This is a genomic window from Corynebacterium sp. AOP40-9SA-29, assembly GCF_052377405.1.
In the GTDB taxonomy this organism is placed as follows: domain Bacteria; phylum Actinomycetota; class Actinomycetes; order Mycobacteriales; family Mycobacteriaceae; genus Corynebacterium.
The window spans coordinates 1-56,675 of record NZ_JBQSWR010000010.1; the positions used below are offsets into that span (position 1 = coordinate 1).

The following is a 56,675-nucleotide window of genomic DNA, read 5'->3' on the forward strand; positions in this document are numbered from 1 at the left end:
CTGATTCAGCACTCCGCCGGGTCGGGCAAGACCAACTCCATTGCCTGGTTGGCCCACCGTCTTGCACGCCTGCAGGTCAACAACGAGAAGGTCTTCGACACCGTCATCGTCGTGACTGACCGGAATGTCCTGGATGCGCAGTTGCAGGAGGCCATCAAGCAGATCGACACCGACAACCAGTCGATCGTCAGCACCATCGATGACAAAGCGATCCGCGAGTACGCCAGCCTCAGCGAGGCTAACTCCGCCTCCAAGTCCGGGGCGCTCGGTCACGCTATCGAGTCCGGCAAGCTCATCGTTGTCGTCACGATCCAGACATTCCCGTTCATCCTCGACAAGATCCAGAACGCCAGGGAGCTCAAGGCGAAGAAGTTCGCCATCATTGCTGACGAGGCGCACTCCTCACAGTCGGGCAACACGGCCGCACAGCTCAAGAGTGTGCTCACCGACGAGCAGAAGGATGAGCTCGATGAGACCGGTGAGGTTGAGGTCGATGCCGAGCAGATGATGATCAACAGGATGCTGAGTCACGAGATGGCCGCCAAAGCCTCTCATGAGGGCATCTCGTTCTTTGCGTTCACGGCGACTCCGAAGAAGAAGACTCTCGAACTGTTCGGGCATCGTGATAGCGACGAGGGCGAACCCCGCCCCTTCCACCTGTACTCAATGAAGCAGGCGATCGAGGAGGAGTTCATCCTCGACGTGCTGCGTGGCTACCGCACGTACAAGATGTACTTCGATCTGGGGGAGAAGATCAAGGGTGGCTTGGACATCGAAGTTGATGAAGCCCAGGCGAAGAGATCTGTGATGCAGTGGGTGCGGGTCAACCCCACGACGATCGCGCAGAAGGCTGCGATCATTGTCGAGCATTTCCGCGAGAACGTCGCCCATTTGCTCGATGGGTCGGCCAAAGCGATGGTGGTTTCTCCCAATCGGCTCGGTGCCGTGCGCTACAAGCGTGAGATCGACAGGTACATCAAGTCCAGGGGACTCGGCTATGAAACGCTCGTTGCCTTTTCTGGCACTGTCGAGGACGCCGACACTAGCGCTGAGCTCGGGCTAGAGACGCTGACCGAGGCAACGATGAATCATGGCGCGCGTGATCTGCGCCAAGAGTTCAAGAGCGATCAGTACCGGGTGATGATCGTGGCCAGCAAGTTCCAGACCGGCTTCGATCAGCCGCTGCTGTGCGCGATGTATGTCGATAAGAAACTCTCCGGCATTACCGCGGTGCAGACACTGTCCCGCTTGAATCGGACCCATACAACCGCGAAGGGGACGAAGAAGACCGCGGCCATGACCCAGGTTGTCGACTTCGTGAACGAACCGTCGGAGATCCAGGAGTCCTTCGAGCCCTACTTCCATGATGCCAAGATCGACGAGACCACGGACCCGAACCTCATCTGGGACATCGTGTCCAAGCTCGACGGCGCTGATATCTACGATATCGACCAGGTCGAGCTCGTCGCGACGGTGTTCTTGACCGAGGGAACCGGGACAGGATCGAAGATCAACCGCGAAATTGCCAGGGGCCTGGGGCCGGCGAAGAAGAGGTTCCGGGAGCAGTGGAAGCATGCGCAGCTCACGGAGGATCGCATTGAACTCAATGAGCTCGAGCTCTTCCGTAAGAACACGACCTCGTTCCTCAACTTCTACGATTTCATGACCCAGGTCGTCGACTACGAGGACACGGATCTCGCGAAGAAGGCGATCTACCTGCGTCTCCTCGCACCCCATCTGAGAGATACCGAGATCTCAGAGACTATCGATCTTGCTGATGTGGAGCTGACCCGCCTTCAGCTCGTCGAGGAGCAGCCCGTAGACATCGACATTTCCGCTGGGGCAGTCGTCACAGGAACCACCGCGGTGGCGAGCGGAGAGCCACGAGATCCGAAGATGGTCGCGCTCCTTGAGGTCGTCCGAGAACTCTCGACGATGCTCGGCGAGTCCGAGGAGACCACGCATGGTGCGGTGTCGACGATCCTGTCCAAGCTTGGCGAAGACGAGATCCTGGTGCAGCAGGCGAAGTCGAACAGTGAGTCACAGTTCGAGGAGAGTCCCGATCTCCACGCAAGTACCGATGAGGCGGTGCTCGGTGCAGGCGACGTCATGAGCCGGGTCAGCGAGCTCATTTTTGCCGGCGACTCGGACGCCGAACGTGCCAGGCTGCTCATTGCGCGTGCTTTCTACCGGTCTCAGGCCGACGGGATATCGCTCGCAGGGTAGTCAACGTAGCTCCTGCGGGCTGCACCTTCAGCACCCCAGGGGGCACCCGGCTGGATTAGCGACGGTCATGGCGACTAGCCTTACCTAACTGAACATCGATGTGTTTCTAGACGTTTCCAGGAAAGTGCAGCCCCGTGAACCCTCTGTCGCCCGTCCTCCCACCTCTGCGCAGCTCAGGGCGGTCGCTGCGCATCGCCTCCTCCGCCTCTCTCGTGGCCGTCGTCGCAGCTCGTCCGCTCGCAGTGGCGGCCCCGTCGGCCTTCACTCCGGTGGCAGCGGCGCAGACTGCTGTCTCCCAGGAGGGAACACAGGGAACCTCGCAACCCGCAGCGGTATCCCAGGGCTCGTTCTCCTGGGGGATCAAGCAGTCCTTCCGCAACTACCTCACCGGGCCGATCGCGGGCGGGCACTGGACACTGGACGGCGTCGGTTTCTCCGGGACATCCAACGGTGAGGACGGCAGCTTCGACTTCACCGTTGACCCGTCCTCGGCCGCTGTACAGGGCGATGACGCTGACCTGCCGCTGCAGGGCTCGGTGAACCTGGTCGGCCACGGCGGGCTGATCAATGTGACCCTGTCCAACATGGTCCTGCAGGTCCGCGGCGGACAGGCCCAGCTCATCGCCGACGGTCGCTACCTCGCCGCGGACGCCGACGCGGTGGTCAGCATGGCCGGTGGTCCGCCGGCGTTCACCGCATCGCCGGTGGCGACCTTCGCGCTGGACGAGACGCTGAGCCAGGCTGGTGGTGCCGAGGGCACCGCCACGCTGGCCGGCGACGGTTGGATCCACGAGAACCTCAACCAGGCGCTGCTCGGCAACTACGGGGAGGGCAAGAACGACGGCGACCGGTTCTCGCTCAACCTGTCCACGGTGCCCGCCGCCGGGACCAACACCGTCGACGACTCGGTGACCGTGGCACGCTCCGCCGGGCAGCCCGAGGGCACCGCCGCGGCGGCCACGACGGAGGCAGCTACCGCCACAGCCCCCGCTGCCCAGACACAGGCTCAGGCCCAAACCCAGTCCCAGCCCTCCGCTGACACCACCACCTGCGGTCAGGTCACCTCGGCGTCGGCAGGGTGGGGGATCAAGCAGTCCTTCCGCAGCTACCTCAACGGCCCCATCGCAATGGGCGGCTGGGACCTCGACGGCGTCGGCTTCTCCGGCGAGCCCCGCGGCTCCGGCCAGTTCGACTTCACCGGCGATCCTGCTTCAGCACAGCTCTCCGGGCAGGATGCCGACATCCCGTTGGCCGGCTCGGTCCACATGAACGGCCACTTCGGCGCGCTCGACATCACGCTGTCGAATATGTCCGTCAAGGTCCGTGGCACCCAAGCCCAGTTCATCGCGGACTATCGCTCCAGCACGGTCAGCAGCTTCTCGCCGGGCGCAGCGGTCACCGGTGCGGACACCGGCAGCCAGGTCGCCATCGCCGAGTTCACCCTCGATCAGCCGATCGCCGCCACCGACTCCGGCACCATCAACCTGTCCGGTCCCGGCTACATCACCGCCGAGGGCAATACCGCCTTCGGTGGCAACTACGGCGAGGGCAATAACGAGGCCGACCCGCTGAACGTCACCCTGCAGACCGACGGCGGCGAATGCGGCACTACAGCTACTACCGGCCTCGGCGAACTCGCCGCGGCGTCCCCCGCCACCGGCGGTACCAGCGGCGCCGCTGGCACAGGCACGGGCGCCGCAGCGTCCGGCTCCGGCACCCCGGACCTGGCGCTCACCGCGGGCGCAGCGAGCACGGCAGGTGCCGCGGGTACGGCGGACACCACCTGCGACGCGCAGGACGACACGGCGAACCGCGTCGTGGACGCCCGCATGGGTTGGGGAGTGCGCGAGTCCTTCCGCAGCTACATCAGCGGCAGCATCGCCAACGGCGGCTGGACCACCGGTGGCGAGACCGTCTACAGCGACGGCGCGTTCGTCTTCTCCGGTAACGAGGGCACTGTCTCCGTCGAAGACGACCAGGTCACCGACGGTGTGCTGTCCTTCGCCGGCTCGGTGAACTTCACCGGACACGACGGAGTGCTGGACACCACCGTGGCCAACCCGGAGATCCGCCTGTCCGGCTCCGCCGGCACGCTGGTGGCCGACGTCACCTCCAATGACACCGACGGCAACCCGCACGACTACGGCCGCATCGAGGTCGGCTCGCTGTCGGTGTCGCAGGCCGGCGTCAGCGAGGGCATCCTCGACGGCACTGCGTCGGTGACGCTCACGCAGGACGGCTCCTCGGCGATGGGCTCGTTCTACGAGGCAGGGTCGCAGATGGATCCGCTGACCTTCCGCGCTGCGCTGGCCGACGGCTGCGATGGCGATGCGGATGGTCTCGGCGACATGCCCGAGGACGAGGACGGCGTGCCCGAGGGTGCGCAGAACGACGACGGTGATGGTGAGGTCACCATCCGCGACACCTCCGACGGCGAGGACAATGACGCCGATGACGAGAATGCGCTCGTGTCCTTCGTCACGACTCCGTCCTCGGCGATCCCCAGCGCGATTGCGCTGATCGCCGTCGCCGTTGCCGCCTGGTTCGGTGTGCGACTGCGTCGCTCTGGTGAGTAACTGTCGGATGGCACCGGTGGCGGACTAGACTCGTGGACGTGTCTGAGCCAGTGACCGAACCGTCCTCTGCGCCCGCTTCGCCACCCGACGGAGGGGCGGACGTTCCGACGGCCGGTGCCCGCCGACGTCGCACCGGCTGGCGCTCCTTCCTCACCCCGGGGTGGGTGATCACCGCCGTGGTGGCGGTGGCCTTCGCCTATGTGGCCTTCACCGTCCTGGCGCCCTGGCAGCTCGGCAAGAACCGCGATACCAATGAGTTCAACGACCGGTTGAGCGCGGGGCTGGAGCAGGACCCGGTGTCGGCGGCAGATGTGCTGCCCGCCGATGGGTCGAGCGCGGGGGAGGAGAGCGAGTGGACCCGCGTAGAGATGCAGGGGCGCTTCCTCGTCGACGAGGAAGTGCTGCTGCGCAACCGGCCGGTCGACGGACGCCCCGCCTACCACGCGCTCACCCCGTTCCGGATGGACGACGGGACGACGGTGCTGGTCAACCGCGGCTGGGATCGCCCGGTCGATGGTTCCGCCGCGCCGGACGTCCCGGCGGCTACGTCCACCCCGGTCACGGTGACCGGCTATGTGCGCATGTCGGAGGCCGTGCCGGGCAATGACCCGATGACCGCCGATGGTCGCCTGCAGGTCTACGGCATGAGCACCTCGATGGTCGGGGACACCGTGGGCCTGGATCTCGCCGCCGACTATGTGCAGCTCGACGACACCTCAGTGGCGATCGCCGATCCCTCGGGCACGATGTCGGCCCTGGAGTTGCCGAACCTGGACTCCGGACCCTACCTGTCCTACGGGCTGCAGTGGATCGCCTTCGGAGTGATGGTGCCGCTGGGTCTGGCCTACTTCGTGTGGGCGGAGATCCGGGAGCGCCGCCGTCGCCGCGCCGAGGTCGCCGCGGAGACTGCGGCATCGGCCGCACCCGCGACGGAGACAGCAACGCAGACACAGACACAGACGCAGACGCAGACGGCGCCGGAGCGTCCTACGTCGTCGTCGAGTCGGGCGAGCAAGTTGGAGAACCGCTACGGGGGGAGCCGGACCCGGTTCTACGACAAGCGCAATGCCCGAGATCAGGAGCGCTTCTAGGGGTGGCGGCGAAACCGAAAGTACTTTTTCGGTAGAACTTGTACGGTGTTCAAGTTAGGGTGTGTCCATGGACAACATCCTCACGACTGCACGCTCGCGCGTCCTCGACGACGGCCGCGGGCTCGACTACGACGACCTCATCCGCATCCTCCAGCTCCCTGACGAGAGCATCCCCGACCTGCTCGCCCTGGCCCACGAAGTCCGGGTGAAGTGGTGCGGCGAAGAAGTGGAGATGGAGGGCATCGTCAGCCTGAAGACCGGCGGCTGCCCGGAAGACTGCCATTTCTGCTCCCAGTCCGGCCTCTTTGACTCCCCGGTGCGTTCCACCCGACTCGACATCGCCGAACTCATTGAACAAGCCCGTCAGACCGCCAAGACCGGCGCCACCGAATTCTGCATCGTCGCCGCCGTGCGTGGCCCCGACGAGAACCTCATGGGCCAGCTCGAAGTCGCCATCGAGGAGATCTACGCCAATGTCGACGGTATCGACGTCTCGGTGTCGGTGGGCATGCTGACCCAGAAGGATGTCGACCGGCTCAAGGCGGTCGGGGTGCACCGCTACAACCACAACCTGGAGACCGCCCGCAGCTACTTCCCGAAGGTGGTGACAACGCACACCTGGGAGGAACGTCGGGCGACGATGGACCTGATCAAGGACGCCGGCATCGAGGTGTGCTGCGGCGGCATCGTCGGCATGGGCGAGTCGATGGAGCAGCGCGCCGAGTTTGCCGTGCAGCTCGCCGAACTCGACCCCGACGAGGTGCCGCTGAACTTCCTGGATCCGCGCCCCGGCACACCCTTCGCGGATATGCCGGTGATGGACGGGAAGGACGCACTGCGCGCCGTGGGCATGTTCCGCCTGGCGATGCCGGCGACCACGCTGCGCTTCGCCGGGGGACGCGAACTCACCCTCGGCGACCTGGGTGTGGAGCAGGGCCTCACCGGCGGCATCAACGGCGTGATCGTCGGCAACTACCTCACCACCCTCGGCCGCCCCGCCGAGGAGGACATGGACATGGTGGGCCGCATGAACCTGCCGATCAAGGTGCTGAGCCGCAGTGTCTAGCGCAGAATCCGGTACGGAATCAGGTGCAGGTTCGCGAACTCGTTCGCGGCGGGGCCGCGGTATTGGCCCCTTCGACCCCTACACCGGGGCGGACCTGGGGGCGGGGGAGTCGCTGGAGTATTCACCGTCGCAGAAGGCTGGTCTGGACGTCCCCCGGTACTGCGCGACTTGCGGGCGGCGCACCGTCGCCCAGGTCACCCCGCATGGGTGGACGGCCACCTGCTCGCGCCACGGCACGATCGACTCCGTGGACTTCGAGCTGCGCTAACTAGCGCTGAACCGCGCTGATTCCCCTCAGCCGCGGGCGTCGACCTGGGCACGCGCCCAGTCGACGACGCCGGGGATAGCCTCGGCGAGCTGGCGGGAGACCTCGGCGAAACCGTCGCGGTCGCCGTAGTAGGGATCCTCGACCTCCTTATCGCCGGCCGGCCCGAAGCTGCGGAACAAGGCGATACGGTCCTCGTCGACACCCCGCTTGATCAGCGCCTTACGGTGCGCGGCGGTCATGACCAGGAAGAGGTCGGCGTCGCGGTGCTCGGGGCCGAACTGGGCGGCGCGGTGACCGGAACCGTTGTAACCGTCCTGCTTCAACCGGGCGACGGCTCGCGGGTCGGCGGCCTCGCCGACGTGCCAGCCATCGGTGCCGCAGGAGTTCAGCCGAACGTCGTCCTCCAGCCCGGCCTGCTCGAGCGCGCTGCGCACCATGATCTCACCCATCGGCGAGCGGCAGATGTTGCCGGTGCACACCACGCAGATATGCGGCCGGTCATCGGACCACTCGTCGACCAGGCGGCGCAGTTCGGAGGCGTCGGCTACCGAGTAGTCGGCCTTGCGGTGCTCATCGCGGATGCCGTAGCCCCAGTCGACCAGCACGCTGCGCACGCCGTAGGCGCGGGCACCCTCCACGTCGTGGATGCGGTCGCCAACCATCAGCAGACCGCGACGGTGGGCGGGACCACCCTCTGCGACGGGGGTGATCGGCCCACCGGGAGCGCCGAGCTGCTCGAGGGCGTAGGCGACGACAGCGTCCTTGGCCCGTCGGGTCCCGTCGTCAGACGCGGTAGCGATGACGTCGAAGTAGTCATAAAGGTCGAAGTGCTTGAGCAGCCGGGTTGCCGAACTCAGCGACTTCGACGTCGCCGTGGCCAGCGTGTACCCCTGCGCCTTCCACAGCCGCAGCAGTTCGGCCACCCCGTCGAAGGGCCTAGCCTCCAACCAGCCGCCGCCGTCGTAGTGCTCGCGGTAGCTGGCTATCGTCGCGTCGAGCTGCTCGCCCTCTAAACCGAGGTTGCGCAGGCTGTCGACCATCGGGGGACCCGCGATCAACTGCAGTAGGTCCTCGCCGGGGGCGGGGACGTCGTTGTCCTCCAGGGCGCGCAGGAAGCTCGAGCGGATACCCGGATAGGAGTCGACGAGTGTCCCGTCGACGTCGACAAGTAGGGTCCTGTTCCTGGTGCCTGATGGCTCATGTGCGTCCGTCACGCAACCCAGGGTGCCAGAATACCGGCGGCCCGGCCACGGCAGGGTCACCGAAGTGGCGTCGGGGCGCGGTGGGGAACCGTGGTGCGGGCGGTATCGTGGGCGGGGTGAACGCGACACAAAGTGGACAAGAACCGGCCGACACGACCGCAACCGTGGCCTCGGTCGTCTCGGTGATCGAGGACGCCTACCCGCCGCAGCTCGCCGAGTCCTGGGACGCCTGCGGCCTGGTGTGTGGCGACCCGGACGCACCGGTGCACACGGTCATGGTTGCCCTGGACTGCACCGACGAGGTGGTGGAGCGCGCCATCGACGGCGGGGCTGACCTGCTGCTGGTGCACCACCCGCTGCTGATGCGCGGGGTGACCGGGGTGCCGGCGAACCACCCGAAGGGTCGGATCGTGCACCGTCTCATCCGCGCCGGGGTGGCCCTGTATTCGGCACACACCAGCGCCGACTCGGCACGCCCCGGAGTCAACGACCGCCTCGCCGAGATCCTGGGCGTCAGCGCGGGAGCCCCGTTGGCACCGTCCTCGGCCTCGGCGACAGTGGCGGTGCGCGCCGCTCGCGGCGAGGCAATCGCCCCCGTGCTCGACTCCTGGGGCTTCACCGTCCCCGTGCAGGACGCGGAGGTCGTGAAGGAGGCGGTCTTCGCCGTCGGCGGTGGCACCGTGAGCGGCTACGAACGCTGCTCCCACGAGTCCCCAGTGCGCGGGCAGTTCCTCCCGGGCACGTCCGCCGACCCGCACACCGGCACGCCCGGGCAGTTGGAACACGTCGAGGAGCTGCGCGTGGAATTCGTCGCCGCCCGCTCGCGTCGTGCGGCGGTCTTGGAGGCCCTGCTGACCGCGCATCCTTATGAGGAGCCGGCCTATGACGTCACCGAGATCGCCGGTGTGCCCGCCGACCCGACGACCGCCTTCGGCATCGGCCGCGTCGGCGAACTCGACACCGAGATGACGCTGCGCGAGTTCACCGAACGGGTCGCACAGCGCCTGCCGGCCACGAGCTGGGGGGTGCGCGCGGCTGGCGACCCGGAGACCATCATCCGCCGTGTCGCCGTTTCCTCCGGGGCCGGCGACAGTTTCCTGGGTACGGTGGCAGGATTGGACGTCGACTGCTTCGTCACCTCCGACCTGCGCCACCACCCGGTGGATGAACACCTGCGCGCCGGCGGCTGCGCGATCATCGATACCGCCCACTGGGCCAGCGAGTTCCCCTGGTGTTCGCAGGCCGCCGAGATCATCGCCGCCGCCGACCCGCGGGTCGCCACGGCAGTGATCGACGTCCGTACCGACCCGTGGACCGTCCACGCCCCGTCACCTAGTTCCGGAGGACAGCACCGTGCCTGATGCACCGACCAGTTTCCGCCCCTCGTCGCACTCATCGCGACGCCCCGCCCACGTAGTCCTGTGGGACCTGGTCAACGTCGACGCCAAACGCAGCGCACTCGCCGGCGAGATCGGCGCGTCCGGCACGTCCGGTGCGTCTGAAGAGATCGCGAGCCGGGAGAAGGACGTTGTCGCCGCGCGCCAAGCGAAGGCCGCCGCCGAACGCGAAACGCAGGACGCGACGCTGCGTCTGCAGCGCATGCAGCAGGACGCCGCGAAGTTGCGCGCCCGTCGCCGCGACGACATCAATGCCCTCGGCGCGGCCGTCGACACCGAAACCCGACGCGACCTCAAGCACGACCTCACCGTCGCCGAACGCCGCCTCGCCGAGGTGGAGGAGGCCATCGAGGCTGAAGGGACGTCCTCATCGGGTGCCGGTGACAGCGATTCCGACACTGTCCTTGAAGTGGCCCTCGCCGCCCTAGAGAGCGCCCGCGAGTCCCACGCTGCCCGGCAGCGGGAGATCACCGGGCAGCTGGAGTCGCTGCAGGAGCACTCCGACTCCCTGCGCACCGAACTGGAAGAGGGTTCCTCACCGCAGCTGCTGCGCCGCTACGACCACGCCCAGCGCGAGAACGGCGTCGGCGCGGCCGCCCTGGCCGGGTCGTCCTGCCGGGCCTGCTTCATGACCTTGGACCGGGCGTCGCTCGCCGAGATCCTCGCCGCGCCGAAGGACGACCCGGCGTCCTGCCCCGAGTGCGGCGTGATGCTCCTGCCCGAGGCCAGCGCCTACGAGGCAGAAGGTGACAGGGGCTCCCGGTCGTGAGTGGCGCACCGGGCTGGATGGGTGAGCGTGGCGCGCCCGTGCGCGTACTGCTGCTGCGCCACGGGCAGACCGCGATGTCGGCGGCCGGGGTGTTCTCCGGACGCAGCGACCCGGACCTCACCGACCTCGGTACCGAGCAGGCGCGCCGGGCGGCGTCCTGCCTGGCCGCACGTCAGGACGCAGGGGAGGGGATCGACCGGATCATCTCCTCGCCGCTGGCCAGGACCAGGCAGACCGCCGAGGAAGCGGCGAGTCGGCTGGGGCTGGAGGTGGAGGTCGACGACAACCTCATCGAGACCGACTTCGGCGAGTGGGAGGGCCTGACCTTCGACGAAGTGCACCGGCGCTGGCCGGACGAGCACGCCGCGTGGGTCGGCGACACCACCGTGCCCACCGTCGGCGGGGAGAGCATGGCCGCCGTGGAGCGGCGGTGTGGTGAGCTGGTTCAGGGGCTGGCGCAGGGGCTGGAGGGTGACCCGGCGGGTACCCGTACCGTCCTGCTGGTCAGCCACGTGTCGCCGATCAAGGCGATCCTGCGCCGGGCACTGCAGGTGCCGGCCACGATGTACTCCACCCTGCACCTGGACCTGGCGGGACTGTCGAACGTGGAGTTCTACCCCGACCATTCGGTGGTCCGTGGGGTCAATGACACCCACCACCTGCTTTAACCGGCGCTGACCGGCACTGAATGGGTCAGCGCGGGCGGGTGCTAGAGTTGTCCGGGTCGAGAGGGCCGGGTGATCGCGGCGCCGGGGACCGCGTCTGCATGCGTGCGGGCGTGGGCCCGGTGTCGAGGAAAGTCCGGACTCCTCAGAGCACGGTGGTTGTTAACGGCAACCCGGGGTGACCCGCGGGCAAGTGCCACAGAAAACAGACCGCCTCGACCGTCCTTGGCTCGTTCCAGGGTCGGGCCGGGGTAAGGGTGAAACGGTGCGGTAAGAGCGCACCAGTGCGTCGGGTGACCGGCGTAGCTAGGTAAACCCCACCGGGAGCAAGGTCAAGTGGCTGCGACCGTTTTTACGGTGTGGCCGTGCCCCGTCGACTGCTCGTCGGTGAAGGGGCAGGTAGACCGCTTGAGGCAGCCGGCGACGGCTGACCCAGATGGATGATCGCCGCCGCACATACCCGGGCCTTTGTGCCCGGGGCGGGACAGAATCCGGCTCATAGGCCCTCTCGACGCACAACTTTTTCTCGTGTTCGCCGGTGCCCGGCCGGGATCGTTAGAATGATTCACCGTGAATGACGGCACCGCAGGACACAGCGAGGACACGGCCCCAGACGCAGTACCGGACGCAGCACAGGCGCAGAAGCGTCCGGCCTTGGCGCGCGTGCTGTTCCCGTCCGGCGAGGAGCCGGACCCGCGGTTCACCCTGGCCAATGAGCGGACCTTCCTGGCGTGGATGCGCACTTCGCTGGCGTTCATCGCCGGTGGTGTGGCGCTGGAGGCGTTGCCCGTCGACGACCTGCCCGGGCACCTGCGCTCTGCCGGGGCCCTGGTCGCCATCGCCATCGGCATCCTGTTGGCCGGTGGGGCGGCGGTGCGATGGCTGCGCGTGGAGCGCGCGATGCGTGAGGACCGCCCATTGCCAGCACCGGCGATCGTGCCTGCCCTGTCGGTGGGGGCGGTGCTCGCCGCGGTGGTGGTCTCGATCATGGTGTTCTCGTGAGCCTGCCGACGGACCCGGGGTTGCAGCCGGAACGCACGAGCATGTCCTGGGGCAGGACGTCGTTGGCCTACCTGGTGGCTGCGGCGGTGATGCTGCGCTGGGCACCGCACTACGGTGCGGTGGTGGTGGGGGTTTCCGGCGGGTTGATGCTGGTGGCGGGGGTGATCTACGCGACGCAACGGCGTCGCTACGACCGCTACCGGCGCGTGGTGGCTGGTTCGGTGGCAGGCGCGCAGACAGGTTCGCAGGACGCGGCGCCGGGGGTTTCGTCCGGCGCGGTGGTGGCGCTGACGGCCGGCACGGTGGTGCTGGGGCTGGCGGGCATGGTGTTCGTGCTGGCCGACGCGCGCAGTGCGTTCGGCGGTTAGACTCGAACGGTATGAGCGATAACGAGTGGTACTTCGACACCTCCAGCGGTGAGGTGACCCAGGGCAAGACCTCGGGCTGGGACAACCGGATGGGCCCGTACTCCTCGAAACAGGAGGCTGAGCAGGCACTGGAGACCGCGCGGGCGCGCACGAAGGCGGCCGACGACTGGGACGAGGACGACTAGCGCCCGGCTAACGTCCGTCTAACGTCCTGATGATCACGCGGCCTGCTCCAGCGTGAGCAGCGTGGTCTTGGCCTCCAACCCACCGAGGTAGCCGCCGAGACTCCCGTCGGAGCGCAGCACCCGGTGGCAGGGCACCACGACCGGCAGCGGGTTGGTCGCGCAAGCCGTGCCCACGGCGCGAACCGCCTTCGGGTTGCCGACCAGTGCGGCGACTTCCTTGTAGGTCTGCGTGTGTCCGTAGCCGATGTGCGGGAGGTGGCGCTGCACCTGCTGCCGGAAGCCCGAGGACATGGCGTAGTCCAGGGGGACGTCGAAGGCGTGCCTGCTGCCCGCGAAGTATTCGTCCAGTTCCGCCGCGACCGCGTCTAGGCGCCGCGGTTCTTCGACTACCCGCGGGCTCACTTTCGCCGCCAGCGTCTCCAGCACCGTGTCGAAGCCCTCGCAGTCGAAGGCGACACGCACCAGGCCCGCGTCCGTCGCGGCCAGCAGCAGCGTGCCCACCGGGGAGTCGAGCGTGCGGTAGGCGACGTCCACCAGGTCGAGGTCGGTCGCTGTCGCAGCCAGACTCGCCCGCAACCCATCCAGTGCGGAGGCGTCGACGGGGAAGAGGTCGGAGAGTTCGTCGGTCATTGCGACGGTCCTTTCGTGTGCCCCTCGGCACGGTAGGTTGTGCGCAGACTCCTGATGCCGTCGGACGCGGCGCGTCGCACCGCCTCCGGGGTGCCGCCGATGATCCCGGCGGTCTCGGTATGCGGCAGTCCGCCGAGGTAGTGGTAGGCGATCGCGAGGCGTTGGCGCTCCGGGAGCGCCGTCACCGCGGCCCACACCCCGTGCTCGTCCTGGCCGGGAGAGCCCTCCGGATTGCCGAGTGCGGAAGCCTGTTCGGGCAGGTCGTCGCTGGGGACGGCGTGGCGGGCGCGGGCCCGGGTGATATCGACGGCCTTGCGGTGGGCAACGCGCACCAGCCACGCCTCCACGTTCGTATCGTCCGGCAACTCCGGCCAAGAGCGCAGTGCGGCGAGGAAGGACTCCGACCATGCGTCGTCGGCGTCCGGGCCGGGGCCGAGCACGGCGCGGCAGACCCGCAGCACGGTGGCCCCGTGCCGCCTCACGGCCTCATCGAATGGTTGCTGCATCCTCACACAGGGTAGACGCGCCGGCGGCCGGGAACGTGAGGTGCGATTTTTAGAAGCAGTGCTCCTGGGCAGGGAAGGTGCCCTCGGCGACCTCGCGCTTGTAGGACGCTGCGGCGTTCGTGAGGTCCTCACCGACCTGCGCCCACTGCTTGGCGAACTTCGGCCGGTGGCCATCGGCGGGGTAGGCGGCGATGTCGTGCCAGACCAGCACCTGGGCGTCCGTCCCCGGGCCGGCGCCGATGCCGACGGTGGGGATGTCGACGGCCTCGGTCGCCCGCGCGGCGACGTCCGCCGGCACCATCTCCAGCACCACGAAATCCGCGCCGGCCTCGGCCACGGCGCGCACGTCGTCGAGCAACTGGTCCGCGGCGTCCCCACGGCCCTGGACCTTGAAGCCCGACAGGGCGTTGACGGACTGCGGGGTGAAGCCGATGTGCGCGCACACCGGGATACCCGCGGCGACCAGCGCGCGGATCCGCGGGGCGATGCGCACCCCGCCCTCGATCTTGACCATCGCCGCGCCGGAACGTCGCATCATCTCCGCAGCCGAGCGCACGGCCTGCTCATCGGAGGCCTCGTAGGTCCCGAACGGGAGGTCGGCGATGACCAGGGCATTGCCCGCACCGCGCACGACGGCGGCGGCGATGTAGATCATCTCGTCGAGGCTGATCTGCTGGGTCTGGGAGTAGCCGAAGACCACGTTGGCGGCGGAATCACCGACCAGCAGGCACTCGATGCCGCCGGCGGAAAGCGCCCGGGCGCTGGAGTAGTCATAGGCGGTGAGCATTGCCCATTTATCGGCCGTCCCCTTGCGCTTTCGCAGGTCGCCGATGCGGACCTGACGGGTGGGGGCGAGGTATCCGGTGGGTTCGTTCTTGTCAGCCATGTCACGATATTGTGCCACGTCAGGCAGGCAGGTGTTAACGATGTGTAACAACCCGTGCAACCGGCCGGAAAAAAGGGGCTGACCGCCGAGTCGGACGTTACGATGGTGGCCATGAGTCGCCAACAGGAATACGTCCTCCGCACGCTCGAGGAACGGGACATCCGCTTCGTCCGTCTGTGGTTCACGGACATCCAGGGGTACCTGAAGTCCGTCGCCGTCGCTCCCGCAGAGCTTGAGGGCGCGTTCGCCGAGGGCATCGGCTTCGACGGGTCCTCGATCGAGGGGTTCTCGCGTGTGGTCGAGTCCGACACAATCGCCAAGCCGGACCCGTCGACGTTCCAGATCCTGCCGCTGGACACCGCCGGCGGCGACAATCAGGTGCTCACCGCACGCATGTTCTGCGACATCGCCATGCCGGACGGGGAGCCGAGCTGGGCCGACCCGCGTCAGGTGCTGCGTCGCCAGCTCAACCGTGCCGCTGACGAGGGCTTCTCCTGCTACGTGCACCCGGAGATAGAGTTCTTCCTGCTCAAGAATGAGAATGGCCCGGACGGGCGTCCGCAGCCCGCTGACACCGGCGGCTACTTCGACCAGGCCGTCACCGACGCCGCACCGCTGTTCCGGCAGGACGCGATCTCCGCGCTGGAATCGATGGGCATTTCCGTGGAGTTCTCCCACCACGAGGCCGGCCCCGGCCAGCAGGAGATCGACCTGCGTTTCGCCGACGCCCTGTCGATGGCGGACAACGTGATGAGCTTCCGCTACATGGTTAAGCAGGTCGCCTCACGTAACGACGTGCGTGCCACCTTCATGCCGAAGCCTTTCCACGAGTACCCCGGTTCGGCGATGCACACGCACATGTCCCTGTTCGAGGGCGAGAACAACGCCTTCCACGATCCGGACGACCAGTTCTACCTCTCGGGTACGGCGAAGTCCTTCATCGCCGGCATCCTGGAGCACGCCCCGGAGATTTCCGCGGTGACCAACCAGTGGGTCAACTCCTACAAGCGCCTGACCAGTGGTGCAGAAGCCCCGACCGCGGCGACGTGGGGTGCGTCCAACCGGTCGGCGATGATCCGCGTGCCGATGTACACGGTGCACAAGCCGTCCTCGCGCCGCGTGGAGATCCGCACGCCGGACTCCGGTGCGAACCCGTACCTGACCTACGCCGTGCTGTTGGCCGCCGGGCTGAAGGGCATCCGGGAAGGCTACGAGCTGCACCCGCCGGTGGAGGAGGACGTGGCGGGCATGACCCGTCGCGAGCGCATGGCGATGGGCTACAAGGACCTGCCCACCGACCTGGACCTGGCCCTGCGCGAGATGGAGAAGTCCGAGCTCGTGGCGGACGCCCTGGGCGAGCACGTCTTCGAGTACTTCCTGCGTAACAAGTGGGAGGAATGGAAGTCCTACCAGTCCCAGGTGACCGCGTGGGAGCTGGCGCACAACCTGGAATTCTAGGGTCTGGGCGGCTCGGCGGCGTGATGGCGCTGCCGTCCATTCCTGTCTTGAAACCCCCCGCGTTTGTTGGTCTACCTCTCGTAGACCAACAACGGCGGGGGGTTTCAGAGCGTTCGGGGCAGTGGTGGCTGATCGGCTGCTCCTACTACTTCCGCACCGAGGCCCCAGCAAGGGCATGCTGACAGGTCGGGTGTTCTCGCGCTTCGGGCAGTCGTCCTGGAGCTGTGAGGCGACCAGCGGTGGGGAAGAGAACTTCCCACGTGGGTCCGTGATTGGCCTATACTGACCACATGACCCAGCGTCCGAGACACCCGGTTAAGGAGCTGGAAGAGGTCATCCGAACAGCGGAACGGCAGGGCTGGTCGGTGGAGAAGCGGAAGTACTTCAAGATGAAGTGCCCGTGCCCTGACAAGCACATGAAGACGGTGCACCTCACCCCGTCGGACCCCAATTACCTACGAAACCTTACCGGGCAATTGAAGCGTAGTACCTGTTGGAAGGAGGAAGCATGAAGCACGTTATCCAGATCACGCAGCAATTCACCCGCAACGGCGATATCACTGAGGCGTTCGATGAGTTCCTGGACCGGGTTCTCGACGACTTCTACGACCGAGGTGTCGACGCAGACTACCTGGCTACGGTGAGCAAGCAGGAGGTCATCTGGACCGTCACCGTCGATGCTGACGACCGCCTGAGTGCCCTGATCGACGCCAGTTCAAGTTTGCGGACTGCGCTGCACGCCGCCGGTGCCTCTACCAATGGGTGGGCTACCCTCGACGATCTACGCAAGGCTGTCGAAGTGAGAGACGCTGACGAGGACCTGGCTTCTGCATAATCCCGTACGCACAACACCCCGGACCGTAATGGGCCGGGGTGTTGTGCTGTACATAGGTCATGCCTCGACGAGCAACATGTAGCCGGCCATGAGTAACAGCATCACCGCGCCCACGGCCTTGATGACCGCCAGTCCCCGGGGTGCCTGCATGATCCAGCCGCGCGCGGCGGAGGCGCACAGTACCCATACGGTGTCCACGACCGGGCCAATCGTCAGCGGGATCAGGGCTAGCAGCACCAGGCCGGGGTACGGGTCGGCACCGGCGGGGAGGAAACCCGGCACAATCGTCCCGAAGATGATCGGGCCTTTCGGATTGGTGACCCCCACGATGAATCCGCTGACCAGGGCCCGGCGTGAGTCCGTCGTGACGGTGAGAGTGTCTGGGTCCGTGTCGGTGACATCTCCCGCAGTGCTACCTGACCATTCATGCCGTGACTCGCGCAGGTACATGCCCGCCAGTACGACGATGACGAGCGCACCGACCACCACGAGAACGGTTTGGAGCCAGTCGTTTCGTTGGAGGAGTTCCCCCAGCAGGAAGACCACGGCCGCGCCCACGGTAGCCATGCCAGCGGTGTTACCAAGGATGCTGAGGAACGCGGCACGGCGTCCTGAAGCGAGGGTCTGGCCGATGATGTAGAGGTTGCTCGGGCCGGGAACGGCGATCAGGACGAACGCCGTGGCCGCGAGGGAGAGAGCCGGGCTGAGCATCGGGAGAGGGGTACCTTCCGGGAAATCGGGAACTGCACAAGGGTAACGGACGTCGCTGGGGCGCGGTACCGGATCTGCACAGCGTCCACCTACCGGGACGGGCATCTATTACGATGGGGCGGAGTCCAGCGCTCGCGTACACGCCACAGCCTGGCCGCGACGGATCCCCGTCGAAGGCCGCATCCCAGGAGTTGAACACCCGGTGAATCAACCGCGTACCACCCGTCGTCGAGTTCCTTCCCCGGTGTCCTTGGGCCTGACCAGGCCTTCGGCGGCTGAGGATCTGACCAGGTTGGGGTGGGACGACGAGGACCACCGCGCGGTGCTCAGCGTCCTGGCGTCCACCGGGGATCCGGACCGGGCGTTGAACGCGGTGGTCCGTCTCGTCGAGACCCTCGACGAGCAAGCAGATGAACAATCAGACGAACAAGCAGATGCCAAGCACTCCTCGGCGGAGCTGCTGGCGAAGATCGATGCCGACCCCACCTTCCGTGTCCGGCTGCTTGCCCTGCTCGGCGGGTCGACGCTGCTCGGCGACCATGTGGTGGCCAATCCGGATATCTGGCCGGAGCTCGCCGGTGAGCTCCCGGAGCGCGAGGAGATCATGGCCGCGCTCACCGACTCGGTGGGGGCGGAGCCAGTGGAGGGCCACGACGGCGACTCCTTGTTGTTCCGCGCCACGGTGACCGGGGTGGACGCGGACCGGGCGATGCGCACGGCCTACCGCACCGTCCTCGCCCGGATCGCCGCGATCGACTTGGCGGACACCTTCAGCGGCACCGCTACCGGCCGCGAGTTCGGCCCCGAGCGCAAGAACACACCGAAGAACACACCAAAGAAGAAAGCCACATCGGACGGCCTGTCGTTCGAGGTCCTCACCGAGCGCCTGGCGGACGCCGCTGATGCCGCACTGACCGCGGCATTGGCCGTCGCCACGGCCACGGTGTACCCCGAGGGGCCGGTGCCGGCGAAGCTGTCCGTGGTGGCGATGGGCAAGTGTGGTGCCCGGGAGTTGAACTACATTTCGGACGTGGACGTCATCTTCGTCGCCGAGCCGGCGGATGCGCAGACCACGCGCCTGGCCGGCGAGTTCATCAACATCGGTTGCCGGGTTTTCTTCGAGGTCGATGCGGCGCTGCGCCCCGAGGGGCGGCACGGCGCATTGGTGCGCACCCTGGAGTCGCACCTGACGTACTACCGCCGGTGGGCGTCCACGTGGGAGTTCCAGGCGTTGCTGAAGGCGCGTCCGATGACCGGTGACCTGGACCTGGGCCGCGATTACGTGGAGCAGTTGGCGCCGATGGTGTGGAGTGCCGCCGAGCGCGAGGACTTCGTGGCCGACGTGCAGGCGATGCGTCGTCGGGTGATCGACAACGTGCCGGACAACCTGCTTCCCCTGGAGCTCAAGCTTGGGCCCGGCGGGCTGCGGGACGTGGAGTTCGCCATCCAGCTGTTGCAGATGGTGCACGGGCGGGTGGATGAGTCGCTGCGCGTGCGCTCCACCGTCAAGGCGCTCGGCGCGTTGGTGGACGGCGGGTACGTGGGCCGGGAGGACGGCCAGATCCTCATCGCCTGCTACGAGTACATGCGACTGCTGGAGCACCGGCTGCAACTGCAGCACCTGCGCCGCACCCACGCTCTGCCGGAGCTCGACGACGAGGCCGGACGCCTGCGTCTGGCGCGCACGGCCGGGGTCCGCGGCGAAGGCCAGGAGAGCGCGGACGCGGCGTTGTCGGCGAAGGTGCGCCGGGTCAGCGGGCAGATCCGCCAGCTGCACAATAAGTTGTTCTACCGTCCGCTGCTGTCCTCGGTGGTGGCGATGCCGGTGGACGCGCTGCGTCTGACCCCGGAGGCCGCACAGCGCCAGCTCGGCGCGCTGGGTTATCTGCATCCGTCGCGGGCGATGGACCACCTGTCGGCTCTGGCGTCGGGCACCACGCGCAAGGACCGGATCCAGGCGATGATCCTGCCGTCGCTGATGGAGTGGCTCTCGGACACCGTCGACCCGGACGCTGGCCTGCTGGCCTACCGCAAGCTCTCCGAGGCCGCCTTCGACCGATCGTGGTTCCTGCGGCTGCTGCGTGACGAAAACATCGTGGGCAAACGCCTGATGCGCATCCTCGGCACGTCCCCGTACATCGCGAACCTCTTCATCGCCTCCCCGGAGGCGGTGCGCATGCTCTCCGACGGGGCCAACGGCCCCAAACTGCTCGAGCAGGACGCCTCGATCATCAGCCACTCGCTCGTCGCTGCCGCCGGACGCCACCGCGACCCGGACGCGGCGATCGCCGTCGCCCGCTCGCTGCGTCGGGCCGAGCTCGCCCGGATCGCCTCGGCCGATCTGCTCGGGTTGATCGACACTCCGGAGGTATGCCGGTCACTGTCGTTGATCTGGGACGCGGTGCTGGAGGCGGCGTTGCGCGCGGAGATCCGCGCGTGGGAGGACGAGAACCACGCCAACGCCCCGGCGCTGATCAGCGTGATCGGGATGGGACGCCTCGGCGGCGCGGAGCTCAGTTACGGCTCGGACGCCGATGTGATGTTCGTCTGCGAACCGGTCGAGGGGGAGAACGACCTCGATGCGGACGGCGACGGCGAAGCAGGCACCGATCAGGACGCGGTGACCTGGGCCAGCGGCATCGCCAAGCGGCTGCGCACCCGGCTGTCGCGTCCGTCCCAGGACCCGCCGCTGGAGGTCGACCTGAACCTGCGTCCGGAAGGACGCAGCGGGCCGACGGTGCGCACGTTGGAGTCCTACCGCGCCTACTACGAGCGCTGGGGCGAGACCTGGGAGTTCCAGGCATTGCTGCGGGCCACGTGGATCGCCGGGGACAAGGACCTCGGCATCCGTTTCCTGCGCACCATCGACACCTTCCGCTACCCGGAGGGCGGAGCCGACCGCACCACGGTGCAGCAGGTGCGCCGGATGAAGGCGCGTGTGGACGGCGAGCGGCTGCCGCGCGGCGCGGACCGCTACACCCACACCAAGCTGGGCCGCGGCGGGCTCACCGACATCGAGTGGACCGTCCAGCTGCTCACCATGCAGAACTGCCACAAGATCGACAACCTGCACAACACCTCTACGCTGCAGGTCATCGAGGAGATCCGCATCGCCGGACTGCTCTCGGAGGCCGACGTCGACATCCTGCGTGACGCCTGGATCGTGGCGACCCGGGCACGCAATGCGATCATCCTCGCCGACGCCAAACGTCGCGACCAGCTGCCGGCACCGGGCCCGCAGCTCGTCAACATCGCCGCGGCGGCGAACTGGGATCCGGAGAACTCCCAGGGCTTCCTCGACGACTACCTGAAGACCACGCGCCGGGCGCGCCGGGTAGTGGACCGGGTGTTCTGGGGCGAAGAGGTTACCGACGCCGAGTTCGGGGACTAGGGGAGACCGAGACTACATGACAGACACTCTCGCCCGCCGCCGGGCGACGAGGTGGACCACGTTCAGTGTGCTCGTGGCCGCCCTCGTCGTCGTGGTGGCGGCCAACCTGGTGCTTGGCCAGTTCACGTTGTCCCCCGGCCAGGTCTGGTCGGCGCTGGTGCACGGCCCCGGCGGTGCGTCCGGCGATGCCGCGGAGGACACCCGGGCGGCCAGCGTGCTGTGGCAGATCCGTCTGCCGCGCATCGTGCTGTGCCTGTTCGTCGGCGCGGCGCTGGCGGTCGCCGGCACATTGCTGCAGGGCCTGTTCGGCAATCCGCTGGCCGAACCCAGCGTGATCGGCGTGACCTCGGGTGCCGGCGTCGGCGCGGCCGCGGCGATCGTGCTGGACATCGCGGTGCTCGGGACGGCGACGGTACCGTTGCTGGCTTTCGTCGCCGGCGTGCTGACCACCGTGGCGATCTATCGCCTGGCCTCGATCGACGGTGAGGTCAAGGTCCTGACCCTGATCCTCACCGGCATCGCGGTCAACGCCGTCGCCGGTGCGGCGATTTCCTTCCTCATCTTCCTGGCGCCGACGTCCTCGCGCGAGCAGGTGATCTTCTGGCAGATGGGCTCGCTCAACGGGGCCCAGTGGAACCAGGTGGCTTTCGTAGCGTTGCCCGTGACGCTGTGCATCATCGCCGCCGTACTCATCGCAGGACGGCTCGACGTGCTGAGCCTCGGCGAGCGCGCCGCCGGTCACGCCGGTGTCAACGTCCCGCTGATGCGGGTGGCGGTGATCGGGTTGTCGACGGCGCTGGCGGCGCTGGCGGTGAGTTTCGCCGGCATCATCGGCTTCGTCGGCCTCATCGTCCCGCATATTCTGCGGCAGGTCACTGGCCCTGCGAACCGATGGCTGGTGCCGTTGTCGGCGCTGGGTGGCGCGGTGCTGCTGTTGCTGGCGGACCTGGCGTCGCGCACGCTGATCGCTTTCGCCGACCTGCCCATCGGCATCTTCACCGCCCTGGTCGGCGGGCCGACATTCTTCATCCTGCTGCGCAGGATGCTCAAGCGGGGAGGTGTGGTCGGATGAGTGGCGAGGTGCTGCTGTCGGCGCAGGACGTGGTGGTGTCGTTGGGTGGCCGCGACGCTACCGAGATCCTCCACGGGGTGGACCTGGAGGTGCACGCCGGCGAGGTCCTGGGGCTGATTGGTCCTAATGGTGCAGGCAAGTCGACGCTGCTGGGTGTGCTCTCCGGCGACACCACACCGGTCTCCGGTGAGGTCCTGCTGGCGGGACGTCCCTACTCCGACTACCGCGGCCGGGAGGCCGCCCGCGTGCGTTCGGTGATGTTGCAGGATTCGCGGGTGTCCTTCGCGCACCTGGTGCGCGACGTGGTGGAGATGGGACGCTCGGCCTGGTCCGGTGCGGCCGAGCCGGCCGAAGAGACCGCGCTGGTCGACGAGTGCCTGCACGAGGTCGGCATGTTCGGCATGCAGGACCGGGACGTGACCACCCTGTCCGGTGGCGAGCGCGCCCGGGTGGCCTTCGCCCGCGTGATGGCGCAGCAGGCACGGTGCATGATGTTGGACGAACCGACGGCGGCGATGGATATCGGCCACCAGGAGCGCACCATGCGTTCGGTGCGCCGGGTCGCCGCTGAAGGTGCCGCTGAAGATACTCCCAGCGGAGTGGGTGTGATCGTGGTGTTGCACGACCTGAATCTCGCCGCGCGCTACTGCGACCGGCTGGCGTTGCTCAGCGATGGGCGGGTGGACGCGGTCGGCGCGCCGGATGAGGTGTGCACCTCTGAGCGCTTGTCGCGGGTGTACGACTGGCCGGTCAGCGTGGACCGGGCGGGTGCGGAGCTATGGATACGCCCCACGGTTCCAACTTTCGGATGATCCGCGGTAAGGGTCTCCATTGTTAGCATGGCCTCTACACGTTGTTCATCGAATGCGAACGACCGAGGACAGGGACCGAACGGACACCATCATGACGACCAGCACCACCACGCTCTCCGAGCTGCTTCGCGAGGAGACCCGGCAGGCACATGAGAACGCGGAGCACTCCGTGTTCATGGAACGCCTGTTGGATGGGAGTCTGGGTGTCGAGGCGTTCGTGGCGTTCCAGGAGCAGGCGTACCTGTTCTACTCGGCTCTGGAGGACGCGGTGGAGGCCTGCTCGGGTGACTCCCGACTGGGTGCCGTCGCGGACCGACTGCTCGACCGCCGTGCGGTCCTGCAGGAGGACCTTCGTGCACTCGGAGGCACCGTGGATGCCGTCGCCCTGGAGGAGACGGCTGGGTATGTCGCCGAACTGCAGCGCATCGGCCGGGAGCGTGACGTCCCGGCACTCGTCGCCCACCACTACACCCGCTACCTGGGTGACTTGGCGGGCGGCCAGGTGATCGGCCGGCTCATGCAGCGCCACTATGGCGTGGATGGGTCGGCCCTCGCCTTCTATAGCTTCCCGCACATCGAGAAGCCGAAGCTTTACCGTGACGCCTACCGCGGTGCATTGGACTCCCTGGAGTTGACCGATGTCGAGCGCGATCACCTGCTGACAGCAGCAGGGGAGGCCTTCGCCTATAACTCGGGTGTTTTTGAGGGGCTACGCAGGACGTTGTCCTCGCACTGGCCCGAGCACTTGGTTTAGGGTAGGCTCACGAAATAACGTGGTAATGGACCCCTCGAACCCAGGAAGGTGACGGTCATGCAGCAGGCAGCACGTGCACAATTCGACGACCCCGCGGTCGTTCACTCCGCAGCGGTCGCCGACCTGCTGGACGCCGCAGGCAACTCCGCGCTGGACTGTGTGCACCGGTCGTCGGTCTTCAGCCGCATGGCGGATGGCACTTTGCCGTTCGCCGGGCGCGCCGCCTACCTGGAACAGCACTGGGAGGGGCTACGCATCCTGCGCGCCGCCTTGGGCGCCACGGGCCTGCCCGTCGATCCGGTGGCACTCGCCCCGATGCGCACGGCCCTGGCTGGTGCCACGGAGAGTTTCGCCGTCGCCCTCGACCGCGCGCACGCCACAGCCCGCTGGCGCGACCGGCACGTGACCATGCCGTCGATGCTGCAGTTCCGCCGCCACATCGGTGAACTGCAGGACGCCGGCGATACGCTCGGCCTGGTCGCACAGACCTACCTGCGTCTCACCTTGGCACGGGCATGCCCCGGCCCGGCGGTCGATGAGTCCGCCGACCCCACCTCCCTGCAGCGCGTCGTCGATTCCCTGGTCATTGATGAGGAATCCCTGGAGTTGCTCTCCGAGGAGCTCAGTGCCGCCCTGCTGCTGCTGATGCAGCACGGCTCGGATGTCTGCCGTGGCTACCACGAACGGGACGCGGACAGCAGTTGTGCTGTCACGGTGTCTACGATTCGCCACGCCCTGCAGTGAGTGTCGGCAGGGACACGGGCAGCAACATCCGCGTCAGCGCCGTCGCCTTCATCCGCCGCGCACCCAGTGCACTCGGTGGCTACGAAGTGCTCACCGTTCGCAAGCAGGGCACCGACCTCTACCAGTACCCCGGTGGTAAACCAGAGCCGGGGGAGGACGCCGTCAGCGCCGCTGTCCGCGAGGTCGCCGAGGAGACCGGCATCGCCGTCGCGGCGTCCTGCCTGACGTCGGTGGGCACGTTCACCGCCGAGGCGGCGAACGAGCGGGGACACTCGGTCACCGCGGACCTCTTCCTTCATGAGGGTGCTCCGGGCGAGGCGGTCGACCCGGTCGTCGCCGCCGAGATCGCCGATGCCCGATGGCTCCCGCTCGGCACCACCACGCACACTCCGGACGACCCGGCGCACCGGCTCGCCCCGCTGATGTTCACCACCTTCCCGGCACTCGCCGACACACTGACCTTCGCCAAGAACAATCCGGGACGCCCCGGGACGTGGGAACACGCGTGCCTGGACTGGCTCGGCGAGGCCGCCGACCGCGGGGGAGTACCCGTGGCCGGGGTCGTGGGAACCGGCGGTGCGTCCGGCGAGGACCTGCTGCTGCAGCGTGTCGAGCAGGCGGCGCCGACGCCGGCGCACGCCGAGGAGTTCGGCCGCCGACTGGCGGCGACCCACGCCAGCGGGGCAGCGTCCTTCGGCGCGGGGCCCGCCGGCTGGGACGGCCCCGGCTACCAGGGCCCCAACGACAACCTGCTGGATCTGCCCTTAACCCCGCACGATCGGTGGGGCACTTTCTACGCCGAGGTGGTGCTCGGCCCGCTGGAGCGTCGTGTGCCCGGCGGGATCCCCGGCACCGCACGACTGCTCGACCGGCTCACCGCCGGCGACTTCGACGATGAACGCCCGCCTGCCCGGCTGCACGGCGACCTGTGGTCCGGCAATGTGCTGTGGGGACGCGACGGGGCGGTGCTCATCGACCCGTCCGCCCATGGTGGCCACCCGCTGACCGACCTGGGATTCCTGACGATGTTCGGTGCCCCGCACCTGGAGCACGTGCTCGGCGCCTACGAGGAGGCCGCCGGGCTCGACGCCGGCTGGCGTGACCTGTTCGACCTGCACCGCCTGCAGGTGCTCTACCTGCACGCCGCGGTCTTCGGCGGCGGCTACGTGAGCGAGGCGGCCGCGGGTGTACACCGTGCGCTGAGCCTGTGACCTTATGGGAGAATGAGCGCCATGACCACAGCCAGTTCCTCCGCTGACATCACACCGCTCTCCCCGCCCGACTCGATGAACCGGGTGGCCCCCAGATATGTACCGGCCCGTTATGTCTGCGACCTCCCGTGGACGGTCATTCCGCTGATCGCGGTCATCGTCGGCGCGGTGATCGCCTCTGATGGACTCGCCCTGACCCTGTGGATCATCGCCGCCGTCCTGGTAGCCGTCCTCTGCTGGCAGGTGTGGTTCATTCCCACCCAGGCCAAGCGGCGGCGCTGGTTGGAGACCGAGGACGAACTGTTGATCACCAAGGGCCGGCTGTGGCGGACGTTCACCGTGGTGCCCTATGGGCGCATCCAGTACGTGGACGTCACCGCCGGGCCGGTCGACCGGCTCTTCGACCTGAAGAAGGTCAAACTCAACACTGCCTCGTCCACCAGCGACTCCACCGTCGTCGGGCTCACCGGTGCTGACGCCGACGCCCTGCGCGACCGGCTGTCCGTCGCCGCCCGCGAGAGGATGAGCGGACTGTGAGCACCCAGGCTGGGGTGGAAGAGCCGGCGGGGGATCCGGCGGGGGCCCAAGACCGCTGGCGGCGCGTCCACCCGCTGAGTCCGCTGCTGCGCATGTGGGCCGTGCTGGTGGGTATCGCTGCGGTGCTGTTGGCACAACAGGCCGAGACCCTGGGACGGCTGCGCGACCTGCTGGCGGACACGTCCTTGCCCACCGCCCTGGTCGTCCTGGTGGCGGTGGTGGCGGTGCCGGTGGTGTTCTTCATCGGCTGGGTGGTGTCCCTGCCGTGGTGGCGTGCCACCGGCTACCGCATCACCGAGGAGGAGATCGCGGTCCGCCGCGGAGTGTTGTCCCGCCAGTTGCGCACCGCCCGATTCGACCGCGTGCAGGCGGTGGACGTGGTCGAGCCGCTGGCCCCGCGGCTATTCCGTCTGGCAGGGGTGCGCGTGGAAACCGCCGGCGGCTCGGACAGTTCGGTCAACGTGGAGTACCTGCCGCGTGCGGACGCCGAGACGCTGCGCGCCGATCTGTTGCACCTGGTCAACGGGACGCCGGACGGTGCCGACGAGTCCCCGGAGCGTCATGACGGTCCTATTCCTGCGACCGCGTCTGCTGCTGGGCCGGCGGGGGCGGGGGAGGACGCCGCCCGGATTGTGGTGCCCACGATCCCGATCTTCCGCTCGGTCGTCGCCGCGGCCCTGTCCGGCTCATCCCTACTGGTGGTGATCGGTGTGGTGGTCTCTATTGCGACCCCGGCCGGCGCGGCGGTGCTGCTGCCCGCGCTGGCGGGTGCGGTCCCGTGGTTCTGGGGTGTGCTCAACGCCAGCTGGCGGTTCACCGCCAAGCTGGACGGCGACATCCTCGGCATCACTTTCGGATTGTCGGAACGTCGCCGTCAGTCGATTCCGCTGGACCGGGTGCATGCCGTGGAGGTGTCGCAACCCCTGGTGTGGCGTCTGCTGGGCTGGTGGAAGGTGCGGGTCGACGTCGCCGGCTATGGCAACGGGGAAGGCTCGAAGGGGTCCACCACCACCGTGCTGCCGGTGGGCGAACTACCCGTGGCACTGCACGTTCTTGAACTGCTCAGCCCGCTGTCACCGCCGGAGATCACCGGTGTCGCGCACCCGCAGGGCCGTGCCGACGAGCTGGACGGGGCACAAGACGCCGCGTCCGGCACCGGGCTGCGCACCTACCTCAGCCCGCCGGCGGCGAGGTGGGTATCGCCGGTGGACCGCACCCGACAGAGCGTCACGCTGGTCACCGATCCGTCCTCTGACCCGTCTCTGCACGGGGAGGCGCAGTTGCGTGCAGTGGTGTCGCACCGCGGACGGTTACGCCGGGTGGTGTCGGTGATCTCCCCGGCGCACATCCAGGAGCTCACGCTGCGCAGCGGGCCGGTGCAGAAGGTCCTGGGCCTGGCGGGTGTGCGTTTCGACCTGGTGCCCGGCCCGGTGATGATGGCCGGACGCGACCTCACGGTCGTCGACGCGACCGACCTGGTCAGCCGGCTGCGCGCGCGGAGTCTGCCGGCGCCGGAGCGTCCTCGCTCTGCTCGGGGTGCCCCGCAGGCCTGAGCGCCCACCAGGCGCAGGTCGCGGCGAGTACGACGACGACCATATTGCGCAACGCCAGCACCACGGTGGCGCCGAAGTCCGGCGGGTTGGCGATCAACCAGTCGTAGAACGCCGGGTAGACCAGGGTGGTCAGCAGCGCGGCGATGAGGATCTCCACGGCGATCACGGTGTTGATCGTGCTGCCGGCCCTGCGCCGGCTGACCAGCAGCGCTACCGCTGCGATCGGTGCGATCCACGCCAGGTACTGCGGGGAGAACACCTTGTTCGTCACGATGATCAGCATGATCAGCATCATCGCGAAGGTCAGGGCCCGCCCGGGCGTCCAGTCGTCGCGCAGCAGGCGGCGCAGCGCCCACCCGAGCGCCACGAGGATGCTCGCCGTGGTCAGCAGGGTCAGCACCGTCAGCGCCACGCCCACGCCGGGACCGGCAATCTCGTAGCTCTTCGAACTCGCGTAGCTCATCGTCCAGGGGTTGGCGGAGGACGACACCAGGTCGTGCAACCCCGCGGCGAGCATAAACGGGGTGGCGCCGATCGATTCGACCTGCAGGCCACGGTCGCCCTGGTAGGTCAGCGGGGAAATCAGCCGGTCCATCCCGCCGAGGGCGATGACCAGCAGGCACAGCACCACGAGGGAGGCGAAGAACCAGGCCACGCGCACCCAGGTGCTCGCCCGCCGGAACCCGCCGACCAAGGCCGCGCCCAGCACCCCAGGCCACAGTTTCATCATCGTGGCCACCGCCAGCAGCACCGTGGCGATCCGCGAGTAGCGCGCGCCGGCGAAGAGCATCGCGGCGAAACCGGCGACGAGGATGCCGGGGAAGATATCCAGCCTGGTCAGGAAGATCGGCCCAGATACTCCGGCGAAAAGGATCCAGAACCACGCCGGCCACACGGTGCCTCGCGGGGTGCCCGCCCGCCACAGGTACACCGTGAACAACGCCGAGACCAGCAGCGACAGTGCCACGAAGCCGACGATGAAGGCGTCCTGCGAGGGAGTGACCCACTCGACGATCCGGGCCGGCCAGGTGCCGACCTCGGGGTACTCGTCCATCGCCGTCGGATCGAGGCCGGCGAGGCCGGAGTGGTAGTAGCGCACATCGCCGGTGGACGTCCCCGCCACGGCGATCCACACCACGGCGATGAGGTGGGCGAGCACCCAACCGACGGTGGCGGTGGCCGGGTGGGCCAGCCGGCGGTGCCGGGCGACAGTCGGCTCAGAAGGCGTCGCAGACTCAAGGCGGGGTGAACTCACAGCAGGGATTCTATCGTAGGCCCCGAAAGGTCCAGAGAGCCTCCGGGAACCTCCGGGAGCCTCCGTAGGGTTCCGGGTGCCCCGGGGCGGGGGCCGGTGCTGCGCGCCGCCCGTGCAAGGGTATAAATTATCGTGAATGGAACTTATCCTTCTTGTCTTCGTTGCGGTCCTTGTGGGGGCGTGCATGCAGCGAGTCTCCGGCATGGGGGTCGGACTGGTCGGCGGGCCGGTGCTCAGCATCGCCCTCGGGCCGGTCGAGGGGATCATGGTGATCAACGTGATCGCCGCGGTCAACGCCGCGATGTCCACGGTCACCGTGCGCCGCGATATTGACTGGGGAAAGTTCGCCTTGATCGGTTCCGTGATGGTCATCGGGGCTATACCGGGTGCCTGGCTCATCCACGTGATCTCCCCGGCGGTGCTGCAGATTGTCGTCGGCGCGCTGCTGCTGATCGCCCTGGGGATCACCACCTTCGGCAAGCGCTACATCCCGCCGATGTCGGGGCGTCTGCCCGCGGCGATCTCCGGGATCGTCGGCGGGTTCAGCAATACTCTCGCCGGTGTCGCCGGCCCGGTGATCACCGTCTACGCCCAGGCATCGCGCTGGGACCAGCGCACCTTTTCAGCCACGCTGCAGCCGTTGTTCATCGTCTCCGGGGTGGTCAGCTTCGCCATCAAGGCATTCAGCGGTGCCGGCGACATCTCCGGGACGCCCTGGGGGATCTGGCCGGCAGCGCTGGTGGCGATGGTCATCGGCATCGCGATGGGCATGGTCTTCGCCAAGCGGATCGAGCGGGAAAAGGCCAGGGTGCTGGCCGTGACGATCGCCTCCCTGGGCGCGGCCACCGTGCTTGTCCGCGGCGTTATGGCGCTGTCGTGACGGCCCGCGGACACCTGGGTTCTAGGGTCGGGGTCTAGGGTGGTGACACGTGCCTGACTCAACCCGAGAAGCAACGATGACGTCCGGACGGCTGAGCCGTCGGGCGTTGGTGGTGTGGTTCGCCGCGGTCATCGCCTACATCCTGGCGATCACCGGACGGACCTCCCTGGGCGTCGCCGGCGTCGAGGCGATGGACCAGTTCCACATCGACGCCTCCCGCCTGGCGGTGTTCACCTCCGTGCAGGTCGGCGTCTACGCCTGCGCCCAGATCCCGATGGGCATGCTCATCGACAGGTTCGGACCGCGCCGCATGCTCGTCGTCGGTGCTTTGTTGATGGGGATTGGGCAGGTGCTGCTCGGGCTTACGTCGTCCTACCCGGTGGCGATTGTCGCCCGGATGATCATCGGCTCGGCGGACGCCACGGCGTTCCTGTCGGTCATGCGTCTGCTGCCGGCGTGGATCCCGCCGCGCAAGGCACCGGTGTTCACCCAGCTCACCGGTGGACTCGGCTATGTTGGCCAGTTCATGTCCGCCGTGCCGTTCTCGATGCTGCTGCACGCCTACGGCTGGTCGCCGGCGTTCCTCTCGCTGGGTGCCGGCAGCGTGCTGGTCGCGCTACTGGCCTGGCTCGCGGTGGCGGATGCCCCGGACCCGACCCCCACTTCAGCGGCCCCGGCGTCCTCAATGGCGCAGGAGGGCAGCAGTGAGCCTGCCGCGCGCATGGGGATCCGCGCCACACTGACGTTCGTGGTCCGCCAACCCGCCTGCTGGCTCGGCTTCTTCATCCACTTCACCCTGATGAGTCAGGTGGTTTTCACCCTCTTGTGGGGAGTGCCACTGATGACGCTGGGCCAGGGGCTCAGCGAGGCTCAGGCCTCCGGCATCCTGGTGATCAACATGGTGGTCAGCGTGCTCGTCGGCCCGGTGATGGGTGTGATTTCAGGACGTGCGGGACGCCGCCGACCCGAGGTCGCGCTGGTGGCCACGCTGATCGTGGCGTCCACCTGGGTGGTGTTCTTCCTCTCCCCGGATCCGCGGGGACTGGTGGCCGTGGCGGTGGTCAACATCATCGTGCCGGCATTGGCCCCCGTGGCGAACTACGGCTTCGACACCGTGCGTGAGGAGGTCGACCGCAGGTTCACCGCCACGGCGACGGGCCTGTCGAATATGGGTGGTTTCTTCGCCGCGATGATCGCCGCCCAGGCCGCCGGGCTGGTATTGGACGCGGTCTCCGACGGCGGGGACTACACCTGGGCCGACTTCCGCATCGCCTGGTGCGCCCTCGGAGTGGTCTGGTTGTTCGGCATCGTGGGCCTGCTGATCAGCAGAGTGAAGATGCAACGCTGGCGGAGCAGGGCCGCCGCCGGCGCAGACGAGACCCCGGCCGCCTGAAACCCCGGGCGTTTGTTGGTCTGATCTGTCATGACCAACAAACGCGAGGGGTTCTGGAACGAGGCGGCTCAGTAGGTCGGCATCTCCGGGTGCAGGACCCGCACCCACTCCAGGACGCCGCCGTCCAGGTGTGCCACCGACTCCTCGCGTCCGGCGAAGGAGGACGCCACCGCCTCCACCGCCAACGCCGAGCGGACCCCCGAGCGGCAGTGGAAGATCACGTCTCGCCCGCCGACCCCGTCCGGCAGGGCGCTAACACCGGCCTCCTGCAGAGCAACAAGCGGGACGGCCCGCGCCCCAGGGATCGCCACGATGTCGCGCTCCCAGTCCTCGCGCACGTCCACCAGCACCGCACCGGAACGCAGCCGGGCGTCCAGCTCGTCCACCGTCACTGTCGCAGCCTCCGCGGGCCCGGACCCGAGCGAGCATGCCTGCGTCATGTCCTGCACCGAGGTGACCAGGGGCGCCTCCGGGTCTGGGACAATACGCAGTTCCCGGAAACTCATCGCCAGGGCGTCGTGCAGCAGAACTCGTCCATACAAGGGGTCACCGCACCCGGTGAGCAGCTTCACCGCCTCGGCAGCCATCAGTGATCCCAGCGTGCCAGGCAGTGCCCCGATGACCCCGCCGGCGGCGCAACTGGGCACCGAACCTGGCGGTGGAGGGTCCGGGTGCAGGTCACGGTAGGTGATCCCGTCGTGGGAGGGGCCGGACCAGAACACCGACACCCGCCCCTCGAAGCGCAATACGGAGCCCCACACGCATGGGGTGGAGGTCAGGGTGCACGCATCGGAGACCAGGTAGCGGGTGGCGAAGTTGTCCGCGCCGTCGACAACGAGGTCGTAGCCGCCGACCAGGTCCACAGCATCACTAGCACCCAGCCTCATCCCATGGCGTTCCACGCTGACCAGCGGATTGATCCGGGCTACGGCGTCGGCGGCGGAATCGACCTTGGGTTCGCCGACTGTATCGACGGAGTGCACGACCTGTCGCTGCAGGTTGCTGACCTCCACTACATCATCATCGATGATCCCGAGGGTGCCCACTCCGGCGGCGGCAAGGTACTGCAGTACAGGCGAGCCCAGTCCGCCAGCCCCAATGACGAGCACGCGGGCCGCCTTGAGCCGGCGCTGCCCAGTCACCCCGATCTCCGACAGACTCAGGTGCCGGGCGTAGCGCGCGGACTCCTGCGCGGTGAGCGCCGGGCCCGGTTCGACGAGAGGAGTCGGCAGAGGCTTCACAGCGCCCCCGCCGGGTCGATCAGCCCGTCCTGCGGGGAGGACGCCACCGCGCCGCGTGCCCACGGACGTCGCGGGATGCGTCCGGCACCACGGGCGAGGCGTCCGGCCTCCACGGCGTGGCGCATGGCGAGAGCCATCGCCGCCGGGTCCTGCGCGCGGGTCACCGCGCTGGCCAGCAGGACGCCGTCGCAGCCGAGTTCCATGGCCAGCGTGGCGTCGGAGGCGGTGCCGACCCCGGCGTCGAGGATCACCGGTACGGTGGCGTTCTCGCAGATCATGGCGATGTTGTGCGGGTTGAGCACCCCAAGCCCCGTGCCGATCGGCGAGCCCAGCGGCATCACCGCGACCGCCCCGGCGGACTCCAGGGTGCGGGCCACCACGGGGTCGTCGGAAGTGTAGGCGTAGACCTCGAAGCCGTCGGCGGTGAGTTGTTCGGTGGCGTCGACGAGTTCCACGACGTCGGGCAGCAGGGTGCGGTCGTCGGCGAGGATCTCCAGTTTCACCCGGTTCGTGCCCAGTGCCTCACGTCCCAGGCGGGCGGTGAGCAGGGCGTCGCGGGTGGTGTAGCAGCCGGCGGTGTTGGGCAGCACGTCGATGCCCAGGCGGGAGAGTAGCCCGAATAAGGAGGTGCCGGTGGTGGGGTCGAAGCGGCGCAGGGCGACGGTGGTCATCGTCGTGCCGGACGCGGTGAGCGCGTCCTCCAGCACCTCCAGGGAGGTCGCCCCGCCGGTGCCGGTGATCAGGCGGGAGCCCAGGGTGCTCGAGCCGATGGTGAGTGCGTCAGTATGCACAGTATTCACGGTGCGCTCAGCCTCCCTGCATCGCGGTGATGATCTCGACATGCGCGCCGTCGGGCGTGACGGTGCTGGCCCAGCTGCTGCGCGGCACGATGCCGGAGTCCAGCGCCACGGCCACGCCGAGTTGGTCGGAGTCGGGGTCTTGCCCGGTGACGTCGGCGACGATGTCGGCGACGGTGGTCTGCGGGTCCACGCTGCGTGGCGTGCCGTTGACGGTGATCTGGTTCATGGGTGCTCCAGGGTCCTTTCCAGGGAGGTGGTGGCGAGGAGGGAGGTGTCGGCAGAATCTGCTGATCCGGTAATGAGCCCGCCAACGAGCCGGGCGCTCACCGGCGCCAGCAGTACCCCGTGGCGCGAGTGGCCGGTGCACACCAGCACCCCGTCGACCATGCCCTCGTGACCGGGCACCTGGCCCAGGTAGGGGATGTCGTCGGGGGTGCCGGGGCGGGCGCGGGCGAGGATCTCGGTGAGTTCCAGGTCAGCGGCACCGGGCACCAGGATCTGCGCGTCGCGCAGCAGTTGGTGGGCGCCCTCGAGGGAGACGCCGTCGAAGCCGTCCTCGCGCTCGGTCGCCCCGATCACCATGCCCCCGTCCTGCCGGGGCACGAGGTAGACCGGCCGGCCGTCCACGAGGCCGCGCACGGTGCGTTCAAGCAGTGCAGGACGCCCCGGTCGCAGGTGGGCGCGCAGGATGTCGCCGTGCACCGGGCGCAGCGCGACGCGTCCTGCCTCCGGCAGCCCGCCGATGCCAGCCAGCGCCAGGCCGGGGCACAGCACAGTGGTATCGGCGTGCAGGCCGGTGCCGTCGTCGAGCAGCACCCCCGTCACGGCGCCGTTCTCGCGCAGGACGCTCCGGACGCTGACACGGTGCAGCGTCCCCGCGGGGCCGCTCGCGCCGCTCGGCGCAGTGAGCGCCTCCAGGAGGGCGTCCACCAGCACGCGCGGGTCAACCTGGTGGTCCTCGGCGAGCAGGAATGCCCCGGCGATCCCCGGCGACAGTGCCGGCTCCAACCGGCGGGCCTGGCGCACGGTGAGCCTTTCGACGTCCATGCCCGCGCCACCCTGGACCTCGGCGAGGTCGGCCAGCGCCGCCACATCGCCGCGCGTGGCACCCACCCCCAGCGTGGCGGTGGCGCGGTAACCCACCGGATGGCCCACGGCGTCCTCCAACCCGGCGATGAACTCCGGATAGGCGGCGGCGGAGGCACGCATCAGCGGCCGGATCCGGTCGTGGCCGTGCACGACCTCGCTGACCGCGGCGAGCATGCCGGCGGCGGCACGGCTGGCGCCGGACCCCGGGGCGGGGTCGACGACGGTGACGGTGTGTCCGGCCTGCCGCAGCGACCAGGCCGTACTCAGCCCAATCACCCCGGCGCCGACGACAAGAATGTCGGGCATCTGCGTTCTGTTCCTCCGGCGGCATGATCCGCATCAGGTGTGAACGGTCGACCGGTGTGCCCCGGTCCTCTCAGCCCCGGCATCGGGGGCTCCCGTCGTTCGCGTAACGACTACCATCACACCATATGAACCCACAGCAGCGCACGGATGCCCCCGCAACGACAGGTGCCCGGCGGCGCAGCCGGCTCCAGGATGCCCAGCTCTACCTGTGCACCACGGCGCGCCGGGAGCAGGGCGATCTGGAGGACTTCCTGCACGCCGCTTTCGACGGCGGCGTGGACATCGTGCAGATCCGTGATCGTTCGATCAGCACCAGCGAGGAGATCGCGGCGCTGGAGGTGTTGTCCCGCGTCGCCGCCGAACATGACGGGCTCGTCGCCGTGAACGATCGGGCGGATATCGCGGTCCTCGTGGGGGCGGACGTCCTGCATATCGGGCAGGACGATCTGAGCGTCGCGCAGGCGCGGCGGATCGTGGGGCCCGACGTCCTGGTGGGACTGTCGACCCACTCACTTGACCAGGCGCGGGCAGCGATGCAGGACGACGCCCTGGACTACTTCTGCACCGGCCCGGTGTGGGAGACGCCGACGAAGCCGGGGCGGACCGCCACCGGCCTGGAACTGGTGACCCGTACCGCGGAGATGCTCGACGCGGCCGGGAGCACGAAACCCTGGTTCACCATCGGCGGGGTCAACGAGGCGACCCTGCCGGCCGTCGTCGCAGCCGGGGGACGCCGCGCGGTGGTGGTGCGTGGGGTGACCACCGCCGATGACCCGCGGGCCGCGGCGGCGGGGCTCAGGAAGGTGCTGGCTCCTAGAGCTCGCTGACGGGGCGCTCGCCGTCGACGAACTCGACGGTGCGCTGACCGGACACGGTGTCGCGTCCGGCGAACTCCACCACGGCGTCGGCGACGAGCTCCCGGGCGGTGTGGGAATCAGCGCGGTCCAGATCGGCGGTGACCGGGGCGAAGCCGGTAGCGGGCTCCTCGGTGAGCGCGGCCGGGCCGAGGATCACGTAGTCCAGGCCCTCGGTGGCGACGAGGCGGTCGTCGACGGTCTTCTTCGAGTCCGCGTAGGCGAAGAAGTCGTCGGTCTCCGGCACGGTGTGGTTGCGCGCGCCAGCGTAGGAAACGTTGATGTAGCGCGGCGTGGTGCCTGCATCGCGCAACCGCTCCAAGGAGTCGATGACGGCCAGGGCGGCGTCGCGGTCCACCGCATAGGTCACGTCCTGACCTGAGCGGCCACCGTTGCCGGCGGTCCACACCACGACGTCGAAGGCGCCGAGGACCTCGTCCCACTGCTCCGGGGTGAGGGCGGTAACGTCCTTGACCAGTGCAGAGGCGCCGAGCGACTCGATCTCCGCGGTCTGGTCGGGGTTGCGGATGAGGGACGTGACCTCGAAGCCGTCCTTGACGAGTTTCGGTGCTGCCAGCAGTCCGACCTTGCCGTGCCCGCCAATGATGAGAATGTTCGTCATGTTGTGCCTCCTATTGGTGTGGTGTGACGGGGCCGTCTCTGGTCGCCGTCCCTTCCCACAACAGGTGGACCGTGCGGTCTATTCCGTCTGATCCGGGATCGCGAGAGTAGTCTGGGTCACGTTGTATAAAGATCAGTGATGCAGGACATAAGCGATGCAGAACATCAGTGAGGAGCAGTGCCCGTGAATCTCGAGCTCTCGGAGGAGGACGTCGCCTTCCGCGACAAACTCCGCAGTATTTTCGCTGACGTGCCCGCGGAGATCCGTACCCGCATGCGCGCCGGCCACGTCACCCGCGACGATATCGTCGCCGCGCAGCGCGTCCTCAACCACCACGGCGTTGCCGTCCCGCACTGGCCGGTCGAGCACGGTGGGCAGGACTGGACCCCTGTGCAGTCCCACATCTACACCAATGAACTGCAGCGCGCCGGCATCCCCGAACCGCTGGCCTTCAACACCGGCATGGTCGGTCCCGTGATCGCCGCCTTCGGCAGCGAGGAGATCAAGGACCGATTCCTGGCGAAGACCGCCAACCTGGACATCTGGTGGGCCCAGGGCTTCTCCGAACCCGGCGCAGGTTCCGACCTGGCAGGACTGTCGACCACCGCGGTGCGCGACGGCGACCATTACGTGGTCAATGGGCAGAAGACCTGGACCACACTGGGGCAGTACGGCGAGTGGATGTTCCTGCTGGCCCGCACCGACCCGTCGGCACCGAAGAAGCAGCAGGGGATCTCCTTCCTGCTCGTCGACCTGGACACTCCGGGCATCGAACGCCGCCCCATCCGCCTAATCGACGGGTCCGTGGAGGTCAATGAGTTCTTCTTCACCGATGTGCGCATCCCGGTGGAGAACCTCGTCGGCGAGGAGAACAAGGGCTGGACCTATGCCAAGTTCCTGCTCGGCAATGAGCGCAACGGCATCACCCAGGTCGGTACGAGCCAACGCCAGTACGCCGACGTCGTGGAGGCGGCGGCGCAGCGCACCCTCGGCGGGCGCCGCGTGATCGACGACCCCCTGTTCCGCGACCGTCTCTACGACGTGAAACTTCGCCTCAAGGCAGTCGAGGCCACCCAGCTGCGGGTGACGGCCACGAGCACGGACGGTAAGCCCAGCCCGCTGTCCTCGATGCTGAAGATCGAGGGTAGCCGCCTGCTCCAGGAGATCAACGAGCTGGCCGTCGAGGCGCTCGGCAGCGACGCCGTCGAGATCACCGGTGGCGACGGCGGCGAGCACGATGAGCACGGCGATGCTGTCGTGCGTTACCTCAACAACCGCAAGGTCTCCATCTACGGAGGCACCAACGAGGTCCAGGCGAATGTCATCGCCAAGGCCATCCTCGGACTCTAGGAGCGATACGACCATGGATCTTTCCCTGACAGATGAACAGCGCATGCTCGCCGACTCCGTCCGCAGCGTCTTCTCCGGCGCCGAGGACGACCCCACCAGCGGTGCCGTCGCTCCCGACGGGGCGCTCACGTTCCGCCGGGACCTTTGGCAGCAGGCCGCGGAACTCGGGGTGACGGGCCTAGTCATCGACGAGCGGTACGACGGCGCGGGGGCGGGCGTGGGCGAGGCCTACGCCGCCGCGGGCGTGCTCGGCGACCTCGCCGTCCCCGAACCGGTCACCGAGTTGGCGCATATGCCGGCGTGGCTGCTGCAGGACCTCGGCACCGAGGAGCAGAAGTCGACCTGGTTGCCGGGCATTGCCGCTGGTGAACGGCTCCTGGCGCTCGCCCACGCCGAAGTGGGCACCGGGTGGGCCGACCCGCGCACCGCCACCGTCGTCGACGGTCGACTCAGCGGTGCCAAGCGTGCCGTCGCCGCGCCCGGCGACGTGGATGCCTTCCTCGTCACTGCGGTGGAGGACGGCTCCCTCGGCGTCTACCTCGTCACCGCCGGCGACGGCGTGACGGTCAGCGTCCACCGCGACGCGCAGTGGGCCCCGGTCGGCACTGTGGAGTTCCGCGACGCCCCGGCCGAGCGGCTCGACGGCGACGGCTCGCAGTCGGCACCGGGCCTGACACCGGAGCAGGCGCTGCGCCGTGCCATTGCCCTGGCGCGGGTCGTCGAGGGCGGTCGGGCGGCGGGGCTCATGGGTGCCGCGATGACGCAGACGGTGGAGTACCTGAAGGTCCGCAAGCAGTTCGGGGTCACCCTCAACAATTTCCAGGTGCTGACCCACCGGGCCGCCCAGTTGTATTCAGACGTGGAACTGGCCCGATCCACCGCGCTGTGGGCAGCAGCCATGGCGGAGACGGCAGAGGCAGGGGAGACAGGTGAGCACAGCGAACTCGGTCTTGAGGAACTCGAGGCCGCGGCGTTGGACAGTTTCGTCTTCCTCGCACGCCAGGCCCGGGTGGTGGCGGAAGAGTCAATCCAGCTGCACGGTGGCATCGGTGTCACCTACGAGACCGCCGTCAGCCACTATGCGGCGGCGTTGACCGGCTTCCGGCAGCTCTACGGCGGCGTACTGGAGGCCAGGGGAGAGGGCATGGTGTCGGCGAGGTTGGAGGATACGCCGAGTGCACTGTTGAACAACGAACTGTTCACCTACGGCTAGGACGGTGCTTCCCGCGCACCATCTCGCGGTGCATCCCGCGCCGCGTGCCGGATTCGGCCTTTGCGTGCCGGCGGCGGGGCGGATCCGGCACGTGACGCGGGGTCGTCGTCTAGGCGTCGTCTAGGCGTCGCCGGGGCGTCCGGCAGGGCGTCCTGTAGGCACGGGAGAACCCCCGCCACAAGAAGATGTGGCGGGGGTTCGACTCCGTGCTGTCGAGAGGTACTGGACTAGCAGTCGTAGTACAGCTCGAACTCGTGCGGGGTCGGGCGCAGACGGGCCGGGGAGATCTCGTTCTCGTACTTGTACGCGATGTAGGTCTCCAGGAGGTCGTCGGTGAAGACGCCACCCTCGGTGAGGAACTCGTTGTCCTCCTCCAGGGCCTGTAGCGCGGCCTCGAGGGAGGTCGGCGCGGTCGGGATGGTGGCCGCTTCCTCCGGGGGAAGCTCGTAGAGGTCCTTGTCGACCGGGGCGTGCGGCTCGATGCGGTTCTTGATGCCGTCGAGGCCGGCGAGCATCATCGCTGCCATGCCCAGGTAGGGGTTGCCCGAGGGGTCCGGCGCGCGGAACTCGAGGCGCTTGGCCTTCGGGTTGGAGCCGGTGATCGGGATACGCACCGCGGCGGAGCGGTTACGCTGCGAGTAGACCAGGTTGATGGGGGCCTCGAAGCCCGGCACCAGACGGTGGTAGGAGTTCAGCGTGGGGTTGGTGAACGCCAGGACCGCACCGGCGTGGTGCAGGATGCCGCCGATGTAGTAGCGGGCCAGGTCGGACAGGCCGGCGTAGCCTGCCTCGTCGTGGAACAGCGGCTTGCCGTCCTTCCACAGCGACTGGTGGGCGTGCATGCCCGAGCCGTTGTCGCCGGCCAGCGGCTTCGGCATGAACGTCGCCGACTTGCCGTGGGCGGCGGCGGTGTTCTTGATGATGTACTTGAACGACTGCAGGTCGTCGGCGGCGTGCAGCAGGGTGTTGAACTTGTAGTTGATCTCCTGCTGTCCACCGGTGCCCACCTCGTGGTGGAAGCGCTCAAGGTCGTAACCGGAGGCGGCGAGGTTGCGGACCATCTCGTCGCGGACGTCCACGGTCTGGTCGTACGGCGGGACCGGGAAGTAACCACCCTTGACGCGGGTCTTGTAACCGGTGTTCGGGGTGCCGTCGGTGTTGGTCTCCTTACCGCGGTTCCACCAGCCCTCGTTGGAGTCGACCTCGTAGAAGGCGGAGTTCTGATCGGCGGAGTAGCGCACCTTGTCAAAGAGGTAGAACTCGGCCTCCAGGCCGAAGTTGCAGATGTCGGCGATGCCGGTGGACGCGAGGTACTCCTCGGCCTTACGGGCGACGTTGCGCGGGTCCCGGGAGAAGGGCTCACGGGTGAACGGGTCGTGCACGAAGAACTTCACGTTCAGCGTCTTGGCCTTGCGGAACGGGTCAACCGTTGCCGTGGCCAGGTCGGGCAGCAGGTTCATGTCCGACTCGTCGATGGTGGTAAAGCCACGGACCGAGGAGCCGTCGAAGGCCAGGCCGGTCTCGATGGCGTCCTCGTCGAAGGCTGCCGCGGGAATGGTGAAGTGCTGCTCCACGCCGGGGACGTCAGTGAATCGGACGTCGACGAACTCGATGTCATTGTCCGCGATGTACTTCGTGACCTCTTCGGCCGTCTTAAATGCCACTTCTGGACTCCTTGCAGTCATGTTCGACCCAACTCGTTGTCTCGTTGTCTCACGATGGGATTTCACCCTGCCGGGTGCGTCGGGAGCGATTCTATTGTGGGGTTGTTGCCCTAATGTCAATCCAATGTTACCGGCGTGTAACTGGTCGTCACTGTCGGTGGGACGAAAGGTGTTGCGCTCCGGGGCCGATGCGGGCGTCCCCGGTTGGGGCATCACCCTAAGGATACTGGCAGCGGCATTCGGGTGTGCATAGCCGGGGTGTTCCACCGCAGAATTGGGGGGCCGTCACAGGGCCGGTACGCTTGATGATCATGGCGAAACGGCAGAACAGCAGTGGTAGCGGGGACGAGCGTCGTCAACGTCGCAAAGGCATCCGGGAGGACCGTGCCCGGCAATCGAGTTGGTTGGAGGGGCCCCAGGTCCCCGGAAAATACGAGAACCCCCATGACCTGAGTTCGTATCCGGGCAAGTTGCTCGGACTACCGGCGTCGGGACCGGGCTCGGTGTCCTCGATCTTCCCGCGCGCGCTGGCGCTGCTGGTGGACTGGTTGATCTGTTATGGAATTGCCTTCTTCCTCACTCAGATGACGAGCGCGCTGGGCGGAATATCCACCGTGGTGCTGATGGTTTGGATCGTCTGGCGCATTGTGACGGTCTGGCTGTTCGGTCAGTCGCCGGGGCACGCGCTGCTCGGCATCGGCGTCGCGCGTGTGGACGACCCGGACGCCCGTGTCGGCTTCGTCCGCGCGGTGGTGCGCACGGTGCTCACCATCTTCCTGTTCCCGCCGCTGATCCAGGACACTGATAGTCGTGGCATGCACGACCGGGCGACGGGCACCGCAGTGATCCGCACTCGCTGACCGTCGCGGACGTCCGGACATCGCACACAGAACCCCACGCAGATGTTGGTCCTGACCTCTCAGACCAACAACGGCGTGGGGTTTCGTGCACTTCGCCCGGACGTACAAAGAACCCCCGGGAACCGTCAACGTATCGGACGGTCCCCGGGGGTTCTTCAGGCCCTCTGGGAGGGGCCTCAGCCCTTCTTGTTGCGCTGGGCGGCGCGACGGGCACGACGGTTCACGCCGGCCGGGTTGGCGGCGTTGCGCGGCATCGGCCCCTTGGGGAGCATCGACTCACGCGAGTGCAGGCGGGCGATCGACTCCACCTTGCTGTTGAGGCCGTCGACCTCGTTCTTCTTGATGTTGCGCGGCAGACGGACCAGGTGGTTCTGCAGCTTGCGGATCTGGACCTCGTCTTCACCCTCGCCGACGTACACGTCGTAAATCGGGGTGTTGCCGAGGATGCGGGCCAGGCGCTTGCGCTCCTGGGCCATCATCGGACGCAGACGGTGACGGCTTCCCTCACCGACGAGCACCACACCGGGCACGCCGACCACGCGGTGGATGGCGTCCATGTGGGTGTTCGAGGCCACGGCGGTCTCGGTGATCCACTTGACGCCGACACCGTTACGCAGGTTCTGCAGGGCCCAGCCTGCGGCACCTGCCTCGCCCTCGATCTGGTCGTACACACCGGCCTGCAGACGGCGGGAGAAGATCCAGAAGCCCACCATCACACCGATGGCGATACCCACGATGAGGTTCAGCCACCACCAGCCGAAGAAGTAGCTGAGCCCCAGCATGACCAGCACCGGGACAAGGAACCCCAGCAGCATGTAGGGGATGAGCTTCTTGTCCTTCTTGCGCTGCATCTGGAAGGCCTGCCACATCTGGCCTCGCGTCTGCTTGCGACGTGACTTCTTGGCGGCCTTCTCAAGCCGCTTGTTTTCTTTCTCCCGGGGATCCTTCGCCATACCGCCTACCTTAGAACATCAGCGCCCCAGGACCGACAATGGCCATCCACCGGGGCGGGGAACAACTAGCGCGCCGAGGAGACCGGGGTCTCGACCGACGGGCCGTACTTGTCCAGCAGCGTGCTGGCCTCCTGGCTGGTGGTGGACCCCAGGGTCTCACCGAGGTGGGCGAGGTTGTCCGGAAGAGCCTCGCCGCGGGCGGCCTTGGCCTCGGCGTAGAGACGTCCGGAACGGTAGGACGAACGGACCAACGGGCCGGACATGACCGCACCGAAGCCGAGCTCCTTGGCGAACTCGGAGTGCTCCATGAACTCCTCGGGCTTCACCCACCGCTCGATCGGGTGGTGCATCGACGTCGGGCGCAGGTACTGGGTGATGGTGATGATGTCGCAGCCGGCGTCCTTCAGATCGGTCAGGGAGGACTGCACCTCCTCAGCCGTCTCACCCATGCCCAGGATCAGGTTCGACTTCGTCACCAGACCGAAGTCACGGGCGGCACGGATGACCTCCAGCGACCGGTCGTAGCGGAAGGCCGGACGGATGCGCTTGAAGATGCGCGGTACGGTCTCCAGGTTGTGGGCGAAGACCTCGGGGCGTGCCTCGAAGACCTCGGCCAGCAGATCGGGCTTCGCGGAGAAGTCCGGGGTGAGGTTTTCCACGCCGGTGTGCGGGTTGACCTCGTGAACCTTGCGCACGATCTCGGCGTACAGCCACGCGCCCTCGTCGTCGAGGTCGTCGCGGGTCACGCCGGTGATGGTGGCGTAGCGCAGGTCCATTTCGCGGATGTTCTCCGCCACGCGGCGCGGCTCGTCACGGTCCAGCGGGGTCGGCTTGCCGGATTTGATCTGGCAGAAGTCACATCGACGAGAACAGGTGTCGCCACCGATGAGGAAGGACGCCTCGCGTTCCTCCCAGCACTCGTGGATGTTGGGGCAGCCGGCCTCCTGGCACACCGTGTGCAGCCCGGCACCGGCGACCCGCGACTTCATGTCACGGTATTCCGGGCCCATCTTGGCCTGCGTGCGGATCCACCGCGGCTTCTGCTCGATGGGGGTCTGGGAGTTCTTCGCCTCGATGCGGAGAAGTCGTCGTCCGTCTGATGTAACAGTCACGGCCCCCACCCTACGCTGCATCGTTCAGTGACGCTAACTGACTCCCATCGTCGAAAGCAGGTCAAAAAGCCTGTTCAGGACGGTACGGCGCCGTGTGCGAGTTCCTCGGGGACGTCCACTTCCGACATCTCGAGCGCCCCGTCCAGTGCGTCGAGCAGGTGTCCGGTGAAGATCTCGGTCACGTCGGCGACGGTGATCTCGCGTCCCAGTTCTTCAGACAAGGTGGTCACCCCGGTGTCCGCCAGGCCGCAGGGCACGATGTGGTCGTAGTACTCCAGGGTGTTGTCGCAGTTCAGTGCGACACCGTGCATGGTCACCCCGCGGGTGACGCGGATGCCGACGGCGGCGACCTTCCGGGCGGGGACGAGTTCGCCGCGGCGCAGCCCGGCGGGCAGCCACACCCCGGAGCGTCCGGGGACGCGTCCGGCGTTTTCCAGGCCGACCTCCAGACAGGTCGCAAGGACGGCCTCCTCGATCCGGCGGACGTAGTCGACGACGTCGATCGGGTCGGCGAGTTTCACGATCGGGTAGGCCACGAGCTGGCCGGGACCGTGCCAGGTGATCCGGCCACCGCGGTCCACGTCGACGACGGGCAGCCCGTTGGTGGGCAGGTCCTCCGGCTGGGTGCGCTTGCCGGCGGTGTAGGTCGGCGGGTGCTGGAGCAGGAGCACGGTGTCGTCGATCTCGCCGTCGGCGCGGCGGCGGGCGAGTTCGGCCTGGCGGTCCCAGGTGGATAGGTAGTCCACCGTCCCGAGGTCGTCGACGGTGACTGGAGAGTCCGACAGTCGGATGGATCCGTGTTGATATCCCATGACTAACGACTCTACCCCGCCGCCGCACAAGTGCGGTGACGGGGTAGGACGGCTTCAGGAGGGGACTAGATCTCCAGGTCGGAGCTGAAGTCGATGTTCTCCAGGCGGTCGCGGACGGTGGTCAGGAACCGTCCGGCGTCCGCACCGTCGACGACCTGGTGGTCGTAGGTCATCGGCAGGTACACCATGCTGCGGATACCGATGCTGTCCGAGCCGTCCTCGGTGATGACGACCGGGCGCTTGCGGATCGCGCCGGTGCCGATCATCGCGGCCTGCGGCGGGACCAGGATCGGGGTATCAGTCAGCGCACCCTCGGAGCCGATGTTGGTGATGGTGAAGGTTCCACCGGTCACGTCGTTCGGCTTGAGCTTCTTGTTGCGGGCCCGGTCGGCGATGTCAGCAATGGCCTTGGCCAGCTCCGGCAGGGACATGTCCTGCGCGTCGTGGATGACCGGGGACAGCAGGCCGTCCTTGGTGTCCACGGCGATGCCGAGGTTGACCTTGCCGTGGTAGGTCATCTCCTGGGTGTCGGCGTTGTAGGACGCGTTCACGTTCGGGTGGGCGACGAGGGCCTCCACGATTGCCTTGGCGAAGAACGGCAGGAACGTGAGGTTCAGGCCGTGCTTGTCCTGGAAGGCAGCCTTGGATGCCTTGCGCAGCTCGGCGACGTGGGTCATGTCGACCTCGTGGACCTGGGTGAGCTGGGCTGCACCGTGCAGGGACTCCAGCGTGGTCTTCGCGGTGATCGCGCGGATGCGGTTGACCTTCTGGGTGGTGCCGCGCAGCGACGCCTTCTCCGGGTCGACGCCCTTGGCGGGAGCCTTCTCGGCCTTCTTGGTGGAGCCACCGTCGGCGGCGGCGAGGACGTCCTGCTTGCGGATGCGTCCACCGACACCGGTGCCCTCCACGGAGGACAGGTTCACGCCGTGCTTCTCGGCGAGCTTGCGCACCAGCGGGGTGACGTAGGGCAGGTTGCCGTCGGCGGGCTCGCCGGCGTCGGACGCGGGAGCCTCATCCTTGGGCTCCTCCTTCGTCGGGGCCTCCTTCTTGGGCTCCGGTGCCGACTCCTTGGCGGGCTCGGCCTTCTTCTCCGGCTCCTTCTTGGGCTCCGGGGCCGGCTCCTCTGCGGGCTCCTCGGCCGGTGCGGCGGAGGCGTCGCCGACGCGGGCGATCACGCCGCCGACGTCGATGGTGTCGTCCTCCTCAGCGAGGATCTCCAGCAGCGTACCTGCGACCGGGGACGGAACCTCGGTGTCGACCTTGTCGGTCGAGACCTCGAGGAGGGGCTCGTCGACCTCAACCTCGTCGCCGACCTTCTTCAGCCACTGGGTGATGGTGCCCTCGGTGACGGACTCGCCGAGCTCCGGCATCGTCACGTCGGTGCCCGCGCCACCGCCGTTGGATGCGGCAGGCTTGGACTCTGCGGCCGGCTCTGCAGCGGGCTCCTCGGCAGGCTCCTCAGCCGGCTCTTCGGCGGGCTCCTCGTCAGCGGAGTCTGCGGAATCAGATGAGTCGGAGGAATCGGCGGTCTCGCCTTCCTCACCGATCTCGGCGATAACGGCACCGACGTCAACGGTGTCGTCCTCGTCGGCGATGATCTTCAGCAGAACGCCGGCGGCGGGGGAGGGGATCTCCGTGTCGACCTTGTCCGTGGAGACTTCGAGCAGGGGTTCGTCGACCTCCACGGTGTCGCCGACCTTCTTCAGCCACTGGGTGACAGTGCCTTCTGTGACGGATTCGCCCAGCTCGGGCATTTCGACGGAGTGCGCCATGGTGTTGAAGCTCCTAGTTAACGACGGGGTACAGATGTGGAGTACGTGGATCGGTCCGCGGTACCCAGAGAAGTACGCAGAGAAAAACAGAGAAGTGGTCTCTGACCGAATACTATATATGGTAGCGCTGTCGGAGTCGTTCTGCTGGCACGGGGCTCCCACAACCGGGGGACGTGCCGGGGACGTGGTCGGGATGTACGGAGTTCACCTAGTATCGGTGGCGTGTTCAACATCTTTGGCCGATCACGTCGTTCCGGACCGCGCCCACCCCGGGCCCCGGGTGGTAAGGCACGGCAACACGACCTCGACTATCTGCGCAACTGGGCTGCGCAGCGCGAGGGGGTGGAAGGGTTCGTGGAGCCGGAGACGCTGGTCAACGAGATGTCAGTGGTGCTGGTGGACGCCACCGGCGAGTGGACGCGTCGGCGTATCGGCGGTCCCCGCGGCGTGGACGAGGTGGCCGATGCCACCGGCGTCCGGTTGTTCGACGCGGAGAAGACCGGCTACCCGCAGCGCATGCGCGACCGGATCGAACGCGACCGGATCATCCGCAAACGCCTCGAGCAGCAGGAGCGCCGCGCCCGCTTCGAGGAGCGCCGCGCGGACGGGGAGTGAGTCAGGCGGGGTCGTCGGCCGGGGTTGCGGAGAGCTCCTCCAGCAGTGCGATGATCGTGCGCACCGGCGCCCCGGTCGCACGCCGCGGGGTGTACCCGTGGGCGCTGCCGGTGTTGTAGGACGGCCCGGCGACGTCGAGATGCGCCCACGGCAGGCCGTCCGGCACGAACGCGGCCAGGTAGTGCCCGGCGGCGGCCATGCCGCCCCAGGGCTTCTTGCCGGTGTTGCGCAGGTCCGCCACGTCGGAGCGAATGTCGCGGGCGATCTCCGCGGGCAGGGGCATCGGCCAGGCGTCCTCGCCGCAGGCACGGGAGACGGCGGACACCCGATCGCGGAACGCCGGTGAGCCCATGACCGCCGGCACGCGGTCGCCGAGGGAACGGACCTGGGCACCGGTCAGCGTGGCGGTCTCCACCAGGAAGTCAGGGTCGTCCTCGGCGGCGCGGGCGATAGCGTCGCCGAGGATCAGGCGTCCTTCGGCGTCGGTGTTGAGGATCTCGGTCGTCGTCCCGCCGTAGTGGCGCAGGACGTCGCCGGGGCGAATCGACGTGCCGTCCGGCATATTCTCCGCCAGCGGCACGGTCGCGGTCACCGATACGGGGAGTTCGAGTTCCGCCGCGGCGATCACGGCGGTGATCACCGCCGCCGAGCCACCCATGTCGGAGATCATATTGTCCATGTGCGGCGCGGGTTTCAGCGAGATTCCGCCGGTGTCGAACGTCACGCCCTTGCCGACGAGCGCGACGTGCGGCGTGGCGGGGGAGGAGTCGGACGCCGCGGCGTCCGGCCGGTAAGTTACCCGCACCAGGCGCGGCGGGTGCGTGGACCCGCGGCCGACGCCCAGGATCGCGCCGAACTCCTGCTCCGCCAGGTCATGCTCGTCGAGCACCTCGACCTCGAGTCCGGCCTGCGTGGCGAGCCCGGAGATCATCTCGGCATAGCTCTGCGGGTACAGGACGTTCGCCGGCGCGTTGACGAGGTCGCGGGCGCAGCTCACTGCTTCGATGACGACGCAGGCGCGGGCGAAGTCCTCCCGTGCGGCGTCCGCCGCCGTCGGCCCGGCCGGGGCGGCGACGATGAGCCGCGCGATGCTCCCAGCGTCCTGCGCGCCGTCCTGCTCACCCTTGAAGCCCGTGTAGGTGTACGCCCCGAGGCCGTGGCCTTCGGTGGCGGGCCCGGTGCCCAGGGTGCCCAGCAGACTCAGGGCGCGGATGCCGGCGCCACCGGCGGATCCTGCGGCGGCCATACGGCCGAGCGCGCGGGACGCCTCCCCGGCCGCCGTGCGCAGCCCCTCGTCCGTCAACGTATCGGCGTCACCGAGGCCAACGGCCAGCAGTCGACGCGCCGCGATGCCCGGGACGGCCGGTAGCGGGGACGTCTCGCCGGCGCGCCCGGACGCTCCGGTGGCCACCAGCGACTTCCAGATCGCCACCTGGGTCTCCCGGTCGAAGGCGGCGGAGCCCACGGACATCTCGACACCGTTGTCCCCGGAGAAGGACGGGACGACCAGCACGTCCACGTCCGTCCCGGCGACCGACGCGGTGTCGGTGAGCAGTTCGAGTGGGGGCATGGTGCCCCGGGGCAGGCCTTCGGAAGTCATCCCTCACCTCATGTGTTGGTTGGAGTAGGCGTCGCGGGCCCGTGATTGTGTTTCGGACTTATGTTTCGGGCTTGTGTTCCGGGAAGGAACCGACGGGTCTAAGATACAGCCCATGTCTGATTCCGCGCCCGCCAACTCACAGTCCCTCGCCTTCTCCCGAACTCTGACGGAGAACCCCACCACGTCCGGTGCGATCGCCGACGTACTCACTAACCCGGGGTTCGGCACGTACTTCACCGACCACATGGTGGTCGTTGACTGGACTGAGGACGCCGGCTGGCACGACGCGCGGGTCGTGCCCTACGCCCCGGTGCCGATGGACCCGGCGACGTCGGTGTTCCACTACGGGCAGGCGATCTTCGAGGGCCTCAAGGCGTACCGCCAGCCGGACGGCTCGATCGCGACTTTCCGTCCCGAGAAGAACGCCGACCGGATCCGCTCCTCCGCCCAGCGCATCGCCATGCCGGAGGTCCCGGAGGACCTGTTCCTGGAGTCCCTGGCGCAGCTGACCGACGTCGACCGCGAGTGGGTCCCCGCCGCCGGCGGTGAGGCGGCGCTGTACCTGCGCCCCTTCCTCATCTCCACCGAGGTCGGTCTGGGCGTGCACCCGGCATCGAGCTACAGCTACTACGTGATCGCCTCGCCGGCGGGTGCCTACTTCAAGGGCGGGGTCACCCCGGTCAGCGTGTGGCTGTCCACCGAGTACGTGCGCGCCGCCCCGGGCGGGACCGGCGCCGCGAAGTTCGCCGGCAACTACGCTTCCTCCCTGGCCGCGCAGGCGTACGCCGAGGAGAAGGGCTGCGACCAGGTCGTGTGGCTGGACGCTGCCACGCACACCACCGTGGAGGAGATGGGCGGCATGAACCTCGCCTTCATCTTCGGCGGTACCGACGGCGGCCCGGCCGAGCTGGTCACCCCGGAGCTCTCCGGTTCGCTGCTGCCGGGTGTCACCCGCGACTCCCTGCTCCAGCTCGCCGCGGACGAGGGCCTGAAGGTCACCGAGCGTCGCTTCACGGTGGAGGAGTGGCGGCGCACCGCGGCGTCCGGCGAGATGGCCGAGGCCTTCGCCTGCGGCACCGCCGCGGTGATCACCCCGGTGGGCACCGTGAAGGATCGCAACGGTGAGTTCCAGATCAACGGCGGCGAGCCGGGCGAGATCACCATGCGCCTGCGCGAGCGGCTGACCGGCATCCAGCGCGGCACCGTGGAGGACACCCACGGGTGGAACCACACCCTCGTCCAGGCGTAGGACGCTAGTAGGACGCTAGTAGGACGCACGTAGGACGCACACAGCAACCCCGTGCGGTCGGTGCCACCGACCGCACGGGGTTGTTGCGTGCCCGGGGGCTGCGCGGGTTTGAGTTAGTTCACGGCGCAGGCTGCGGTAAGCAGCGGGAGGACGAGCAGGCCGGACGCCGCGGCCGGGGCGCCGAGTGGACGATCGACGACGGGCGTCAGGTCCAGGCGACGCAGCGCCGGCACTGCCGCCGGCTCGCTGGAGGCGTCCGGCATGAGCCACCACTTGGCAGCACCCGGGGTTACCGCGTCGGCGAGAAGTCCCGCCGCGAGACCGGTCACGCCGTCGAGGACGACCGGGGTGCGTCTGACCGTGGACTGCGACAGCACGCCGGTGAGGAAGGCGATGTCGGGGGAGCCGATCTCATCGAGGATCTCGCGCACGGCCGTCTCGTCGACGGGGCGCCGACGTCGCGACCGGGTACGGAACATCAGGTCGCGCACCGCGATGGTCTTGTGCTTCCACCGCTCGTCGGCGATCGGGGTGGGGCCGCCTCCGCGTCCCACCACCTTCACCGGCTCGACGTTGCACAGCGTGCCGATGAGCGCCGCCGCAGTCGTGGTCGCCCCGGCACCCACGGTGCCGGTAAGTAGCAGGGGGCGTCCGGAGTCAGCGCGGGCGTCCGCAGCCTCGGCGCCGGCGTCCAGCCACCGGGAGTGCGGGGAGGCCTCGCCCATGGTGGACTCGGCGGACTCGGCGGAGTCGGTGGAGTCGAACTGCGTCACTGTGACGTCCACACCCGCCTGGTCCGCGAGGGCGGACAGCGGAGAATCACCGGACTCGATCCGTGCGGCCTCGCCTGCGGCATGACCCCAGGGCAGGGTGGAGACTGGGCTCACCGATTCGGAGGCGGGACGCGCGACAGCGTGGTCGGCGGCGGTGAGGAGGAGTTCCGGGCGGACGTCCTGTGCTCGGAGCGCCTCGAGACAGCCGGTGGACTCGGCCCACCCGGCGAGGTGCTGGAGTACCGGCTGGACCGTCATCAGACCGAGTCGCCGATATTCACCTGGGGAGCGGGCGTGCGCATCTTGCGGATCATGGTGGCGCGGGTGAAGGCGTAGAAGCCGATCGACCACTTGCCGAAGGAGTTGTCGGCGAAGCGTTCATTGACCAGCTTGTTGACCTTGCGTCCCAGGAAGAGACCCTCGACGATGAGCACGATGATGATCACCATCATGAACAGGCTGAGGTAGTTGGCCAGTGCTGGCAGACGGGTGCCGAGGATCATCACGACGACCACGATTAGCGCCAAGGGGAGGAAGTAGTTCATCAGGTAACGGTGGGAGTCCACGAAGTTACGGACGAACAGCTTCTCCTTGCCCTGGTCGCGGGCCAGCAGGTAGTTCGGGTCACCGGCCATCATGCGCTCATTGGCCTTGCGGCGAGACTCGGCGGCCTCATCACGCTGCTTGCGCTTGGCCTCCTTGTACTCGTCCTTGGACATGGAGCTCTTGTAGTCCTTCTTGCGCTGACGGGCCTCCTTGGGCGTCATCGGGGCGTCGTAGTGGGCGCGTCGCACGCCGGTGGAGCGCTCGACCTCATTGCGCTTCGGGGTCGGGCGTCCCTTCTTGGGGGTGTAGCCCTTCGGGGCCTGGGCGGCGTCGTCCGCTGCGCCGTCAATGCCGGCAGTGCCGTCCAGGGTGGCGTCACCGGCCGCCACGTCGCTGTCGTCGTCTTTCTTCCACGGGAGTTTCACACCTCACAGGCTAGAGCACGGGAGGTTCACTCGACCAACGAGGGTGAGGATCCGGGCGGGGCTGGTGGGCCGGTGTGCGATCGGGCGCGGTCGGGCGAGGGAATAGATCACTGGATTTCATGGTTGATGGATAGTAGTTTGGGCATATCCGCATTACCGAGGAGGAAATTCATGACCGCTCCCGAGAAGATCGCCGAGAAGTCCACCGGTGTTGAGCTGACCAGCGCTGCCGCGGGCAAGGCCGCCGGCCTGCTGGCGCAGGAGGGTCGCGACGACCTTGCGCTGCGTATCGCCGTGCAGCCAGGTGGCTGTGCCGGCCTGCGTTACCAGCTCTTCTTCGACGACCGCACCCTGGACGGAGACCTCGTCGACGAGGTCGAAGGCGTCCGGCTGATCGTAGACAAGATGTCGGCGCCGTACCTGACCGGTGCGAAGATCGACTTCTCCGACACGATCGAGTCCCAGGGCTTCACGATCGACAACCCGAACGCCGGTGGCTCCTGCGCCTGCGGCGACTCGTTCAGCTAGACCTCACGGTCCGGCCTCGAACGGACGAACTCCCCGCCCCAGTGACTTGGGTGCGGGGAGTTTCGTCGTTCTAGGGGAGCGCCGCGGGGGACTAGAGCTGGACCGGGTAGTCCTGCTCGTCGATGTCCGGGTGGATGCGGTTCTCGACGAAGATGCCGTGCCAGATCATGAACGCGATGACCGTCCACAGGCGACGGGAGTGGTCGGGGCCTGAGCCGGTGTTCATGGACACGCGGTGCTCGTCCAGCATCGCCAGGACCTGCGCCTTGTCGAAGATGTGGTCGGTGTTCGACTCCTCGATGTTGCGCTTGGCCCAGTCGTACAGTTCGTCGCCGGCGAGCCAGTGGCGCAACGGCACCGGGAAACCGAGCTTCTTCCGGTTGATCACGTGCTCGGGCACGATGAGTTCCAGGGCACGGCGCAGGGCGTACTTCGTGGTGCCGTTGCCGACCTTGAGCTCGTGGGGAATGGTCTGCGCCACGTCGAAGACCACACGGTCCAGGAAGGGCACGCGCAGTTCCAGTGAGTTAGCCATGGTGATCTTGTCGGCCTTGACCAGGATGTCGCCGCGCAGCCAGGTGAACATGTCGAGGTGCTGCATCCGGGCGACCGGGTCCATGTCCTTTGACTTGGCGTAGATCGGGGCGGTGACCTCACGGTGGTCCCACTCCGGGCGGGCGATGCGCAGAACCCGCTCGAGCTGCTCGTAGTTGAAGGAGCGGGCGTTGCCGTAGTAGCGCTCCTCCATCGGGGTGGTGCCGCGCTGCAGCAGCGACTTGCCGCGCATGCCGTCCGGAAGCGCGTCGCCGAGAGTCCGCAAGACCTTCTTGATCGGGGAGGGGACCTTGTCGAACGGAGCGAGCGAGAGCGGCTCCTTATATATGGTGTACCCACCGAAGAGCTCGTCGGCTCCCTCGCCGGAGAGCACGACCTTGACGTGCTTACGTGCCTCGGCGGCCACGAAGTACAGCGGAACCAGGGCCGGGTCGGCCACCGGGTCATCGAGGTACCAGATGATCTTGGGGACGGCGGCGGCGAACTCCTCGGGGGAGACGACCTTGACGATGTGGTCCACGCCGATCGCGGCGGCGGACTCGGCGGCCACGTCGACCTCGGAGTAGCCCTCGCGCTCGAAGCCCGTGGTGAAGGTCAACAGGTCCGGGTTGTGCTGCTTGGCTAGCGAGGCAATCGCGGTGGAATCGATGCCGCCGGAGAGGAAGGAACCCACGGTGACATCGGCACGCATGTGCTTGGCGACGGAGTCCTGCAGGGCATCGGCGATCTTGGTGTAGAGCGCCTGCTCCGAGCCGGCGGGAACCGGGGTGATCGGGAACTTCGGATCGAAGTAGCGGACGGCCTTGACCTCACCTCCCGGTGTGAGGGTGGTGTGGCAACCGGACTCCAGACGGCGGACGCCGGCGTGCAGGGTCTCGGGTTCCGGGACGTACTGCAGGTCGGTGTAGTGGGTGATCGCGCGGTCATCAAGGTCGAGGCCTAGACCGATGGACTCCGCCATGGCCAGGATCGACTTCTTCTCGCTGCTGAATGCGGTGCCAGCCGGGGTGGTGGCGTAGAACATCGGCTTGATGCCGAAGGGGTCGCGCGCGAGGAACATGGTGCGCTCCACGGCGTCCCACACCGCGAAGGCGAACATGCCGCGCAGGTGGTCAACGACATCGGCACCCCAGTGGTGGAACCCGACGACGATGGTCTCCGAGTCCCCGGAGGTCTCGAACTCGTAGCCCTCGGCCTGCAGCTCCTCCCGGAGTTCGAGGTAGTTGTAAATCTCGCCGTTGAAGGTCATCGAGTAGCGGGCGGGCTGGTCGGCCGGTCCCCACTGCAGGGGCTGGTGGGAATGCTCGAGGTCGATGATCGACAGGCGGTTGAAGCCGAAGACCACGTCGTCGTCGTTCCAGGTGCCGTCCTCGTCCGGGCCGCGGTGCCGCATGCAGGGGAGGGCCCGGGCCGTGGTGTCTACATAGCTGGGGGCGTCGCCCTGTGCCGTCAGAAATCCAAGAAGTCCACACATGAGGTCTGGGGGTCATCTCCGTAAGTGTCGTCGGTGGCTAACGTCTCGGTGCCGGACGGACCCCACGAGTGATACATAGGTCGGGGGTGCGGTCGGCGGACGTCAGCCTCGTGCGCGTGCGTAAGCCCTCAAGGATACTACCCGCGCCTGTACTGGCACAGACGGAACATGCGCGACACCCGGGTGGGCTTCCAGGAGACACCCAGCAACCCCGAATAGGGCCGACAGAAAATCACAACGGTGTGCATGATGCAGGGGCAGCCCCCTCCATGCACTATTGTCGGTGGATGACACGGGACCCGCATCCGTCCTCTGCAGGCGACGGATAACGGTGTTCCGATGAACACGACGTGTGATTGAGGAAGGCATACTCGCGTGGTACAGCGAAAAGTTCACGGAAGAGGTCGCAAGCTCGGCCTCGCCGGCGTGCTGGGACTCGGATCCCTTGCCCTGGTCGGCTGCGATGTCGCACCCCCCGACAACGGTTTCTTCCATGCCCTGCGCATGGGTTGGCCCGACGGAATCACCCCGGAGGCCCAGTCCATGGGCAACTTCTGGGTGTGGACCTGGGTCGTAGCCTGGATCATCGGAATCATCATGTGGGCACTTATGTTCCTGGTGATCTTCCGCGACAGCGACAAGCGCGCTGCGAAGAAGGGCAAGCCGGAGTTCCCGAGGCAGACGGCCTACAACGTTCCCCTGGAGTTGACGCTGACCGTCATCCCAGTGCTGATCGTGATGGGCCTGTTCTTCTTCACCGTGCAGACCCAGGACAAGGTCACCGCACTGGACAAGGACCCGCAGGTGACCGTTGACGTGACCGCCTACCAGTGGAACTGGAAGTTCGGTTACGGCGAGGTGAGCGGAGACCTGACCGAGGACGGCCAGGAGTACGTGGGCCAGGACCAGGAACGTGCGGACGCCGCCGAGGCTGGCGCCGCCGTCCCGCAGGACGATCGTGACGAGCACGGCCAGTCCGTTGGCCCGATCCACGGCAAGTCCGCCGAGGACTTCACCTACCTCCACTACAACCAGATCGAGACCCTGGGTACCTCTGAGGAGGTCCCGGTGCTCGTCCTGCCGACGAACACTCCGATCGAGTTCAACTTGGCGTCCTCTGACGTGATCCACTCCTTCTGGGTCCCGGAGTTCCTGTTCAAGCGCGACGTGTTCCCGCACCCCGAGGCGAACCAGTCCGAGCGACGGTTCCAGATCGAGAGCATCGACAGCGAAGGCGCCTTCGTGGGCCGTTGTGCTGAGATGTGCGGTACCTACCACGCGATGATGAACTTCGAGGTCCGTGCAGTGAGCCCGGAGAACTTCGCGGCCTACATCGCTTACCGCGAGGCCAACCCGGATGCCACCAACGCCGAGGCGCTGGCGGAGATCGGCGAGGATCCCTACGCCACCTCGACCCAGCCTTTCCTCCCCGGCCGTGAGGCAACTCGGGGCGTCGAGGGCGACAACTACATCGACCGTTCCGCCTAGTCGGCGACGAGACACTAGGAGACAACAATGCGGCAGACAGCCAAGTTGATGTACGGACTTTCACTGTTCCTGACGGTGATGGCGGTCGTGTACTTCTACGCGACGTCGCAGCTGAATGACGGCGCAAACGTCCAAGGCATCGAGTGGGCGGGTGGAACCGGGCTGGTCCTGGCGACCCTGCTGACCCTGTTCCTGGGTGTGTACTTCCACCTGAGCAACTCCAAAGCCGACATCGAGCCGAAGGACTGGGAAGAGGCCGAGATCGAGGACGGTGCCGGCGTGCTGGGATTCTTCTCCCCGCACTCGGGCTGGCCCTTCCTGATGTCCCTGGCCATCGTGATGATGGGCTACGGCATCGCCTTCTTCCTGATCTGGCTGATCCTGCTCGGCGCAGTGATGCTGGTGTGGGCCACGACGATGCTGAACCTCCAGTACGGCCTCCCGCCGGAGAAGGAGTAACACCACCTGCGCCCCGCTGAAGGGGCACACGTGACAAGGAGCACCCGCATCTTCCTCGCGGGTGCTCCTTTCTGCATGCCCGGCGATGGCCATCGGGGGATGGTTACCGGCAACAGGCTCTAGAGGTTGATGATGTCGTTCATCTTTTTCTCTGCGGCACCGGACTCCAGGGCATCACGGGCAACGGCTAGCTGTTCGGCCAGCGCCGACTTCAGGTCACCGTTCCAACCGTGCACGGCGGTCAGCGCGGCAGCGGCGTTAATCAGGACAGCATCCTTGACTGCGCCGGTGATTTCCCCGGCCATCAATCGGCGGGCGATATCGGCGTTGTATTCGGGATCGCCGCCCTTGAGAGCGTCGTCGTCGTAGACGTCGAGGCCGAAGGCGCGGGGATTGATCGTGAACTCGCCGGTGCGTCCGTCCTCGTCGACGGTGACGACCTCCGTGGGGGCGCACACGCTGATCTCGTCCATGCCGTCGAGTCCGCGCACGATGAGCGCGCGTACACCCTGGTGCGCGAAGGCGCCGCCCATGATCGGCATCATGTCCCGGAAGGCGCAGCCAATGAGGCCGAACTTCGGGCCGGCGGGGTTGGTCATGGGGCCGAGGAGGTTGAACAGTGTCGGCACCGCGAGCTCGGAACGTACCGGGCCGGCGAAGCGCATTGCCGGGTGGTAGGTCTTAGCGAACATGAACGCAAAGCCGGTCTTGAGGGCATCCTCGTGAATCGTATCGGGGGAGCGGTCGATGTCGAGGCCGAGCACCTCCAGGACGTCCGCTCCACCGCACTTGGAGGACGCTGCACGGTTGCCGTGCTTGACGACCGGTACCCCTGTCGCTGCGACGACGAAGGACGCCATCGTGGAGATATT

Annotated in this window: 53 protein-coding genes, 1 other RNA gene and 2 pseudogenes (1 of these 56 running past the window's edge); 35 read left to right on the forward strand and 21 right to left on the reverse strand. The window is 67.6% G+C overall.

The genetic code is table 11. The features are described 5' to 3' along the window. The 5 genes from ACT3SZ_RS14450 to bsaP form a co-directional block, all read left to right on the forward strand. Positions 1-2,226: type I restriction enzyme subunit R domain-containing protein (locus tag ACT3SZ_RS14450; protein ID WP_444619759.1), on the forward strand; the 2,226-nt coding region annotated here is incomplete at its 5' end. Positions 2,227-2,360: 134 nt separating this feature from the next. After that, complete coding sequence (locus ACT3SZ_RS14455; protein ID WP_444619761.1) at positions 2,361-4,802, forward strand: HtaA domain-containing protein; 2,442 nt, start codon at positions 2,361-2,363, stop codon at positions 4,800-4,802. A 38-nt stretch (positions 4,803-4,840) separates the two neighbouring features. Then, entirely contained in the window at positions 4,841-5,893 is a 1,053-nt protein-coding gene (locus ACT3SZ_RS14460) for an SURF1 family cytochrome oxidase biogenesis protein (protein WP_444619763.1), read from the forward strand. A gap of 67 nt (positions 5,894-5,960) precedes the next feature. Further along, the gene (bioB, locus tag ACT3SZ_RS14465) at positions 5,961-6,959 is read left to right on the forward strand and encodes a biotin synthase BioB (protein ID WP_444619765.1); all 999 of its coding nucleotides are present in this window, start codon (positions 5,961-5,963) and stop codon (positions 6,957-6,959) included. 61 nt (positions 6,960-7,020) lie between these two features. Further along, a complete protein-coding gene (gene bsaP, locus ACT3SZ_RS14470; protein WP_444619868.1) occupies positions 7,021-7,227 on the forward strand; it encodes a biotin synthase auxiliary protein BsaP in 207 nt (68 codons plus the stop codon). A gap of 26 nt (positions 7,228-7,253) precedes the next feature. On the opposite strand, the gene ACT3SZ_RS14475 is transcribed toward bsaP, so the two are convergent. Further along, the gene (locus ACT3SZ_RS14475) at positions 7,254-8,441 is read right to left on the reverse strand and encodes an arsenate reductase/protein-tyrosine-phosphatase family protein (RefSeq protein ID WP_444619766.1); all 1,188 of its coding nucleotides are present in this window, start codon (positions 8,439-8,441) and stop codon (positions 7,254-7,256) included. Between the two features lie 104 nt (positions 8,442-8,545). On the opposite strand from ACT3SZ_RS14475, the gene ACT3SZ_RS14480 reads away from it, so the two are divergent. From ACT3SZ_RS14480 to ACT3SZ_RS14510, 7 genes are all read left to right on the forward strand, one after another. After that, complete coding sequence (locus ACT3SZ_RS14480; protein ID WP_444619768.1) at positions 8,546-9,790, forward strand: Nif3-like dinuclear metal center hexameric protein; 1,245 nt, start codon at positions 8,546-8,548, stop codon at positions 9,788-9,790. After that, the gene (locus ACT3SZ_RS14485) at positions 9,783-10,595 is read left to right on the forward strand and encodes a zinc ribbon domain-containing protein (protein ID WP_444619769.1); all 813 of its coding nucleotides are present in this window, start codon (positions 9,783-9,785) and stop codon (positions 10,593-10,595) included. The genes ACT3SZ_RS14480 and ACT3SZ_RS14485 overlap by 8 nt, the downstream gene beginning before the upstream one ends. Continuing rightward, positions 10,592-11,263: a histidine phosphatase family protein gene (locus ACT3SZ_RS14490; RefSeq protein WP_444619771.1), complete on the forward strand. Its 672-nt coding sequence runs from the start codon at positions 10,592-10,594 to the stop codon at positions 11,261-11,263. Before ACT3SZ_RS14485 ends, ACT3SZ_RS14490 begins: the two co-directional genes overlap by 4 nt. 57 nt (positions 11,264-11,320) lie before the next feature. Beyond that, positions 11,321-11,775, forward strand: an RNA gene (gene rnpB / locus ACT3SZ_RS14495) — RNase P RNA component class A. Positions 11,776-11,914: 139 nt separating this feature from the next. Beyond that, positions 11,915-12,262 (forward strand): YidH family protein, encoded by a 348-nt coding sequence (locus ACT3SZ_RS14500; protein ID WP_444619870.1) that lies wholly within the window; start codon positions 11,915-11,917, stop codon positions 12,260-12,262. Next, entirely contained in the window at positions 12,259-12,630 is a 372-nt protein-coding gene (locus ACT3SZ_RS14505; protein WP_444619772.1) for a DUF202 domain-containing protein, read from the forward strand. The genes ACT3SZ_RS14500 and ACT3SZ_RS14505 overlap by 4 nt, the downstream gene beginning before the upstream one ends. 11 nt (positions 12,631-12,641) lie before the next feature. Next, a complete protein-coding gene (locus ACT3SZ_RS14510) occupies positions 12,642-12,815 on the forward strand; it encodes an SPOR domain-containing protein (RefSeq protein ID WP_444619773.1) in 174 nt (57 codons plus the stop codon). 33 nt (positions 12,816-12,848) lie between these two features. Here ACT3SZ_RS14510 and ACT3SZ_RS14515 read toward each other — a convergent pair whose 3' ends face one another. The 3 genes from ACT3SZ_RS14515 to panB are packed head-to-tail and all read right to left on the reverse strand — an operon-like array spanning position 12,849 to position 14,837. Then, the gene (locus ACT3SZ_RS14515; protein ID WP_444619775.1) at positions 12,849-13,445 is read right to left on the reverse strand and encodes a methylated-DNA--[protein]-cysteine S-methyltransferase; all 597 of its coding nucleotides are present in this window, start codon (positions 13,443-13,445) and stop codon (positions 12,849-12,851) included. After that, a complete protein-coding gene (locus ACT3SZ_RS14520) occupies positions 13,442-13,951 on the reverse strand; it encodes an RNA polymerase sigma factor (protein WP_444619777.1) in 510 nt (169 codons plus the stop codon). The genes ACT3SZ_RS14515 and ACT3SZ_RS14520 overlap by 4 nt, the downstream gene beginning before the upstream one ends. 49 nt (positions 13,952-14,000) lie before the next feature. Beyond that, positions 14,001-14,837 carry a 3-methyl-2-oxobutanoate hydroxymethyltransferase gene (gene panB / locus ACT3SZ_RS14525; RefSeq protein ID WP_444619779.1) on the reverse strand — a complete coding sequence of 279 codons (837 nt, stop codon included), beginning with the start codon at positions 14,835-14,837 and terminating at the stop codon, positions 14,001-14,003. Between the two features lie 111 nt (positions 14,838-14,948). Between panB and ACT3SZ_RS14530 the strand changes: the two genes are divergently transcribed. The 3 genes from ACT3SZ_RS14530 (at position 14,949) to ACT3SZ_RS14540 (ending at position 17,130) form a co-directional block, all read left to right on the forward strand. Then, positions 14,949-16,295, forward strand: coding sequence for a glutamine synthetase family protein (locus ACT3SZ_RS14530; RefSeq protein ID WP_444619781.1), 1,347 nt, complete (start codon positions 14,949-14,951; stop codon positions 16,293-16,295). 290 nt (positions 16,296-16,585) lie between these two features. Further along, positions 16,586-16,807, forward strand: coding sequence for a hypothetical protein (locus ACT3SZ_RS14535; RefSeq protein ID WP_444619783.1), 222 nt, complete (start codon positions 16,586-16,588; stop codon positions 16,805-16,807). Further along, the gene (locus ACT3SZ_RS14540) at positions 16,804-17,130 is read left to right on the forward strand and encodes a hypothetical protein (RefSeq protein ID WP_444619784.1); all 327 of its coding nucleotides are present in this window, start codon (positions 16,804-16,806) and stop codon (positions 17,128-17,130) included. The genes ACT3SZ_RS14535 and ACT3SZ_RS14540 overlap by 4 nt, the downstream gene beginning before the upstream one ends. A gap of 57 nt (positions 17,131-17,187) precedes the next feature. Here ACT3SZ_RS14540 and ACT3SZ_RS14545 read toward each other — a convergent pair whose 3' ends face one another. After that, the gene (locus ACT3SZ_RS14545; RefSeq protein WP_444619786.1) at positions 17,188-17,841 is read right to left on the reverse strand and encodes a LysE family translocator; all 654 of its coding nucleotides are present in this window, start codon (positions 17,839-17,841) and stop codon (positions 17,188-17,190) included. Between the two features lie 202 nt (positions 17,842-18,043). On the opposite strand from ACT3SZ_RS14545, the gene ACT3SZ_RS14550 reads away from it, so the two are divergent. From ACT3SZ_RS14550 to ACT3SZ_RS14590, 9 genes and pseudogenes are all read left to right on the forward strand, one after another. Continuing rightward, the gene (locus ACT3SZ_RS14550; protein ID WP_444619788.1) at positions 18,044-21,232 is read left to right on the forward strand and encodes a bifunctional [glutamine synthetase] adenylyltransferase/[glutamine synthetase]-adenylyl-L-tyrosine phosphorylase; all 3,189 of its coding nucleotides are present in this window, start codon (positions 18,044-18,046) and stop codon (positions 21,230-21,232) included. A 16-nt stretch (positions 21,233-21,248) separates the two neighbouring features. Next, positions 21,249-22,304, forward strand: coding sequence for a FecCD family ABC transporter permease (locus tag ACT3SZ_RS14555; RefSeq protein ID WP_444619790.1), 1,056 nt, complete (start codon positions 21,249-21,251; stop codon positions 22,302-22,304). Next, entirely contained in the window at positions 22,301-23,116 is an 816-nt protein-coding gene (locus tag ACT3SZ_RS14560; protein WP_444619792.1) for a heme ABC transporter ATP-binding protein, read from the forward strand. Before ACT3SZ_RS14555 ends, ACT3SZ_RS14560 begins: the two co-directional genes overlap by 4 nt. Positions 23,117-23,207: 91 nt before the next feature. Then, on the forward strand, positions 23,208-23,870 hold the full coding sequence (locus tag ACT3SZ_RS14565; protein ID WP_444619794.1) for a biliverdin-producing heme oxygenase: 663 nt from the start codon (positions 23,208-23,210) through the stop codon (positions 23,868-23,870). A gap of 57 nt (positions 23,871-23,927) precedes the next feature. Continuing rightward, a complete protein-coding gene (locus ACT3SZ_RS14570) occupies positions 23,928-24,614 on the forward strand; it encodes a hypothetical protein (RefSeq protein ID WP_444619796.1) in 687 nt (228 codons plus the stop codon). Between the two features lie 86 nt (positions 24,615-24,700). Continuing rightward, positions 24,701-25,000 (forward strand): annotated as a pseudogene (locus ACT3SZ_RS14575) (NUDIX hydrolase); the annotation flags it as partial. Between the two features lie 36 nt (positions 25,001-25,036). After that, entirely contained in the window at positions 25,037-25,825 is a 789-nt protein-coding gene (locus ACT3SZ_RS14580; protein WP_444619872.1) for a fructosamine kinase family protein, read from the forward strand. A gap of 75 nt (positions 25,826-25,900) precedes the next feature. After that, complete coding sequence (locus ACT3SZ_RS14585) at positions 25,901-26,362, forward strand: PH domain-containing protein (RefSeq protein WP_444619874.1); 462 nt, start codon at positions 25,901-25,903, stop codon at positions 26,360-26,362. Further along, entirely contained in the window at positions 26,359-27,915 is a 1,557-nt protein-coding gene (locus tag ACT3SZ_RS14590; RefSeq protein WP_444619798.1) for a PH domain-containing protein, read from the forward strand. Before ACT3SZ_RS14585 ends, ACT3SZ_RS14590 begins: the two co-directional genes overlap by 4 nt. Here the strand turns inward: ACT3SZ_RS14590 and ACT3SZ_RS14595 are convergent. Beyond that, positions 27,842-29,170, reverse strand: a complete 1,329-nt coding sequence (locus ACT3SZ_RS14595) for a glycosyltransferase 87 family protein (protein ID WP_444619800.1) — start codon at positions 29,168-29,170, stop codon at positions 27,842-27,844. The two genes, ACT3SZ_RS14590 and ACT3SZ_RS14595, sit on opposite strands and share 74 nt — an antisense overlap. Before the next feature lie 136 nt (positions 29,171-29,306). Here ACT3SZ_RS14595 and ACT3SZ_RS14600 point away from each other — a divergent pair, with 136 nt between their 5' ends. Beyond that, positions 29,307-30,050 carry a sulfite exporter TauE/SafE family protein gene (locus ACT3SZ_RS14600; protein WP_444619802.1) on the forward strand — a complete coding sequence of 248 codons (744 nt, stop codon included), beginning with the start codon at positions 29,307-29,309 and terminating at the stop codon, positions 30,048-30,050. A gap of 76 nt (positions 30,051-30,126) precedes the next feature. Further along, positions 30,127-31,443, forward strand: coding sequence for an MFS transporter (locus ACT3SZ_RS14605; RefSeq protein ID WP_444619876.1), 1,317 nt, complete (start codon positions 30,127-30,129; stop codon positions 31,441-31,443). A gap of 68 nt (positions 31,444-31,511) precedes the next feature. Here ACT3SZ_RS14605 and moeB read toward each other — a convergent pair whose 3' ends face one another. The 4 genes and pseudogenes from moeB to thiO form a co-directional block, all read right to left on the reverse strand. Further along, entirely contained in the window at positions 31,512-32,684 is a 1,173-nt protein-coding gene (gene moeB, locus ACT3SZ_RS14610) for a molybdopterin-synthase adenylyltransferase MoeB (protein WP_444619804.1), read from the reverse strand. Next, positions 32,681-33,526, reverse strand: coding sequence for a thiazole synthase (locus ACT3SZ_RS14615; protein ID WP_444619806.1), 846 nt, complete (start codon positions 33,524-33,526; stop codon positions 32,681-32,683). Before ACT3SZ_RS14615 ends, moeB begins: the two co-directional genes overlap by 4 nt. After that, entirely contained in the window at positions 33,492-33,710 is a 219-nt protein-coding gene (thiS, locus tag ACT3SZ_RS14620) for a sulfur carrier protein ThiS (protein WP_444619808.1), read from the reverse strand. Before thiS ends, ACT3SZ_RS14615 begins: the two co-directional genes overlap by 35 nt. Next, a pseudogene (gene thiO, locus ACT3SZ_RS14625) lies at positions 33,707-34,897 on the reverse strand (glycine oxidase ThiO); the annotation flags it as partial. The pseudogene thiO and the gene thiS, both read right to left, overlap by 4 nt. 107 nt (positions 34,898-35,004) lie before the next feature. Between thiO and thiE the strand changes: the two are divergent. Then, positions 35,005-35,706: a thiamine phosphate synthase gene (thiE, locus tag ACT3SZ_RS14630; protein WP_444619810.1), complete on the forward strand. Its 702-nt coding sequence runs from the start codon at positions 35,005-35,007 to the stop codon at positions 35,704-35,706. On the opposite strand, the gene ACT3SZ_RS14635 is transcribed toward thiE, so the two are convergent. Further along, positions 35,693-36,355 (reverse strand): NAD(P)H-binding protein, encoded by a 663-nt coding sequence (locus ACT3SZ_RS14635; RefSeq protein ID WP_444619812.1) that lies wholly within the window; start codon positions 36,353-36,355, stop codon positions 35,693-35,695. The two genes, thiE and ACT3SZ_RS14635, sit on opposite strands and share 14 nt — an antisense overlap. Positions 36,356-36,538: 183 nt before the next feature. Here ACT3SZ_RS14635 and ACT3SZ_RS14640 point away from each other — a divergent pair, with 183 nt between their 5' ends. Together ACT3SZ_RS14640 and ACT3SZ_RS14645 are read left to right on the forward strand one after the other, a co-directional pair. Continuing rightward, the gene (locus ACT3SZ_RS14640) at positions 36,539-37,705 is read left to right on the forward strand and encodes an acyl-CoA dehydrogenase family protein (RefSeq protein WP_444619814.1); all 1,167 of its coding nucleotides are present in this window, start codon (positions 36,539-36,541) and stop codon (positions 37,703-37,705) included. A 13-nt stretch (positions 37,706-37,718) separates the two neighbouring features. Next, on the forward strand, positions 37,719-38,918 hold the full coding sequence (locus ACT3SZ_RS14645; protein ID WP_444619816.1) for an acyl-CoA dehydrogenase family protein: 1,200 nt from the start codon (positions 37,719-37,721) through the stop codon (positions 38,916-38,918). Positions 38,919-39,145: 227 nt separating this feature from the next. On the opposite strand, the gene glnA is transcribed toward ACT3SZ_RS14645, so the two are convergent. Further along, positions 39,146-40,582, reverse strand: a complete 1,437-nt coding sequence (gene glnA / locus ACT3SZ_RS14650) for a type I glutamate--ammonia ligase (RefSeq protein ID WP_444619818.1) — start codon at positions 40,580-40,582, stop codon at positions 39,146-39,148. A 311-nt stretch (positions 40,583-40,893) separates the two neighbouring features. Here glnA and ACT3SZ_RS14655 point away from each other — a divergent pair, with 311 nt between their 5' ends. Beyond that, on the forward strand, positions 40,894-41,442 hold the full coding sequence (locus ACT3SZ_RS14655; protein WP_444619819.1) for an RDD family protein: 549 nt from the start codon (positions 40,894-40,896) through the stop codon (positions 41,440-41,442). Between the two features lie 176 nt (positions 41,443-41,618). On the opposite strand, the gene ACT3SZ_RS14660 is transcribed toward ACT3SZ_RS14655, so the two are convergent. The 4 genes from ACT3SZ_RS14660 to sucB form a co-directional block, all read right to left on the reverse strand. Beyond that, positions 41,619-42,395, reverse strand: a complete 777-nt coding sequence (locus ACT3SZ_RS14660) for a DUF4191 domain-containing protein (protein ID WP_444619821.1) — start codon at positions 42,393-42,395, stop codon at positions 41,619-41,621. 65 nt (positions 42,396-42,460) lie between these two features. After that, positions 42,461-43,507, reverse strand: a complete 1,047-nt coding sequence (gene lipA / locus ACT3SZ_RS14665; RefSeq protein ID WP_444619822.1) for a lipoyl synthase — start codon at positions 43,505-43,507, stop codon at positions 42,461-42,463. A gap of 74 nt (positions 43,508-43,581) precedes the next feature. Then, positions 43,582-44,319: a lipoyl(octanoyl) transferase LipB gene (gene lipB, locus ACT3SZ_RS14670; RefSeq protein ID WP_444619824.1), complete on the reverse strand. Its 738-nt coding sequence runs from the start codon at positions 44,317-44,319 to the stop codon at positions 43,582-43,584. A 65-nt stretch (positions 44,320-44,384) separates the two neighbouring features. Continuing rightward, positions 44,385-46,091, reverse strand: coding sequence for a 2-oxoglutarate dehydrogenase, E2 component, dihydrolipoamide succinyltransferase (gene sucB / locus ACT3SZ_RS14675; RefSeq protein WP_444619826.1), 1,707 nt, complete (start codon positions 46,089-46,091; stop codon positions 44,385-44,387). A gap of 222 nt (positions 46,092-46,313) precedes the next feature. On the opposite strand from sucB, the gene ACT3SZ_RS14680 reads away from it, so the two are divergent. After that, positions 46,314-46,706 carry an oxidoreductase gene (locus ACT3SZ_RS14680; RefSeq protein ID WP_444619828.1) on the forward strand — a complete coding sequence of 131 codons (393 nt, stop codon included), beginning with the start codon at positions 46,314-46,316 and terminating at the stop codon, positions 46,704-46,706. 1 nt (position 46,707) lies between these two features. On the opposite strand, the gene ACT3SZ_RS14685 is transcribed toward ACT3SZ_RS14680, so the two are convergent. Continuing rightward, the gene (locus ACT3SZ_RS14685; protein ID WP_444619830.1) at positions 46,708-48,306 is read right to left on the reverse strand and encodes a leucyl aminopeptidase; all 1,599 of its coding nucleotides are present in this window, start codon (positions 48,304-48,306) and stop codon (positions 46,708-46,710) included. A 112-nt stretch (positions 48,307-48,418) separates the two neighbouring features. Here ACT3SZ_RS14685 and ACT3SZ_RS14690 point away from each other — a divergent pair, with 112 nt between their 5' ends. Next, positions 48,419-49,555: a branched-chain amino acid aminotransferase gene (locus ACT3SZ_RS14690; protein WP_444619832.1), complete on the forward strand. Its 1,137-nt coding sequence runs from the start codon at positions 48,419-48,421 to the stop codon at positions 49,553-49,555. Between the two features lie 113 nt (positions 49,556-49,668). On the opposite strand, the gene ACT3SZ_RS14695 is transcribed toward ACT3SZ_RS14690, so the two are convergent. Both ACT3SZ_RS14695 and ACT3SZ_RS14700 read right to left on the reverse strand, forming a co-directional pair. Further along, positions 49,669-50,586 (reverse strand): nicotinate-nucleotide--dimethylbenzimidazole phosphoribosyltransferase, encoded by a 918-nt coding sequence (locus ACT3SZ_RS14695; protein WP_444619834.1) that lies wholly within the window; start codon positions 50,584-50,586, stop codon positions 49,669-49,671. Continuing rightward, positions 50,586-51,299 carry a DUF3043 domain-containing protein gene (locus ACT3SZ_RS14700; RefSeq protein ID WP_444619836.1) on the reverse strand — a complete coding sequence of 238 codons (714 nt, stop codon included), beginning with the start codon at positions 51,297-51,299 and terminating at the stop codon, positions 50,586-50,588. The genes ACT3SZ_RS14695 and ACT3SZ_RS14700 overlap by 1 nt, the downstream gene beginning before the upstream one ends. A gap of 171 nt (positions 51,300-51,470) precedes the next feature. On the opposite strand from ACT3SZ_RS14700, the gene ACT3SZ_RS14705 reads away from it, so the two are divergent. Then, positions 51,471-51,827, forward strand: coding sequence for a HesB/IscA family protein (locus tag ACT3SZ_RS14705; RefSeq protein ID WP_444619838.1), 357 nt, complete (start codon positions 51,471-51,473; stop codon positions 51,825-51,827). Positions 51,828-51,918: 91 nt separating this feature from the next. Here ACT3SZ_RS14705 and asnB read toward each other — a convergent pair whose 3' ends face one another. Next, positions 51,919-53,856: an asparagine synthase (glutamine-hydrolyzing) gene (gene asnB / locus ACT3SZ_RS14710; RefSeq protein ID WP_444619840.1), complete on the reverse strand. Its 1,938-nt coding sequence runs from the start codon at positions 53,854-53,856 to the stop codon at positions 51,919-51,921. A 375-nt stretch (positions 53,857-54,231) separates the two neighbouring features. Here asnB and ctaC point away from each other — a divergent pair, with 375 nt between their 5' ends. Together ctaC and ctaF are read left to right on the forward strand one after the other, a co-directional pair. Then, on the forward strand, positions 54,232-55,344 hold the full coding sequence (ctaC, locus tag ACT3SZ_RS14715; RefSeq protein ID WP_444619842.1) for an aa3-type cytochrome oxidase subunit II: 1,113 nt from the start codon (positions 54,232-54,234) through the stop codon (positions 55,342-55,344). A gap of 27 nt (positions 55,345-55,371) precedes the next feature. Then, positions 55,372-55,803 (forward strand): aa3-type cytochrome oxidase subunit IV, encoded by a 432-nt coding sequence (ctaF, locus tag ACT3SZ_RS14720; RefSeq protein ID WP_444619844.1) that lies wholly within the window; start codon positions 55,372-55,374, stop codon positions 55,801-55,803. 119 nt (positions 55,804-55,922) lie between these two features. Here the strand turns inward: ctaF and trpD are convergent, their stop codons facing one another. Continuing rightward, positions 55,923-56,675, reverse strand: partial view of an anthranilate phosphoribosyltransferase gene (trpD, locus tag ACT3SZ_RS14725; RefSeq protein ID WP_444619878.1) — the 3' portion only. It continues 336 nt past the right edge of the window; only the last 753 of its 1,089 coding nucleotides appear in the window; its start codon lies beyond the right edge, outside the window — the gene reads right to left on this strand; its stop codon occupies positions 55,923-55,925.

Bases quoted from the DNA above. Each gene is read 5' to 3' on its own strand.
- bioB (WP_444619765.1), top strand. From the start codon at position 5,961: ATGGACAACATCCTCACGACTGCACGCTCGCGCGTCCTCGACGACGGC.
- ACT3SZ_RS14510 (WP_444619773.1), top strand. From the start codon at position 12,642: ATGAGCGATAACGAGTGGTACTTCGACACCTCCAGCGGTGAGGTGACC.
- ACT3SZ_RS14515 (WP_444619775.1), bottom strand. From the start codon at position 13,445: ATGACCGACGAACTCTCCGACCTCTTCCCCGTCGACGCCTCCGCACTG.
- ACT3SZ_RS14520 (WP_444619777.1), bottom strand. From the start codon at position 13,951: ATGCAGCAACCATTCGATGAGGCCGTGAGGCGGCACGGGGCCACCGTG.
- panB (WP_444619779.1), bottom strand. From the start codon at position 14,837: ATGGCTGACAAGAACGAACCCACCGGATACCTCGCCCCCACCCGTCAG.
- ACT3SZ_RS14530 (WP_444619781.1), top strand. From the start codon at position 14,949: ATGAGTCGCCAACAGGAATACGTCCTCCGCACGCTCGAGGAACGGGAC.
- ACT3SZ_RS14535 (WP_444619783.1), top strand. From the start codon at position 16,586: ATGACCCAGCGTCCGAGACACCCGGTTAAGGAGCTGGAAGAGGTCATC.
- ACT3SZ_RS14540 (WP_444619784.1), top strand. From the start codon at position 16,804: ATGAAGCACGTTATCCAGATCACGCAGCAATTCACCCGCAACGGCGAT.
- ACT3SZ_RS14545 (WP_444619786.1), bottom strand. From the start codon at position 17,841: ATGCTCAGCCCGGCTCTCTCCCTCGCGGCCACGGCGTTCGTCCTGATC.
- ACT3SZ_RS14555 (WP_444619790.1), top strand. From the start codon at position 21,249: ATGACAGACACTCTCGCCCGCCGCCGGGCGACGAGGTGGACCACGTTC.
- ACT3SZ_RS14560 (WP_444619792.1), top strand. From the start codon at position 22,301: ATGAGTGGCGAGGTGCTGCTGTCGGCGCAGGACGTGGTGGTGTCGTTG.
- ACT3SZ_RS14565 (WP_444619794.1), top strand. From the start codon at position 23,208: ATGACGACCAGCACCACCACGCTCTCCGAGCTGCTTCGCGAGGAGACC.
- ACT3SZ_RS14570 (WP_444619796.1), top strand. From the start codon at position 23,928: ATGCAGCAGGCAGCACGTGCACAATTCGACGACCCCGCGGTCGTTCAC.
- ACT3SZ_RS14580 (WP_444619872.1), top strand. From the start codon at position 25,037: ATGTTCACCACCTTCCCGGCACTCGCCGACACACTGACCTTCGCCAAG.
- ACT3SZ_RS14585 (WP_444619874.1), top strand. From the start codon at position 25,901: ATGAACCGGGTGGCCCCCAGATATGTACCGGCCCGTTATGTCTGCGAC.
- ACT3SZ_RS14600 (WP_444619802.1), top strand. From the start codon at position 29,307: ATGGAACTTATCCTTCTTGTCTTCGTTGCGGTCCTTGTGGGGGCGTGC.
- ACT3SZ_RS14605 (WP_444619876.1), top strand. From the start codon at position 30,127: ATGACGTCCGGACGGCTGAGCCGTCGGGCGTTGGTGGTGTGGTTCGCC.
- ACT3SZ_RS14615 (WP_444619806.1), bottom strand. From the start codon at position 33,526: ATGTCGAGATCATCACCGCGATGCAGGGAGGCTGAGCGCACCGTGAAT.
- thiS (WP_444619808.1), bottom strand. From the start codon at position 33,710: ATGAACCAGATCACCGTCAACGGCACGCCACGCAGCGTGGACCCGCAG.
- thiE (WP_444619810.1), top strand. From the start codon at position 35,005: ATGAACCCACAGCAGCGCACGGATGCCCCCGCAACGACAGGTGCCCGG.
- ACT3SZ_RS14635 (WP_444619812.1), bottom strand. From the start codon at position 36,355: ATGACGAACATTCTCATCATTGGCGGGCACGGCAAGGTCGGACTGCTG.
- ACT3SZ_RS14645 (WP_444619816.1), top strand. From the start codon at position 37,719: ATGGATCTTTCCCTGACAGATGAACAGCGCATGCTCGCCGACTCCGTC.
- ACT3SZ_RS14655 (WP_444619819.1), top strand. From the start codon at position 40,894: ATGGCGAAACGGCAGAACAGCAGTGGTAGCGGGGACGAGCGTCGTCAA.
- ACT3SZ_RS14660 (WP_444619821.1), bottom strand. From the start codon at position 42,395: ATGGCGAAGGATCCCCGGGAGAAAGAAAACAAGCGGCTTGAGAAGGCC.
- lipB (WP_444619824.1), bottom strand. From the start codon at position 44,319: ATGGGATATCAACACGGATCCATCCGACTGTCGGACTCTCCAGTCACC.
- sucB (WP_444619826.1), bottom strand. From the start codon at position 46,091: ATGGCGCACTCCGTCGAAATGCCCGAGCTGGGCGAATCCGTCACAGAA.
- ACT3SZ_RS14685 (WP_444619830.1), bottom strand. From the start codon at position 48,306: ATGACTTCCGAAGGCCTGCCCCGGGGCACCATGCCCCCACTCGAACTG.
- ACT3SZ_RS14690 (WP_444619832.1), top strand. From the start codon at position 48,419: ATGTCTGATTCCGCGCCCGCCAACTCACAGTCCCTCGCCTTCTCCCGA.
- ACT3SZ_RS14695 (WP_444619834.1), bottom strand. From the start codon at position 50,586: ATGACGGTCCAGCCGGTACTCCAGCACCTCGCCGGGTGGGCCGAGTCC.
- ACT3SZ_RS14705 (WP_444619838.1), top strand. From the start codon at position 51,471: ATGACCGCTCCCGAGAAGATCGCCGAGAAGTCCACCGGTGTTGAGCTG.
- asnB (WP_444619840.1), bottom strand. From the start codon at position 53,856: ATGTGTGGACTTCTTGGATTTCTGACGGCACAGGGCGACGCCCCCAGC.
- ctaF (WP_444619844.1), top strand. From the start codon at position 55,372: ATGCGGCAGACAGCCAAGTTGATGTACGGACTTTCACTGTTCCTGACG.